Here is a 47,127-nt window from a genome sequence, read left to right as displayed (position 1 = left end):
ACGGCACGCCCGCGCACTTGTCCTCGTGAGACCCTTGATGCGCCCCCGGGCCGCAAACGTAGGATCGTCCTCCGCAAGAGTGCGCAGCGGCAACTTCCGGAGCGGGCACTGGGCTTGACCGATCGTCACCGAGGGGCGGCAGGACGTGAGCGTGGGGTACGAGGGCAACACCGGTACGGGCCGCGGAAGGTTGACCAAAAACGCAGGAACAGCCCCTGACCACGCGGGAATTCCGTTCCTGGGACACGTATTCCGGGTATCGGGATTTCGGCGGGACCCACTGCGCGTACGGCGCGCAGCCCCGGACGGACGGATTCGACACGCGTGACGGAGCACCCGACCTCCTTCGAACGCCCCCAGCCGGGCGTCGACCCCACGGACCCCCGCGGGGCGCTCCTGCGTACCCCGGCGCCACCGCCCGCCCAGGGTGTCGAGGCGCCGACGGCCCTGCCGGTCCAGGCCCGCTCCGGTGACCCCGCGCCGGAGGCGGCCCCCGTCGTCCAGGCGGGCAGCGGCACGACCGGCAGAACCGGCAACCCCAAGGACATGGGCATGAACCCGGCCGGTACCGGCCCCGAGCACTCCCAGCCGGCCGCCGCGGAGCCGGACACGCACCGCCCGCGGCCCGTCCCCGAGGGGGTTCCGGTCCAGCCGGGCGGTGCGGACGAGCGGCCGCCCCAGAGCGGTGACGAGCGCCGTACCGGGCAGGGCCTGGCCCCGGGCCGGCCCACGCCCATGCGGCGCGACGGCGACCGGCTGCGCTTCGTGGGCGCGGCGACCCGCCGGATCGCGCGCGGCATCGACCTGGACGAGATCGTGATGGGTCTGTGCCGGGCGACCGTGCCGACCTTCTCGGACGCGATCCTCGTCTATCTGCGCGACCCGCTGCCCGTCGGTGACGAGCGGCCCACCGGCCCCCTCGTGCTGCGACTGCGGCGCAGCGACCGCATCCCGCAGCAGGAGCGGGACCTGGAGGACGGCATCCTGCCGGTGCCGGTGCCGGAGAACCCGACCGAGCTGGACGCGCTCGGCACCGAACTGTGCGAGGTGCAGCCCGGCAGCGCGCTCGCGGAGGTGCTGCGCGGGGTGCGTCCGGTCTTCACGGACACCCCCGCGGCCCACGCCGCGCTGCCGGAACTGCTCGGGGAGGGCGGCGAGTTCGCCGTACCGAGCGGCCGGCGGGCGATTCTCGCCCCGCTGCGCGGCCGGCGCCGGGTCATCGGCGCCGCCCTGTTCCTGCGCCGACCCGACCGGATCCCCTTCGACCCGGACGACCTGCTCGTCGCCGCCCAGCTCGCCACGCACAGCGCGCTGGGCATCGACAAGGCGGTTCTGTACGGCCGTGAGGCGTACATCGCCGACGAGCTGCAGCGCACCATGCTGCCCGAGACGCTCCCGCGGCCCACCGGCGTACGGCTGGCCTCGCGCTATCTGCCGGCCGCCGAGACGGCCCGGGTGGGCGGTGACTGGTACGACGCGATCCCGCTGCCCGGCAGCCGGGTCGCGCTGGTCGTGGGTGACGTGATGGGGCACTCCATGACGTCCGCGGCGATCATGGGCCAGCTGCGGACGACCGCGCAGACCCTCGCCGGGCTCGACCTGCCTCCGCAGGAGGTGCTGCACCACCTCGACGAGCAGGCCCAGCGGCTCGGCACGGACCGCATGGCGACCTGCCTCTACGCCGTCTACGACCCGGTGTCGCACCGGATCACCATCGCCAACGCCGGTCATCCGCCGCCGGTGCTGCTGCATCTGGGCGGCCGGGCCGAGGTGCTCCGGGTGCCGCCGGGCGCGCCGATCGGTGTCGGGGGCGTGGACTTCGAGGCCGTGGAACTGGACGCGCCGGCCGGGGCGACCCTGCTGCTGTACACCGACGGGCTCGTCGAGTCCCGGCTGCGGGACGTGTGGACCGGGATAGAGCAGCTGCGCGAGAAGCTCGCCGCGACCGCGCAGCTCACCGGGCCGGATCATCCGCCGCCGCTGGAGGCGTTGTGCGACGAGGTGCTCGACATGCTCGGTCCCGGCGACCGGGACGACGACATCGCGCTGCTCGCGGCCCGCTTCGACGGGATCGCGCCCAGCGATGTGGCGTACTGGTTCCTGGAGCCGGAGGACGCGGCACCGGGCCGGGCCCGGCGGCTCGCGCGGCGGGCGCTGTCCCGCTGGGGCATGGAGGATCTGACCGACTCCGTCGAGCTGCTGGTCAGTGAGGTCGTGACCAACGCGGTCCGGTACGCCACCCGGCCGGTGACGCTGCGGTTGCTGCGGACCGATGTGCTGCGGTGCGAGGTCGGGGACGACGTGCCGCAACTGCCGCGGCTGCGGCAGGCCCGGGCCACCGACGAGGGCGGGCGGGGCCTGTACCTCGTCAACCGGCTGGCCCGGCGGTGGGGAGCGACCCGGCTCAGCACCGGCAAGGTGGTGTGGTTCGAGCTCAACAGGAGCTGATCCAAAGGATGTGCAGAGAGCCCCGCAGGAAACCGTGCGCGACGAGAGGGATCCCGCCCGCGCACGGTTACTGTTGCCCCTCAGCCGGAGAGAATGTTCAGGTCAGGCGGAGCGCTGATGGCGCTGCAGCTCTACGGCCGCACGGCGGCGGGCGGGTTCGAACGCGTTGACGGAACCGGCGCCCTGGCCGGGCATCCCGCTCCAGTCAGCGATCTTCGTGGCGACTCTTTGCAGATGCGCGTCGCCGGGCTTCACATCGATCTGGAAGTGGCTCTCCTTCGGAGTCTGCTCGTCCCCTCCCCACCGCACGACGCCTTCACACTCGGCAAGGATGTCCCGCACGATCACCAGCTCGTGCGGGAAGAAGCCGTTTTCCGCACCGACCGGGTAACCCGTCGGCCTGATCGCGATCGCTGTGCCGGACAGGTAGTTGCTCTCGTAGGACTGTTGAACGGTGCGAGCCGTTCCATGGCCCGTGACGTCGCCCGACCTCAGGGTGTCGATCTCATAGTGGAAACGTCGGGCCACGTGGAGCAGCACGGTGGCAACCTCACCGTCGCTGACCGCCACGCTCAGACCGCTTCCCTCGATCTGCTGCGGCCTCGGGGCGTCGATGACCGGCCATCCGTTGGCCGATCTCGCACCGCGCCACTGCTGCTTTTGCTGCGCGGCTACAGCGGTGCCCGCAGCACCGCCCACTCCTAGCGCGATGCCACCGGCGGCACCAAGGCCCACGCTCAGGAAACGCCGACGATCCAACCACACCGAGGGCGGTATGACATCACTCACGGACGAGCTCCTTCTTTCGCTTCACGGCCGCGCGCACGGCCAGAACTGAACAGACGGCTACGCCGGTCAGACAGGCGTAGAGCAAGGGGTTGATCGCGGCAGGTACCAGGTCGACCGTTGTTCCATCGCTCCAACGGCAGACGCGGGACACCGGGAACGCACTGTCGGTAATCGACTGCGGCCGGTTCGACGGTCCTTTCCCGGCCTGGATCGCGCAGCTCTCCTCGCTCCGCGTGAATCCGGACAGCGCGCCGACGGCGTAAACGACGAGCGAGAGCAGCACTCCCAGCAGGGCAGCGCCCGTCCATGCCCATGTCCTTCTCTCCAGGCCGACGACCTGTGGAGTGGAGAGCCTGCGCGCGCACCGGGCAGCAAGGAGAACGAATAGTACGAGGGCGATCAGTACCGCCGAACCGGAAAGTGTCATCGGGAACGCAGATTCTTCTTCTGATTGGCGAGGAGGGTGGCCTTCATGCCGCCTTCCAGCTTGGCCCGGGAGGCGAGGGACTCACCAAACGCGTTGACGAAATCGGTGAGCTTGTCGTTGGGCAGCATGGCTGGCAGCAGAGTTGCATAACCCGCGATCCCCCAGATGAGCGAATTGCGCCCCAAGGTGATCACCGGATCCTTTTCCGTGATCAGCATCATTCGGGCGGTGTCGGAGGCCAGGCTCTGCGTGCCGCCGAACCGCTGGACGTAGTAGTCGCGGAAGCGGCTGAGCCCACCGGTTCCCCGGTAGTGGTCGGTGACCGCTTGCACGATGGTCTTCCCGTCGCGCACCCGCTCCGCGATGAGATAGCCGTCGGAGTCCTCGAGGAGGTCTTTGTAGGCGAAAGAGGAGTCCACGCCGATCTTCGCGAACTTGTCCATGACGTAGTTGCGCCCAGACGGGTAGCTGTCGGAGTCCCTGCGCCACTCACCGTAGAGCGTCATGATGTCGCCACCCCAGCCACCCACATCCCCGGCGCCCGCGTTGATGATGTCCGCGGGCTGTTTCTTCACGAAGTGCGCGTTGGCCGTGGCCATCAGGTGTTCTGCGCCGATGGCATAACCGGTGTAGGGATCCTTGAACTCGTCGTAGAGACCGACTCCGTTGTTCTCAACGTACTCGACGAACGTCTTGTCGGGGTCACCTATGAGCGCCCACAGCTCATGACATGGAAGCAGTCACCGGTGCGCACAGCAGATGCCGAAGGCCGGGCCCTGACGAGGGTGACGCGGCGCGTCCCCGCCTGGAGTCAGAAACGACGGATGCAGGGGAGCAGAACGCACGGAGCAGGTCGGTGCGCGAAGAGCCGAATGTGCGGCATCACGATGTTCCCCCGGGTTGCGGCTGAAATGCGCAGAGGTGGAGTGGTCAGCTCCGTCGTGCGCAATTGCCACCGCACATGGAGATCGACTTGTCAGGCACGGATCATTTCTGGCCGCCGACACCATGGCGCAAGAGTGCCTACCCGGCAGCTCGCACACCCGACCTGGGCAATTCATGTACACAACACGGGAAAGACCTGTGCGGACCATGTGAATCAGGTGGGTGTCCGACGCCGCTCCCGGGCCACGAGTTGACCGAAACCCACCGCACACAAGGGGGCTCCCGGCGCAGACCGCCGGGAGCCCCCTTGTGTGTTCAGGTCACGGTTGCTCCCTGTCCTGCGGATCCAGTGGGTTTTCCGGGCCCGAGGAGGTACTCACGGGCGGACTCGTCGTCGGGCTGGACGAAGTCGTCGGAGTCGACGAGGCCGGGGGACTCGTCGTCGGCGTGCTCGACGGGGTGCTCGACGGCTTCTCCGACGACTGCGACGGAGACGGCTTGTCGGACTCCGTGGGCGTGGCCGACGGCGACGGCGACCTGGACGGCTGCTGGACCGCGGCGCCCTGGTCCGTTTCCAGGTCGAACTTGGTGACCTCGGTCTGGACGCCGAAGGTGTAGGCCGCCCAGATCTGGGCCGGGTATCCGCCACCATTGATACGGCCGGGGCTCGGGATCAGGCCGGTGGCGCCGGTCAGGGTGACCTGGGCGTGCGGGGGCTTGGCGTCCTCACCGAAGAGCCCCACGGAGGTGACCAGGCTCGGGGTGAAGCCGGTGAACCAGGCGGACTTGTTGTTGTCGGACGTACCCGTCTTGCCTGCGACCTTCTGGCCGTTGCGCAACGGGTTGTCGCGCACCGAGGTCCGGGCCGTACCGTCGTCGATCACGCCCGTGAGCACAGAGGTGACCCCGTCGGCGGCGTCCCGGCTGATGACCTGCTCCCCGATCGCCTTCGGCAGGGTGACCGTGTGGGCGTTGTTCTCCACGGACTTGATGAGGGTCGGTGTGACCTTCTGGCCGTGGTGGTCGAGGGTGGCGTAGACGCCGGCCATGTCCAGGGGGCTCGCACCCATGGAGCCGAGGGTCTGCGCGGGGACCGCCTTCAGCCCATCGGTGTCCATACCCAGTTTCTTGGCGACCTTCATGACGTTGTCCATGCCGACGTCGACGCCCATCTGCGCGAAGACGGAGTTGATGGACTGGTTCATCGCCGTCTGGACGGGGACCTGCTTGCCGTAGTCGTGGTCGTCCTCGTTCTCGGGAGCGAATCCGACCTTGTCGCCGTTGCTGTCCACGACCTGACGCTTGCTGGTGCCGTCGTAGAACGTGTTCGCCGTGATCGGGTCGCCATTCCGGGTCTTGGCGTCCTCGTCGAAGGCGGCGGCGAGGATCACCGGCTTGAAGGTCGAGGCGGGCTGGTAGTCGCGACGGGTGGCGTTGTTGGTGTAGTGGTCGAAATAGTTCGTGCCGCCGTACATCGCCACGACCGCGCCCGTCTTCGGGTCGACCGAGACGGCACCGGCCTGGACGTTCCCGTCGACCTTGCGCTTCTCCGGGTCGAGCTTGCTGGTGAGCTGCCCCTTGACGGACTTCTCCAGTGCCGCCTGCTTCTTCTTGTCGATGTTGAGGGTGATGTCCCAGCCGCCGGCCTTGACCATCGTCACGGCGTCATTGAGGCTCTCCGCGGTGCCCTGGGCGACCAGTTGCTTGGCCAGCTGATTGTTGGCCGCATCCACCAGGTAGCCGATCTGCCCCTTCATGCCGGGCGAGGGCTTGGGTTCCTTCGGTATCGGAAACTCCATGGACTGACGTTTGCTCTGGTCGAGCCAGCCCTTCTCGACCATGTTGTCCAGGACGTAGTTCCAGCGCTGCTGGACCAGTTTTCTGCCGACCGGGCCCGCGGCCTGCCAGTCGTACTGGCTGGGCGCCTGGAGCAGCGCAGCGAGGTATGCGCCCTGCTCGACGGAGAGCTTGTCGGCGTCGACGTGGTAATAGGCCTGCGCAGCGGCCTGGATGCCGTAGGCGTTGCGGCCGTAGTAACTGGTGTTGATGTAGCCGGCGAGGATGTAGTCCTTGGACTTCTCCCGGTCCAGCTTCAGCGAGATGACCAGTTCCTTCAGCTTGCGCGTGGCGGTCTGTTCCTGGGTCAGGTAGTAGTTCTTGACGTACTGCTGGGTGATCGTCGAACCACCCTGGGCGCCTTTACCCGCGAGGGTGTTGAACAGACCGCGGGCGGTACCTTTGAGATCGACACCGGAGTCCTGGTAGAAGGTCTTGTTCTCGGCGGCGACGAAGGTGCGCTGGACGGGCTTGGGGATCTCGTCGAGGCCCACGACCTCACGGTTTACTTCGCCGTCGCGGGTGAGAATGGCGCCGTCGCTGTACCTGAAGATGTTGCTCTGGCGCTTGGCGTCAGCGTTCGCCGGGGGGATCGGCGTCACCAGGTACAGCACGATGAAGGCGCCGATACCGAGCAGGCAGAAGCCGAGGAACGTGCCGAGGATCTTCTTCCAGGTGAAGAGCCGGCGTATGCCGCTCTTACCTTTTTTCGCGCCCTTCTTGCCCTGCGCCGCTCTGCGCGCCGCGGCCCTGCCGCCGGTCACGATGCCGTCGCTCGGCGTCCCGGACGAGCGCGTGGGCGGCGCCGCGCGGCGGCCACCGCGCTGACGTGCTCTTCTCTCTTCCGCTCGTCCCATGGGTCGACTCGCTCCGCTTCCTCATCGGCGGCCACACCGGTTCGTGGCTCAGGTCAGCTCAGAAAGCTAACACCGGTCTATATGACACAGCGCATTCGATCGGGGCCGGGGCGGGCGTGAGAATCAGCACCCGCCTCCTCGGAACCAGACCTCCGAGAGGGTGTCAAGGTTGCCAGGACGGGGTAAAGTGCTATCACTTTGCTAGATTCGAGCTAGACGGGGGACCACTATGTCCGCGCAAGACTCCGCACCCATCGCCGACACACCCGACATGCCCGCCCCACGCGTACGCGAGGTGGCCGCGCACAGCATCGGCGGCGCGCTCGTGCTGCTGCTGGGCCTGGCCGGGCTGCTGATCGCCGTCTTCCTGTTCGCCGCGAGCGGGGAGAGCCCCGGCTTCGCCGTCGGCGGGGTCCTCGTGCTGATCGCGGCGCTCATCTCACTGCGCGGCCTGAACACGGTCGCACCGGGCGAGGCCCGGGTCGTCCAGCTCTTCGGGCGCTACAAGGGCACCATCCGCCAGGACGGCCTGCGCTGGGTGAACCCCTTCACCTCCCGGACCAAGGTCTCCACCCGCGTCCGCAACCACGAGACCGCCGTCCTCAAGGTCAACGACGCCTACGGCAACCCGATCGAGCTGGCCGCGGTCGTGGTGTGGAAGGTCGAGGACACCGCGCAGGCCACCTTCGAGGTCGACAACTTCGTGAAGTTCGTCGCCACCCAGACCGAGACGGCCGTACGGCACATCGCCATCGAGTACCCCTACGACGCCCACGAGGAGGACGGGCTCTCGCTGCGCGGCAACGCCGACGAGATCACCCAGAAGCTCGCCACCGAGCTGCACGCGCGCGTGGAGTCGGCCGGCGTGCAGATCATCGAGTCCCGCTTCACCCACCTCGCCTACGCGCCGGAGATCGCCTCGGCGATGCTCCAGCGGCAGCAGGCCGGAGCGGTCGTCGCGGCCCGGCGCCAGATCGTGGAGGGAGCGGTCGGCATGGTCGAGGAGGCGCTGGCCCGCATCACCGAGCGGGACATCGTGGAGCTGGACGAGGAGCGCAAGGCGGCGATGGTGTCCAACCTGATGGTGGTGCTGTGCGGCGACCGCGCCCCGCAGCCGGTCCTCAACACCGGGACGCTCTACCAGTGACGGCACCTTTCGAGGGGGACTCCCCCGAGCGGCGGCCTCAGCAGCGCAAGCAGGTGCTGCTGAGGCTGGACCCGCTGGTGTACGAGGCGCTGGCGCGCTGGGCCGGGGACGAACTGCGGTCCGCGAACGCGCAGATCGAGTTCCTGCTGCGCAGGGCCCTGAAGGAGGCCGGCCGGCTGCCCGGTGACGCCGGCCCGCTGCCGCGCCGGGGACGGCCCCCCAAGGACGCCCGGGACGCCCGGGATACCCAGGGCCCGGGCCCTTGAGCGCGTGTAGCAGAACCGTGACAATCGGCGCTCACCTGCGGCTCCACACGCCCCGGACGCGACTGCACACCGCGCGTATACACGAGGGGTATACACCGCATGTACAGTCCTCCTCATGTCCATCGGTCACACCCTCCTAGGGCTCCTGGAGTCCGGGCCCCGCCACGGTTACGACCTCAAGCGGGCCTTCGACGAGAAGTTCGGTCACGACCGGCCGCTGCACTACGGCCAGGTCTACTCGACGATGTCGCGGCTGCTGAAGAACGGGCTCGTCGAAGTCGACGGTGTCGAGCCCGGCGACGGCCCCGAGCGCAAGCGGTACGCCATCACGGACGCCGGGGTCACCGACGTTCAGCGGTGGCTCGCCACGCCCGAGAAGCCCGAGCCGTATCTCCAGTCCACGCTGTACACCAAGGTCGTCCTCGCGCTGCTCACGCACCGGGACGCCGGAGACATCCTCGACAACCAGCGCGCCGAGCACCTGCGCATGATGCGCATCCTCACCGACCGCAAGCGCAGGGGCGACCTCGCCGACCAGCTGATCTGCGACCACGCCCTGTTCCATCTCGAGGCCGACCTGCGCTGGCTGGAGCTGACCGCCGCGCGTCTCGACAAACTCGCGGAGGTGGTGGTCAAGTGACCCCGGCCGGTTCCCTGCTCGTCGCCGACGAGCTGCGCAAGACCTACGGTCCGACCGTCGCGCTCGACGGCGCCCAGTTCTCCATCCACCCCGGCGAGGTCGTCGCCGTCATGGGCCCCTCCGGGTCCGGCAAGTCGACCCTGCTGCACTGTCTCGCCGGGATCGTCCCGCCCGACTCGGGCTCGATCATGTACAACGGCCGCGAGATGGCGACGATGAACGACGCCGAGCGCAGCGCTCTGCGGCGCTCCGAGTTCGGGTTCGTCTTCCAGTTCGGTCAGCTCGTCCCCGAGCTGACCTGCGTGGAGAACGTGGCGCTGCCGCTGCGGCTGAACGGCACCTCCCGCAAGGAGGCCGAGAAGGCGGCTCTGGGCTGGATGGAGCGCCTGGAGGTCGACGACCTGAGGAAGAAGCGGCCCGGTGAGGTCTCCGGCGGTCAGGGGCAGCGCGTGGCCGTGGCCCGGTCCCTGGTGACCAACCCGCGGGTGCTGTTCGCGGACGAGCCGACCGGCGCCCTGGACTCCCTCAACGGCGAGCGGGTCATGGAACTGCTCACCGAGGCCGCCCGGTCCACCAACGCGGCCGTCGTCCTCGTCACGCACGAGGCACGGGTGGCCGCCTACTCCGACCGCGAGATCGTCGTACGGGACGGGAAGTCCCGGGACATGGAGCGGGTCGTATGAGCGTGCGGCAGTGGTGGAGAGACCTCTCCATGGGGGTTCGGTTCGCCTTCGCGGGCGGGCGCGAGGGGTGGGTCCGGGCGCTGCTGACCGCGGTCGGGGTCGGGCTCGGGGTGGCGTTGCTGCTGCTGACCACCGCGCTGCCGAGCGCGCTCGCCGTGCGGAACCAGCGGGGCGACGCCCGCGCGGACACCAACTACGGGCAACACCTGAAGAAGGCCGACAACACCCTGCTGTCGGGGAACGCGTCCACCACCTTCCGGGACACGGAGATCCGCGGCCGGGACCTGGAGCCCGAGGGGCCGAAGGCGCCCCTGCCGCCGGGGATCGCGAAGTTCCCCGCGGTCGGCGACATGGTCGTCTCCCCCGCGTTGAAGAAACTGATGGAGTCCCGTGACGGCAAGCTGCTTCGCGAGCGGCTGCCGAACCGGATCGTCGGGACGATCGGCGAGAGCGGGTTGATCGGCTCCCACGAACTCGCCTTCTACCGCGGGGCCGAGGGGCTCGCCGCCCAGGGCCTCAACAGCCCCGGAGTCACCCGGATCGACAAGTACGGCAACCCGTACCCGACCGCCTCGCGCTCCGACCCGGTGCTGGTGCTGCTGGTCCTCGTCGTCTTCGTGGTGCTGCTGATGCCGGTCGCCGTGTTCATCACCGCGGCCGTGCGCTTCGGCGGCGAGCGGCGCGACCGGCGGCTCGCGGCCCTGCGGCTGGTGGGCGCCGACGGCCGCTCGACCCGGCGGATCGCCGCCGGCGAGGCGCTGGCCGGCGCGGTGCTCGGACTCGTCCTCGGCACCGGGTTCTTCCTGATCGGCCGTGAAGTGGCGGGCTCCGTCGAGGTGTTCGGGCAGAGCGTGTTCCCGAGCTACCTCAACCCCTCGCCGCTGCTGGCTCTGTTGATCGCGGTCGCGGTGCCCGCGGCGGCCGTCCTCGTGACGCTGCTCGCCCTGCGCGGCGTGGTGATCGAGCCGCTCGGCGTGGTGCGTACGGCGAAGCCCGCGCGGCGCCGGCTGTGGTGGCGGCTGCTGGTGCCGCTGGCCGGACTCGCGATGCTCTACCCGATGGTAGGCAAGGGCCGCGACGGCGGCGACTTCAACCAGTACCTCGTCACCGGCGGCGTCGTCCTGCTCCTCGTCGGCGTGACCGCGCTGCTGCCGTGGATCGTCGAGGCGGTCGTGGCCCGGCTGGGCGCGGGCGGAGTGTCCTGGCAACTTGCCGTGCGCAGGCTCCAGTTGAGCAGCGGCACGGCCGCCCGGATGGTCAACGGGGTCGCGGTCGCGGTGGCCGGGGCGATCGCCCTGCAGATGCTGTTCGCCGGCACCGACAGCGAGTACACGAAGGACACCACCTACGACGTCTCGCGGGCGCAGATGCAGGTGCAGGTCCCGGAAGGGGGCAAGCTCGACGCGGTCGCGAAGGACCTCGCCGCGACCAAGGGCGTCCAGCAGGTCTACGCCTACGAGGAGGGCTACGTGGCCGACGGGCCGGGCGACCGGGCGCGCTGGACCCGGGCGACCGTCGCCGGCTGCGCGACCCTGCGGGAGGTGGCCGTGCTGCCCTCCTGCCACGAGGGTGACACCTTCGCCGTACGGGGCGGCGATCCCGAGGCCGAGGCCGGGGCCGCGCCGCTCAAGCCCGGAGGGAAGGTCTACTTCGAGACCACCGAAGACCCGGAGAAGAGCAAGCTGGTGGCCTGGACCGTGCCGAAGGGCATCAAGCAGGCCCGTTCCGTCGCGGACCCGACGGGCTACAAGCGCGGGGGCATCCTGATCACTCCGAGCGCGGTGGGCTCGACGGTCGCGCCGGGACTGAGCGGAGAGGTCTATGTGCGGCTCGACGAGTCGCTGCCGGACGCCCGCGAGTACGTACGCAACACCGCGGCCCGCATCAACCCGCACGAAGAGCCGATGACCTGGGTCTCCAGCGAGCGCAACGACCGCTACGACACCATCCGCACCGGCCTGTTCGTGGGCGCCGCCTGTGTCCTCGCGCTGATCGGGGCGAGCCTGCTGGTCTCCCAGCTGGAGCAGTTGCGGGAGCGCAAGAAGCTGCTGTCGGCGCTGGTCGCCTTCGGCACCCGGCGGCGCACCCTGAGCCTGTCGGTGCTGTGGCAGACGGCGATCCCGATCTCGCTGGGGCTGCTGCTGGCCTCGGTGGTGGGGCTGACGCTGGGCGCGGTCCTGCTGAAGATGACGGGCGCGGCGGTCCGCGTGGACTGGCCGAGTGTGCTGTCGATGACCGGTGTGGGTGCCGGGGTCGTCCTCGTGGTGACGCTGCTGAGCCTGCCGCCGCTGCTCAGGCTCATGCGGCCGGACGGGCTGCGGACGGAGTAGCCGCCCGCAGCCGGGTGCCCGCTCAGAGGCTGTACTCCTTCACCACCCGCCGGACCTGGGCGAACAGCATGCCGACGTTGACCGACTTACGGCACACCACCACGGCCACGACGTCCTGCTGTTCGCCCAGCCGCACGAACAGGTGCGTGAGGTTCTCGCTGTTGACGAGGATCTCCTGGAAGAAGTGGTGGTCACTGCTGACCCCACGGCGCTCCTTGAAGACGTCCTCGATCATCACGACCGTACGGCCCTGGAACAGGTCGAGCGTCGCACCCGCCAGGAGGTCCAGGACCTCCGGCGGGTGGTTCTCGACGGTCTCGTACGACAGCAGCATGCCGGTGGACATGTCGACCACACCGGACGCGACGCACTCGGGGGCGTCGGTGCGAAGGGACTTGACCAGGCCCATCACCTGGTCGGAGAAACCTGGGGTCATACGCTTCGTCGCCATCCCTTCAGACTCCTTCTGGTGCTTTCCCGGGCGCCTCGTCGGTGAGGATCGAGCCGATCCGGTTCAGGGTCGGCTGGGTCGCCCGGTGCAGGTGGTCCACGTCCAGGCCCTCGTCGCCGAGCACGACCATCAGGGCGCTCTCCCCGACGGCGTAGAAGGCGGCGCAGCCGTGGCTGCCGTAGGTCACCGTCCGGCGCAGGGTGCCGCGGGCGGTCGCCCCGGCGGTGCGCCGGGCGAGGCCGAGGCCGGCCGCCGCGAGTGCGGCGAGGCCCTCCGGGTCGATCGAGTCGGCGGTGTCGGCGGCGATGAGCAGTCCGTCCGCGGCGGCCAGCGCGGTGTCCGTGATGCCGGTGACCTGCTCGCGCAGACCGCGCATTTCGAGCGCCAGGGCTTGGTGGTCCATAAATGCAACTCCCCTATTTCTGTTCGCATCTGATCGGCTTTTTCATGTGGACGTTCCGTTTCTGAGCCGGAAGAATCCGCCGGGTTTTCGGCGGGGCAGATCGGTTCTCGCCGGGGCCGGGGACCGCTCCACGGGCGGCGGCCTGCGGGGCCTCAGTTCTTCGCCCTCGGGCAGGGCACGGACCGCGACGGGCGCGGGCGGTCCCGCGCATACCAGGAGCCCTTCGTCGAGCATGCGAGCGATCTCGACCGTCACGGTGTAGACACCGCGTCCGACCCGGAAGGCGAGGTCGCGGGCCGTACTGCGGCCGTCGGCGTGCGTGAGCAGCTCGTGCCGCAGGGCCCCGGTCGCGCTGCCCGTGCCGGAGCGCACGGGACGCTCCCGGTCGGGGTGCACGGGGTGCGGCAGGGCGGCGAGGGCGGTGAGGCGGCGGATCGCGTCCTGGAGCAGTCTGAGGGGCGGCTCACCCAGTGGGACCTGCGCGAACGGCTCCGCGGTGGGGAGGCGTTCGCACTCCTCGACCCGGCCCGCGGCCATCGCGAAGGCGGCGTCGTGCAGGGCCAGCGAGCACACCACCCGCAGCTGCGCGGCCCCCGCGTAGCCGTGCGCGACGAGCGCGGTGGCCGGCCAGCGCGAGCCGCCGGACTCCCGCACCAGCTGGGCCCACTGCTCGCCGCTGACCCGCCCCGAGCGCAGCAGCAGCGCCTCGGGGCCCGGGGCGCCGGGCGACTCCGCGGCGACCACCCGGCCGTCCCCGAAGTGGAAGGTGCCACCGGGGGTCCCGGTGATCCGCAGCTCTCCGGTGAAGCCGTCACGGCCGCACGCGGCCAGGGCCTGAGCCAGGTGTTCGTGACCCGACATCACATCCCCCGCCGTTTCGCACACACGCCTGACGTGTAGCGCTGAGGAGGGAAGGTGTATCAGTCCGGGCGCATATTCCGGGGGCGGCTTTCCTACCTGTCTCTAGTTGACGGAAGTTGAGTCCCCGGGATGTTCAAAACAGTGTGTTCGGCGCTCAATTGACCGAATCCGAGACGGGTTTTTCAGGGTCCGGAGGCGGTTCCGCCCGACCGTCTTCCGTTGTCACGACCTCGTCCTCGGCCTCGGGCGGCGCCGACTGTTCCTCGGCGTACGCCTTGAGGTAGCTCACCACCGTGTTCGTCACCGCCACCAGCGGTACGGCCACCACCGCACCGCCGATGCCGGCCACCATGCCGCCGGTCGCGACCGTGAGGACGACCGCGAGCGGGTGGACGCGCACCGCGCGGCCGAGGATGAACGGCTGGAGGATGTGGCCCTCGATCTGCTGGACGGCGAGGACCACCGCGAGGGTCATCACCGCCGTGAACACGCCCTGCGTGACCAGCGCCACGAGGACCGCCAGCGCACCGGAGGCGACCGCGCCCACGAGCGGGATGAAGGAGAACAGGAAGATGAAGACGGCGAGCGGGACGGCCATGGGGACGTCGAGGAAGTAGATGCCGATGCCGATGAAGACGGCGTCGATGAGGGCCACCAGCACCGTGCCGCGGACGTAGGCGGTCAGGGTGCGCCAGGCGCGCGGGCCCGCGCCGGCCACGGCGGGGCGGGCGGCCGTGGGGACCAGCTTCAGCGTCCACTCCCAGATGCGCCGGCCGTCGTAGAGCAGGAAGAGGGTGGAGAAGAAGGTCAGCAGGATGCCGGTGAGGGCCTCCACGACGACCTGGACGCCCTCCAGGCCCGCCGAGGTGATCTGGTCGGTGTTGGCGCCGACCGCCTCCCGCAGGTTCTTGGCGATCTGGTTGATCTGCTTGTCGGTGACGTGGAAGGGGCTCTTCAGGAGCCAGTTGCGCAGATCGTCGATGCCGCTCTGGATCTGGTTGGAGAGGTCGTCGATGTTCTCCATGACCTGCCAGGTCACGAACCAGCCCATCAGCCCTATCACGACGAAGCCGAGGATGGCGGTGAGCGCCGTGGCGGGGCCGCGCGGCACGCCGTGCCGCATGAGGCGGGCCACCGTCGGCTGGAGCAGCGCGGTGATGAGCAGGGCGACGACGAAGGCGAAGACGACGAGCTGTACTGAGCTGATGACCCGCATCAGCACCCAGACGGTGCCTGCCAGGATCAGGAGCCGCCAGCCGGCCTCGGCGGCGACCCGTACGCCCCACGGCACGGCCTGCGCCGGGTCGGGGCGGGGGACCAGCACGACGGGCGGGCGGGAGACGGTCCTCGCCGGCTTCTTCGGCTCGCGCTCGGGCTGCCGCCGGCCCGAGTCGGCCTCGGCCTCCTCACGGGCCACCTCGGCGCGGCGCTCGTCCAACCGCTCTCCGACATCGGTCAGTCGGGCACCGATCCGACCGATCCACCCTGGCACTCGCGACATGATCCGTCCTCTTCCCCCGTCTCTCCCCACCACTCCCCCCCTGGAGTCGTCCGGTCCGACCGTACAGGGCAAAAGCCCCTCCCCCTAGGACGGGGAGGGGCTTCGCGAGGTTGAGTGCCGGACGCGCTCAGTACCAGCTGTTGGCCTGCCAGAACGACCAGGCCTCACAGGGGCTGCCGTACCGGCTGTCCATGTAGTTGAGGCCCCACTTGATCTGGGTGGCCGGGTTGGTCTGCCAGTCATCGCCGACCGAGGACATCTTGGAGCCCGGCAGGGCCTGGAAGAGACCGTAGGCACCGGAGGAGGCGTTGACGGCCCGGTAGTTCCAGCTGGACTCGTGGTTCACGATGTTGCTGAAGCACTGGAACTGCCCGCTCGGCACCATCGAGGCAGCCATCGCCTGGATCTGGTCGACGGTGTACGAGCCCTGCACCGGGAAGCTGGAGGAGCTCCTGCTGGCCTTCTCCTTGGCCTCGGCGCGTTCCTTGGCTTCCTTGGCCGCCTTCTCGGCGGCCTCCTTCTTCTCGATCGCGGACTTGGCGGCGGCCTTGCGGGCCGACTCCTCCGCGACCTTCTTGGCGCTCGCGTCCGCGGCGATGGCCTGTGTGTCGGCCTGCTGCGTGAGGGACGCGGTCTGCACCTGAGCCTGCTCACCCGCGGGGATGTCCGCCAGGAGCGTCGTCGTGTCGGCTGCCGTCGCCTCGGCGTCATTCGGCTGCGCGACACTGCCGGAGGCAACTCCGACAACGCTTCCGACAGCGGTGACCGCGGTGGCGGAGGCCACTGCGAATCCCCGGACCGAAATCGGGCTCACACGGTTTTCCTTCCAGCATCGCCCGCTTCGGTGACCCTGGCGGACGCAATCGTGCCCCTAGACACTGGCCTCCCAACTGCGGGGTCACGGGAGGCACGGGCCCGGTGGGCAACTCCCTCGCGGGGAGCGCCGCATGGTGCGCGGGCGGCATACGACGACGCTGTGGAGTTTGTGGTGAAGCTGTGGTGCCGTACCGCTGGGGGTACAGATGTGTCGTATGCGGGGCCTGACAGGAGTGAGACTCTGCCGTAACCGGACGCCGGGTGGCAATTCTGAGTTGCGTGTGAAAGCTCACATCCCGTTTGACGCCAGGGATTTCGAGAAACGGCGACACACGAAGGCGCCGCCCGGCTAGGCTCTTGGCCTTTCCGGACGGCGCCAACTTGCTCCGGGTTTCCCCTGGTTGTGTCAGATCTGCTGGCGTCAGATCCGGTTTGTCAGATCTGGCTGTCTTCGAGCATTTCGGTCACAAGCGCCGCGATCTGGGACCTCTCGGACCTCGTCAGCGTGACGTGGGCGAAGAGCGGGTGTCCCTTCAGCTTCTCCACCACGGCGACCACACCGTCGTAGCGACCGACCCGCAGATTGTCCCGCTGGGCCACGTCATGGGTCAGAACGACCCGTGAATTCGCGCCGATTCGGGACAGAACGGTGAGAAGCACATTCCGTTCCAGGGACTGCGCCTCGTCCACGATCACGAACGCGTCGTGGAGCGAGCGGCCGCGGATGTGGGTGAGCGGCAGGACCTCGAGCATGCCGCGCGCGGTGACCTCCTCGATGACCTCGCGGCTGGTGACCGCGGACAGCGTGTCGAAGACCGCCTGCGCCCAGGGGCCCATCTTCTCGGCCTCGGAGCCCGGCAGATAGCCGAGTTCCTGCCCGCCCACCGCGTACAGCGGACGGAAGACCATGACCTTCTGGTGCTGGCGGCGCTCCAGGACCGCCTCCAGACCCGCGCACAGCGCGAGCGCCGACTTTCCGGTGCCGGCCCGGCCGCCCATGGACACGATCCCGATGTCCGGGTCGAGCAGGATGTCCAGCGCGATGCGCTGCTCCGCGCTGCGGCCCTTGATGCCGAACGCCTCCCGGTCGCCGCGCACCAGGCGGATGCTGCCCTCGGGCGAGACCCGGCCGAGCGCCTTGCCGCGCTCGGAGTGGATGGTCAGCCCCGTGTGCACGGGCAGCTCGGCGGCCTCGGGGGCGTAGACGTGCCCCTCCTCGAAGAGGATGTCGACCTGTTCGCCGGGCAGCGTCAGCTCGGACATCCCGGTCCAGCCGGAGGAGCCCGTGATGGCGAGTTCGGCGCGGTACTCCTCGGCCAGCAGACCGACCGAGGACGCCTTGATCCTGAGCGGGAGGTCCTTCGAGACGACGGTGACGTCGAACCCCTCGGCCTGCAGATTGCGGGCGACCGCGAGGATGCGGGAGTCGTTGTCCCCCAGCCGGTAGCCGCTGGGCAGCACGCTGGGGTCCGAGTGGTTGAGCTCGACACGGACGGTTCCGCCGAGGTCCCCGATCGGGATGGGGGCGTCCAGACGACCGTGCCGGACCCGGAAGTCGTCGAGCAGGCGCAGGGCCTGCCGGGCGAAGTATCCGAGTTCGGGATGGTGCCTCTTGGCCTCCAGTTCCGTCACCACGACGATGGGAAGCACGACCTCGTGCTCGTCGAAGCGGCTCAGGGCGTTGGGGTCCGACAGCAGAACACTGGTGTCGAGGACATAAGTGCGCCGGTCTGGCTTGTGGCGCTTTGTGCTGGTCACCACGGAAGGACGTACCCCCTCGGATGAGGTCGGGGAGCGACGGAGTGGAGCTGGACCGGTCGACGGCCCGTTTGCACGGGCCGGGAACCGGCCCTCCACTGCTTCTTCCGTGCTGAGACCGCACGGTCGAGCTGGTGCAAAGGGCCTCCCGGGCGGACGGCCCCGTGCCGCCCGCTGAGATCCGACACCCGTGGTTCGGGCATCGACCTGACTGGGTTATGCCCTCGAACATGCGATGCCATGCCAGTGCATATGACGGCGCACTGGTGAACTCCTTGTTACTTCCGCACCGAACGGGGTAGACGAGCGCTCTCTGTGGAGCGCCTGTCAGCCGCCGTAGCGGCGGTGGCGGGCCGCGTAGTCGCGCAGCGCGCGCAGGAAGTCGACCTTGCGGAAGGCCGGCCAGAAGACCTCGCAGAAGTAGTACTCCGAGTGGGCGGTCTGCCACAGCATGAATCCGGACAGCCGCTGCTCGCCGCTGGTGCGGATCACCAGGTCGGGGTCGGGCTGGTCGCCGGTGTAGAGATGGCGGCCGATCATGTCGATGTCGACGGCCTCGGCGAGCTCCTCCATCGAGGTGCCCTTGTCGCGCGCGTCCAGCAGCATCGACCGTACGGCGTCCGCGATCTCCTGGCGGCCGCCGTAGCCGATGGCGACGTTGACGAGTATTCCGTCGACGTGGGCCGTGGACTCCTCCGCCTCCTTCAGCGCCGTCTGCATCGGGGAGGGCAGCAGGTCGGGGGTGCCGACGTGGTGGACGCGCCAGCGGCCGTCGGCGGCGAGGGTGCGCACGACGTCCTCGATGATGCCGAGGAGGGGGCCGAGCTCCTCCGGCGGGCGGTTGAAGTTGTCCGTCGACAGCAGCCAGAGGGTGACGACCTCGACGTCCGTCTCGGAGCACCAGCCGAGGAACTCCTCGATCTTCTCCGCGCCGGCGCGGTGACCGTCGACGGGGCTGGAACCGGCGGCCTTCGCCCAGCGCCGGCTGCCGTCCACGATGACACCGATGTGCTTGGGCACCTGGGCGTGGTCCAGGTGGCCTTCCACCCGGCGTGCGTAGACCTTGACCAGCAGGCCGCGCAGCTTGTCGCGCAGGTTCACGTGAAAGTCAGCCCCTTTGAGATGGCGGTCCCCGCGGCTAGAGCCTACCGGTGGCTTCCGGTGCCAACTGCGTGGGGCCTTCTGGCGCCTGGGCGGCGGCGGGCCGTCGGGGACCGGTCGTGCCCATGCCGCGAAGCGCCTGTCGATGCGGGCCCCGCGCCCTGGCGGGTACCCCCGCCGCCCGACTCATGCGCGTCTCGCGCGCACCTCTCGCTCGACCCTCGCTCGGCTCCCGGACGTCTCCCGGACGTCTCCCGGGCACAAAAAACGGGCCGGTCCGTGGGGGGGAGACGGACCGGCCCGAGGGGGGGTTTCCACCATAACCCTTCGTGAGGGATGGTGTGTGCATCGGCGTGCCACAACTACTCTCCGGAGTCGGACGGCGACGGCGCGCTGGTGGGTCGAAGCCCTGTTCATGGGGGTTTCGTGGCCGAATCGCGGCGGAATCATGGGGGCGTGGGACATCGCCCGCGTGGGTGACTCCGGGTCGGAACGTTTCTTTGACGCCGGGTGTGTGGGCGCGGCACCGCGCAGCCCCCTCCTCTGCGCGGTGCCACCGCGCAGCTTTGCTGACGCGAATTACCTCGTCTTGAACTTACGTCAGCCATGGCCCGTACGCGAGCCGCCTGGGATAACGATGTGGAAACCCCGTGAAGACCATGGATACACGGGGTAAATCGGCCGAGGATGCACCTATTACCCGCTTTAGGGCCATCTGCGTGTCGTTCTCAGGATGTCAGCCGCGCGGTTTGCGGGCCTCGACGAGATGGCGGCTGCTGTGGGCGACGAAGGGACCCTCGGTCTCGATCCGCTCGTGCAGGGACCGCAGTCGGGGCTCGTACTGCGCCACGGTGAAACCGGGGACCATCCACACCACCTTGCGCAGGAAGTGGACGACGGCGGCGATGTCGTGGAACTCGATCCGCAGCCGCTCGGCGCGCAGGTCCACGATCTCCAGTCCGGCGGCCTCGGCGGCGGCGCCCTCGCGGTCGGGGTGGCGGTCCGAGCTCTGTGCCGCGGGCTGCGGGCCCAGGAAGTACTCGACGAGTTCGAAGACACTGCGCGGGCCGACGTGCTGGGCGAAGTACGTGCCTCCGGGCTCCAGTACGCGAGCGATCTCCGCCCACTGCGGGTTGACCGGGTGCCGGCTGCTGACCAGGTCGAAGGTGCCGTCGGCGAAGGGCAACGGCGCGTCCTCCGGTACGGCGACGACCACGACGCCGCGTGGGCGCAACAGGGCGGTGGCCTTGGCGGCGTTCGGCGGCCAGCCCTCGGTGGCCGCGGCGAGCACGGGCGTCCTGACCCCCTGTCCGAGGGCGAAGTCCATGACCTCGCCGCCGCCCGTCTGGATGTCGAGGGAGGCGGCGGCTCCGGCCAGCCGTCCGGCCAGGGAGCGCGCGTACCCCCACGAGGGCCGCGCCTCGGTGGCCCGCCCCTCGAACCACGAGAAGTCCCAGCCCTCCGTGGGCACGGCGGCGCCCTCGGCGACGAGGTCCTCGAATGTGCGGGTGCCGTGGGAGGTCATGGGAGTGATCGTCGCAGGGCGGTGGGGGCGGGCGCAGTACATTTTTCGGCGCTCGGTCGGCCGGTGCACAAGACGCTCGTTCAGCCGGCGCACTCAGAGGGGAATCAGGGCACCAGCGGCCGGACTTCGCGGGCGGCGAACCGTACGAAGCCCTCCGGGTCGGGTTCGTCGGCCGTCGGCTGGAGGACGACCGTGTCGGCGCCGGCGTCGGCGAGCCGCTGTACGGCCTTGGCGACGGCGTCCGCGTCCCCGGCGACACCGAGGTCGGGGACGTCGGCGATGCCCTCGTCGGTGAGTTCGGCGCGCAGCCGGGCAGCCGCGTCGGGTCCGGTGGCCGTGGTGTCGGCGGTGGCGTCGGTGGCGGTGAGGAGATAGACGACGACCCGGTGCGGATCCGTCCGCCCCGCCTTCTGTCGCCCCTCGTCGATGAGCCGCCGGGCCCGGCGGACCCCCTCGGGCGGGGTGCCGGCGGTGAGCACCGTGCCGTCGGCGGCCTCGCCCGCCAGGCGCAGGGTGCGCGGGCCGGTGGCCCCGGTGAGCACCTCGACGGGGCCGTCGGGCGGCCAGTCGAGGGCGACGTCGTCCAGGGAGACGTACCGCCCGCGGGTGGTGACGCTCTCTCCCGCCAACAGGGCCCGCAGCGCGAGGAGATGCTCGCGCAGCAGGGTGAGCGGCGACTCCGCCCGCGCTCCCACCTGCCCCATCCAGTCCTGCACACCGTGCCCGATGCCGAGGACCGCCCGCCCGGGGAACATCCGGTGCAGCGTGGCCGCCTCCATCGCGGTGATGGCGACGTTCCGCAGGGGGACGGGGAGCAGGCCGACGCCGATCCGCACCCGCTCGGTCCAGGCGAGGGCGGCAGCGGCGGTGGAGATCCCGCCCTCCCGGAAACAGTCCTCCCACAGCCAGAGCTCTTCGAGCCCCGTCTCGTCGGCGAGCCGGGCGAGGGCCCGCAGCCGCTCGGGAGGGAGTTGGGGACGGAACACAGCGCCGAGTCCGGTCATGCCGCCTTCCTACCCAGGACACAGGACCGGGACAACTCCTTTACGCGGCCGTGCCGTTCTCCTGTTCCGGCTCGTACCGCAGCAGTACGACGCCGTTGCCGAAGGTGTGCGACTCGACGAGCCGGAGGGAGGTCGGCGTGTCGCTGTCCGGGAAGAGCGGCTTGCCCCGGCCGATGAGGACGGGGTGGACGTAGATCCGCAGCTCGTCGACGAGGCCGTACCGCAGAAAGGTCTCCGCCACACCGGCCCCGCCCAGGGAGAGATCGCCGCCCGGCTGCTCCTTCAGCGCCCGGACCTCTTCCGGTACAACCTCACGGACGAGGGTGGAGTTCCAGTCGACGTGCGTGAGCGTCCGGGAGTAGACGACCTTTGGGAGGTCCCGCCAGATCGGGGCGAACTCCCTGACGGACGCGGGGGCTTCGGGGTCGGCGTCGGCGGTGGGCCAGTAGTCGGCCATGAGCTCGTAGACGACCCGGCCGTGGAGCAGCCCGCCCATCCTGGCGACCGTGGCGTTCATGTGTGCGTGCAGCTCGTCGTCCACCCGATGCCAGCTGATGTCGCGGTCGGGGCCCTCGATGTAGCCGTCGAGGGACATGGACATCATCAGGACGATTTTCCGCATCGGACACCTGACCTGGGAGCGCGGTGGAGGATGGGCTGCCACGGTACAGCTGGGAGGTGCTCCGGGATGGGACGCTGGCGGGACGGGCGAGGCAGGCTGGTGGTGCACGGGGAGCGGGACGGCTTCTCCGTACCGCTGGAGATCGCGACCTCCTACCGGGCCCGCACCCGGGGGCTGCTCGGGCGGGACTTTGTGGACGGCGCGCTCCTGCTGTCCCCCGCGGGCAGTGTGCACACCTTCCGGATGCGGATGCCCATCGATGTCGCCTACCTCGACCGCGGCCTGCGGGTCATCGCCGTACGGACCATGAAGCCGGGGCGCCTGGGGCTGCCGCGGCTGCGTGCACGGCATGTGCTGGAGACGGAGGCCGGGGCGATGGAGGGGTGGGGGGTCCGGGCGGGGGTGCGGGTGGAGATCTCGGTGGAGTAGTGACGCGCGGAATCCCCATGCGTAGGAGCTTCCCTCAGAGAGTCCATGGATTCCGGCCGATACGCGCACCGAGACCGTGGAGGACGTTGACCACGGGGGACGGGTCCGCCGGGCCGAGATGGCCCGCGGTCGGGAAGTCGTGGACCGTGAAGCGGTTGTGCGGGGTGAGGGCGTCGGCTTCCGCGATCATGCGGTCCTGGAGTTGCGTGGCCACGGTCCTGTCCTTGCCGAAGCGGAGATAGGTGCGCGGGAGGCGGCCCCAGGTGGTCGCTCGGCCCACCGCCCGGTCCGCGTACGCCGCCATCGACTCATCGGTCTGCATTCCCTCCAGCACGCGCAGGAACTGCGCGTCCGTGTGGTCCGCGCAGATCATCTTCTTGAAGGCGGCCAGTTCACGGCGGTCGGAGGTACGCCAGTTGAGGCGCAGCACCCCCAGTTTCTCCGGGTCGCCGACCTGGTGCAACGGGTTGAGGGCGTGCTGCCCCTCCGGGGAGGACGCGCAGTCCATCAGGGACGGCATGGTGCGGCTCGGGCAGAAGGCGGCCATGTAGCAGATGTGGTCGAGCAGTTCGGGTACGGCGTCGGCGACCCGGCTCACCGAGGCACCGCCCATGCTGTGGCCGACCAGGATCACGGGGCCCCCGAGTCGTGCGGCCCGGCGTACCGCGCCGGTGACGCGCCGCTCGAAGTCGTCGAGGGTGAGGGCAGCGACCGGCGAGGGCTCGGTCGCGAGGGCGCGCAGGTCCTGTGCCTGGTACGCCTTCGGGATGAACTTCTCGGTGCCGTGCAGGGGTTGGTCCACGGCGACGACCCGGTGCCCGCGCAGCGCGAGCTCCCTGCCGATCGCCGTCCAGAACGCGCCGGCGCTGTGGGTGCCGTGGACGAGGACGTACGTCCGTACGCGGGACGGGTGAGGTGTGGCGTGCGCGGATCCCGCACCTGTACCTGCGGCGAGTGCGGCGGCACCCGCCACACCGGCGAGGCCCCCTAAGGCCCGGCGCCGCGAAGTTCCTTCGGGATGAGGGTTCTTGTTGTCAGTCATACCGATGAGGCTAGGAATCACCGCGGTGTCACACGATGGCCCTGGACACCCGGTCGAGGGTGTACTTGCCGACACCGCGGACAACGTGGACGAGCCTACCCAGCGGGAAGACGAGCGCGGCGGCGAACTGTCGTACCGCCGCCGTCAGCCGAACGCGCTGACCGCGAGGTCCGACGACGGGATCCACAGACTCGGACGACTGCCGGTGTTGATCGCCACGTCGCACCCGTACAGACCCTTGGCCAGCTCCCCGCCGTTCATCGCCCGCACCTGCCGACCGTCGTCGGGGACGTACTGGGTACTGGTGTAGACGTCCAGGAAGCGCTCGCCGTCTTCGCCCCGGCGGAAGCGGAGTTGCCTGCCGTCCGCCTCGACCGACACCAGCAGGGTGCCTTCGCGGAGGGCGTCCAGGAGTGCCTCGGGCGTGCCGCGGCGCGATCTGAAGGCCTGCAGCGTGCGCTCCATCTCGTTCTGCGGGGGGAGGTACCGCAGCGCGGTGAGGGTGGGCTCGTAATCGGGGTTGCCGTAGTAATCGCCGATCTCACCGTGCTCGTCGATGAGCCTGCTGCCCAGTTTCCCGTGGTCCGGTACCTCACCGTGCGGGTTGTAGGCCGGATCGATGGCGTACAGCGTCCTTCCGGGCCAGCGCCGAGCGGAAAGCCGCATTTCGTCGGTGACCTCGGTGGCGAGGATCTTCGGACCGCGCAGAGGAACGCGCGCCGCCTTGAATCTTGCTTGTGTGCAAGGTGAGTTGAGTTCATCGTGGTCTCGTGACGGAACGTTGTGATGTTCGTTCTGTCTGTGGTCGCCGGTAGAGTTGGAACAGGTCAGGGCTGGTCGGAGCGGGTGCCGCCCGTCAGCGATCGTGACGCGAGCACGACAGGCACGACCCGACCGACCGCGAGTGACGCATCGAAGTAAACGGGGAGCTGGGCATGGCCGAAGAAGTGAGCGTCGATCTCGACGAACTCGAGAAGACCGTCACCGCGTTGAATCAAGTACTGAGCGATCTCGGCAAGGCGAACACGGACACGGCGACCAACACGTACCTCCCGGAAGGCGCCCTCGGAACCGGCTTCGACGAGGCGCACAAACTCGCCAACGCTCACAGCGAGATGAAGACGTACATCGAGGACGTCGTGAAGTACCTCAACACGGTCATGGACGAGTTCGGGCGCAAAACGAAGTACACGCACGGGGCGTACCAGGACACGGACTACGCGGCGCAGGCGAGCTTCCCGAACGCGGGTACGCAGTGATCGAGGGGGCACACATCCGTGGCTGACGGCGACAAGTACATCGACTACGACTACGTCGAGATGAACAAGTGCTTCAACGAGAAGCACACGACACCCTTTTCCGGCGGCAAGAACATGGACGAGATGAAGGCCATGGTCCGCCACGCCAGACCGGACCTCGTGGAGGACGTCGTCACGGGCTGGAAGGGCGTACAGGCACAACTGACCGCGATCCAGCGCGACTTCGAGAAGGAGGTCGCCCGCATCCAGGAACACTGGAAGGGTGCGGCCGCCGACGGGTTCGCCGCGAAGGCCACGCAGGTCAGCAAGAGCATCGGCGACACGGCCAAGTACGCCGGGCACACGGCTCTGGCGATGGCGAACGCCGCCGCCATTCTTGGCAAGGTCCAGCCCGAGGTCATGGCGATGGAGAAGCCGGGCAGGGTCTCCAGTTTGTTCAACAGCGCGGGGGACGGGTTCACCCGCAGCGGGGAGGGCACGGACAAGGACATCGCCGCCGGAATGGGCGCGCAGGAGGTCCTTGACCGCAACGAAGACGACCTGTCGGCGGGGCGGGAGGCGCAGCTGAGCATGGCCGCGAAGATGGAGACGTTGGGGGCTTCTTACAATTCGCAGGCGAAAGCTATGGGGTCTTGGAACAAGCGCCCAGTACAAGACGGTGGGCATGACGTTCCGGGGGATCCCGGTGGCATTACGCCCACCCCGGTGACCATTCCGTCGGCCACCTCGCCCCGAAATCGACAGAACGTTTCGGCCGGTACTACCCGGCACACCCAGACTGACCCCATCAGTCAGTCGAAGTCGGTGACCTCCCCTTCAGGCATCACCGGCGGAGCACATCAGTCGACAGCACCAGTACAGAACGTAGGCACGGCGATTGACGGAATCTCCGGTGGCCACGCCGGTACGCCGACGGCCAGTGGCGGAGGCTTCCTCAATGGTGGATCCTCTGGCGGCGTCGGTAGCGGTGCTGGCTTCGTCGGTGGTGGCGCTGGCGTCGTCGGCGGCGTAACTGGCGCTGCGCGCGGAGCGATGGGTGGCCGACCCGGTGTGGGCGGCATGGCCGGCCGCGCTGGAGCAGGCGCGAGTGCGGGCCGGAGCGCACGCCCAGAGGGCTCAGCTCGCCAGTCGGGTGGAATCAGCGGTGGGACACCCAAGGCGGCTGCGGGTACAGGCAGAGGGACTGCCGGCGGCTCGGGCCTGCACAGCAGCCGCGGTGCCGCGGGTCGGGGAGCCAGCGCCATCCGCAAGGGCGGAATCGCGGGTGCACCCAACGGCCGCAACGGTCGCTCCGAGGACGCGGAGCAGCGCGAGCGGGAACGTCCCGACTATCTGGTCGAGGACGAGGAGACCTGGACCCCGCAGCGTAATGTGGCGCCTCGGGTCATCGAGGGGTAGCAACACGGCGTGCTGCAGTTGGTAGGAAGGTGCGGGGACACCCTTCTCAGGGAAACCTCGCACCAGCCTTGGAGAGGACACACATGGGCTTCGCTCTAGTAATTCGAACAGCGGGCTGCGCCGCATTGGCAGGTGCGACGCTGTTTTCCTCTGCTCCCCTCGCGACTGCGGATCAGATCAGGGATATGCAGTGGGCGCTCAATGCACTCAACGCTGAATCCGTCTGGAAAATCTCAGAGGGAGAAGGCGTCACTGTTGCCGTCATTGACAGTGGAGTAAATGCCGATCACGTCGACCTCCAGGGAAACGTGCTCAAGGGAAAGGATTTCCTCGACGGAGGCAGCGCAACCCCGGAACCAGGGACAGAAGTAGATCATGGAACAGCCATGGCATCGATCATCGCCGGCCACGGGCACGGAACAAACGATGGAGTGATAGGCCTGGCCCCGAAGGCGAAGATCTTGCCTATTCGCGACTATGGAACAGACGGTCCGGGGCTGCCCACTTCCATCCGATACGCAGTCGATAATGGCGCAGACGTGATCAACGTCTCTGAATGTTTCGACTCCACCGATCAAGACGAGCTCGATAAGGCCTCTGCGGCAGTCGCATACGCTTTGAAGCATGACGTACTAGTTGTGAGCTCCTCAGGAAACGACTCAGAGAAAGGCCAAAAGTGCTACCCGGCAGCATCCCCGGGCGCACTGGGGGTAGGCGCAGTAAAGAATGACGGGTTCACCTGGGAAGGTTCAAACTCGGGTGATTTTGTCTATTTGACCGCACCTGGCACTGACATCGTCAGCGCGAAGGGGCAAGGTAACGGGTATCGCAGCGGCACTGGTACTTCAGATGCTGCCGCTTACGTCTCCGCAGCAGCCGCCCTCCTCCGATCCAAGTTCCCCGACCTGACGGCAGGCCAGATCGCCAACCGCCTGGTCAAGACGGCGGCGCTCCCTGACTCAGAGAAGGGCCTCTCGCTCCCGGACAAGAGCTACGGCTATGGCATCATCCAGCCCCTCGCCGCACTGAAGGACAACATCCCGGCCGGCTCGAAGTACGGCCCCTTGACCGTCCCGGAGTCCTTGAAGGAGAAATCCGCCGCTCCCGCACTCGGCGCATCCGACGACGAGCAGGAGAAGACGAACCAGAAGGCCGTGATCATCTGGGCTGTCATCGGTGTCGTGGGACTGGCCGTGGTCGGCCTGGTCACCCTCCTGATCGTGAAGCGATCCAGGCGCGGCAGAAACAGCAACGGCGGGCCCGTGGGGTATGACACTTCCGTCGGCTACCCGCAGTACGGCCAGCAGCCCTACCCGCAGCAGAACCCGTACCACCAGCCGGTCTCACCGCAGCAGCCCAATCCGTACCAGCAACAGCCCACCCCGCCCCAGAGCCAGTGGCCGCCCCAGCAGTAGCCGCACGTGCGGTCACGTCGGCAACCCGGGGACCACGTCGACCAGCCTCAGAACCTCCGGCCGAGGCAGTGAGCGCTGCTCCGGCCGAGGCTCGTAAGTTGGATTGGATATTCGGGTTGGGTGGGCTGCGGTCTCCACGCAGCAGTCGCCCTCACGTCCGCCGAGTACACGGCCTTCGCGCGGACGGCACTTTCTCGATGGAGCCGGGGCGGGCGCCCGTTGAAACCAATAACCAATGAGATACCCGGTGAAATCGACTACACTTCTCGCTATCTTTTCCCTTGATCGAACGATAGGAACTCGTTACATCAATGAATAGATTTCCTGCTGGAACTTCTCTCTTGGCAGCCGCAGCGGTCAGCATGTTGCTCGCCGGCTGCTCAGCCGCGGTCGATGCTGAAAAGTCTGAGCCGAAGATGTCTGCGAAAAAGGTAGCCACCCTGGTGTCTGAGAAACTGGCCTCCACAACGGGACGGCCAAAACCCGACGTCAGCTGCCCCGAGGATCTCGTCGGCAAGGTCGGCACCACTATGCGGTGCAAGCTGACAGCCAATGACGGAAGCACCTTGGGCGTGACGATCAAGGTGACGTCTGTCAATGGAGACCAAATCAACTTTGACTTCGAAGCCGACAAGACGGCTTCCCCCGCGAGTTAGTCACTCAAGGAAGTCCGAAGGGAACAAGGAGTCCCGGTCGGCAGAGAGTCTCAGGTTCTCGATCCGCAAGAACGCCGACGCGACTGTTTCACAGTCGGCCGGAGACGACTCCGCGCCAGGTCCAACCAGACTTCAAGACAACGCTTTGGAGCGGATCCTTGAGGTCGTCGCTGTCGAAGCTGAAGGTCTCTTCCCGACTGCCGTCCTCGCCCCGGCTCAGCGACCACTGCTTCGTGACGGTCTTCACCTGTCCACGCTGAGCCTCGCGCGCCAAAGAGAGCCTCGGCGTGTCCCCGAGCCACTCGACCTCGAATTGCTGGTCAAGCGCACGGACTTCGTTCTTCTCCGGGACCAGGCGCATATGAACCTTGAACACTCGGCTCAGTTGGCTGCGAAGGAAGAATGTCCGCCAAGCCGGCTCCAAAAGACGCCACTCGGCCACCAGGTCTGCACCCTCATCACGGCCGTCCCGGATGGCGTATGGAACGTCAGCGGTGTTGAGGCCGAGCAAGGCAGCACGCACCTCTTCGGCGGACAGCGGAGCAATGCCATCGGCCGGACGCTTGGTCCCGGTCAGCTTGTCGAAGAGTCCCATGGCGTCAACATAGGAGGCCACAGGTTGCGGGTGCAAGGCCGATGTGGCCTACTGCGTTATTCAGTGCGTGGCCGGACTGTGCGCACGAAGTCCTCGAAGTCACCCAGAACAACCGGGTGCTGGGCTGCCGTAGATGTCAGCACCAGGCGGATCACCGCCCGATTGTGCGGATCTGCGATGTCCAACAGGGACAGATACACCTGAGTCTGGACAACGTCGCGGGGCGTGCCGCCCAGACTGGTAGATACGGCCAGCTTCTGGAGAAGGCCGGGAGCTTCCGCAGAGCCCATTTCACGTCGATCAGTCAGGACGACCGACGCACCGGTCTCGCGCAACCGCTCTACCGACCCGTCAGCGATGTCGGGAAGCACCGCCGAGTCCGGGCGGTACTCACCATCGATCGTGATATTGGCGGTAAAGTCAGCATCCGGTTGAAGATACAAGGCAACGAACGCCGCCCCTGGCGCACCGACCTTGTCCGGTGGTGCCGCGCGCCAGCCGTCAGGCAGCTCGAACTTGATCGGTACGGGCAGGGTCGTCGCCATATCGGTCTCTCCTTGCTCTTGTTGCTCGCTTACCGCGGTTTTGGTAACCCGGAGGCAGCGATGCGGAATCCTGCATCAGATCAGGCTGCCGATCCCGTCGGCGATATCGCCGGCGGTGTCTACGACCTTTCCCGGATCGACGGTGAACTCAAAGCCGACGGCACCGCCGAGTCCGAAAGCGACACCGGTGTGTGTGGTGATCTTCCACTTGCCGTCTTCGGCCTTGCCGACGGTCGCTTCCCCCTCGGCCCCGATACCGGCCCAGCCTTCAGCCGTCGCACCAGCAGCGATACCGCCGACGTCGGCACCTCCTGAGGCGCTGCCCTTCGCGCCGGCGAAAGCATCTCCCCCAAGGACCAAGCCCTCACGGTTGGCAGTGGCAGTGCTGCTTGCCTCCACTCCACCCATACCGTCGGCCCGTCCGTAGAGGCCGACAGGACCGAGGTAGGCGCTGCCCTTCGCCGCGGCCTCGCCACCGGCGAAGGCGCTGCTCTGACTCTGAAGGCCCTCATTTGTGGCGGCACCGCTCACCGATGCCTTGGCCCCTGCGTACGCCTCAGCTTCTCCGGCAAGCTGGAACGAGCCGTTGGTGAGGGTCCCTTCAGCCGATGCACGGCCGAGATCAGCGTGCGCCGCTGCCTCCCCCAGCGAGCCATCCCCGGTACTGGGCCCGGACGCCGATACGCCGGCCGCAAGGCCAGAGACCTCTGCCTCACCTTCGGTGACCCACCCATCTGTCCCCGTTTTGGCGCTCTTCTTCTTCAACTCGGCCGCACGGGTGGCGCTCGCATTGTCGAGAGACGTTACGACCTTGGAGTTGAAGGTGTCCGTGTAGCCGCCCAGGTCGCGGCGCAGGGCCCAGCACGCCGTTTCGTCGGCGTCGGCGGCCTGTTGGAGGACGGCCTCGATGCGGCGGGCGAAGGCGTCACAGGCCTGTTGCTGTTCGCGGATGAGGGCCTGGCCGTCGGGGTCGTGGTGGGCCCAGGTCTGCTGGTTGGCGTCGTTGCGCGGGGTGACGACACCCGTGGCGCTGACGTGCAGCTTCTGCTTCGGGGCCGCTACCTCGGCGAGGTGCTTGAGGTCGTCTTTGGCCTTCTGCAAAGCGCTGTGGAGGGAGGTGAGGACACCGGCGATGCCCTGCGCCTCCTTCTGGGCGTCCTCGAACTCCTGCTGGGCGGCGCGGACATCGCTGTCCGCCTTGGCCGCCGTCAGAACGGGCTGGTGCCAGCCGGCCTGCTTGAAGGGCGCCGCGACCTCGTCGCCGTACGCGGTGTGCAGGCCCTTGAACTTGGAGGCCGTCTCACGCCAGCGGTCGGCTGCCGCTTTGAGGTTGCTGAGGTTGAGGTGGTACAGCTGCTCGTACGTCGGCATGGCTGTGGTGGGTCCCCGTGGTGTGGTGATCGCAGATGACGGTGGTGGGATCGCGTCAGCGTCAGCGTCAGCGTCAGCCGAATGGTGACGGCTTGGCGGACAGAGAGCGCATGGTCTGCGTGTTCGCCGTCTCCGTGCTCTGGTAGAGCAGGCCCGAGCCGCCGCACTGGCGGGAGAGGCCGTCGCACTTGGACGCGAGCGCCGAGACCTGGCTCGACCAAGTATCCGCCAGGCCGCTGAGCGCTGCGCCGAGGCCGCCGTCCCAGTTGCCGCTGCCGAAGTCCTTGGATGCCGAGCGGGTCTCGTCCACCGGGTGGGCGCCTGTGGTTCGCGTCCGTCCCGCCATCTCCTGCGCGCCGGTGCCCGCGCGGTTCAGTGCCGCCGGATCCTCGATGTCCGTGCCGCCCGACATGCCGTATCCCCCAGTTCGCTGCCGCCCCTCATCATCCGGGGCTTTCGATTTGTTACGCGCATCGATTAGCGGTGAGCGAGTAAAAATATCACCGTGGCGGGACTGCCTTTCCGGGGCTTTGGCCGGATTCCGACCTTGACGACACAGACAGGGAGGGGACCGCAGCCGTTGCTCTCGCACACACGCGGCGCCCACCAGGCGGTGCGCGTCGCCCCACCACCGCCGGGAACGCGGGCCGGGCAGGGTGACGCGTCGACAACGGAGACCTACCCGTCACCCAGGGTAGGTTGCCACATCTTTTGCTACTCTAGTTTCATGGATTCTGCTGAGCAGTACGGCAAGGACGAGGGCCCGGCGCAGAAAGTCAGCGTGTCCATGCCCGCGGGCCGCATCGCTGCGGTCAAAGCTCGCGTCGGAGCACGCGGCTTCTCCGCTTATGTGAGCGCCGCTGTCGAGCGACAGATACAGCGTGATCTTTTGGAGGAGCTGCTTCAGCAGAAGGAAGCCGAAATCGGGCCTCCCTCCCCCCAAGTCGAGGAGTGGGCCGCGGAAATCTTCCGGGAGGCCGAGACCCTGGCAACGAGTGAACGTCTCACCGACGATCGTAAGGAGAACAGCGGTCCCGAATGGCTCGCACCCAAAGCCAGTTGAACCATGGCGTGCTGCTCCTCGACAGTCAGGGGCTGAGCAGGTTCATGGACAACGACCCCCACGTCACCGGGCTGATCCGCATGGCGCAGGCCAAGGACACCCTCGTCGCCGTGAGCAATCTGACCCTGATCGAGGCGTGGCATTCCAAGGTCCGCATGGATCGCCTGCGGTGGCACGTCTCCCGCCTGGAGGTCCTGCCCGTCACCGACACCATCACTTGGTGCGCCATCGACCTGCTGCGGAACGCAAATCTGCATGGACACAAGTACGCCATCGACGCGGTCGTGGCCGCGACGGCTCTGGGCTACGCCGGCCCGCGCATCGTGGTGACCTCCGACGTGGATGACCTGACCAAGCTCTGTGGAGATCGAGTCCTTTCGGTCGGTATCTGAACTCCCGCCTCAAGCGGCCTCGATCGCAACAGGGAAGCGGTGGCTCCCCTGTTCAGGGTCTGCATTGCACGACCGCCGGCGATGCCGACTGGCGGCGAAGTGTCGGCGCCGGAAGGCAAACAGCGGCCATGCCCGGCTTCCCGTCATCGCAATACGGAGTCGCTGGCTGGCCAGGTCTGTCGTGAGGGTTCATCAGCGGGAGATTCGTTTTCGCATCGAGTGCCGGGCTCCGTCCGTCGACGGCCGACCTGTCGAGAGGGCATCTCGCTGTCTGTCGGTGCTCAGCCTGGTGTATCGAGGAGGTACAGGGCGGCCAGTCTCGGGAGCCGGCGTCGCATTTCATCGGGGTCATCGAAGTCAAAGTCTTCGCCCATGTCTACGGAGTCCTGGCCGGAACAGTCCCGTGCGGCTGCGTACTCGTCCCAGGCGACGTAGAAGTCCTCTTCACCTCCGGTGACGCGCTTGAACGCGTCGCCGGCCGCGTAGTTGACGTCCTCGTCGAACACGGCTTCATCGTCGTTCGCCCCTGCGGCGGCGATCACCGCAGGATGCTCAGCGAGACTGTCCGGGCAGGCCGCAGCCCTCTCGTACCAGCCGCGGCCGAGCGCGATCAGGCCGGCGCGGAAGTCCATGAAGCTGTCGTCCGAGCAGCCGCCGCCGATCAGGTAGGCGGCGGCCCACACGTCCCATCGGTACACGGCGTCATGCATCTCGTCGAAGCGTTCCTGGTAGCAGAGGATGTCGGCCTTGGTACGGGCGGACAGCTCATCGACCAGGGCTTCGACAAAAGGCATGTCTGGCGTGCCGGCCGAGCGAGCGGCCTCGATGATGCTCCAGAACTCGGCAGTGTCCATGGCTGGGCACTCTGCCAGTCAGGTCTGACAACGGCTCCTGTTGAAGCGGACGGCCTCCAACGTAATCACAGTGCCGCCCAAGCCGACTCGCCCGCCGATTCCACCGGAGTCACGGGGCGGACAGCCAACCCCATACTCCGCGCTGGTCAGCCTTCCCCTCGCGGGAACGACACCTCCACCCGCCGGTTCTTCTTGCGGCCCGACTCCGTCGAGTTGGAGGCGATCGGGTAGTCCTCGGAGTAGCCGCGGACCTCGTAGGTGATGCCCGAGTCCTTCAACTCCTGGTCCAGGACGTCCTGTACGGCGTTGGCGCGCTGGCGGGAGAGGGTCCGGCCGTGGGCGTAGCTGCCGAGGTTGTCGGTGAAGCCGAAGACACGGATCTGCGTGGCGTTCTGGTTCTTGATCTCCGCCGCGATCGCGGAGATACGGGCCTTCGCCTCACCGTTCAGCTTCGCGCTGTCCTTGCCGAACAGGACCTCTGCCTGCAGGGCGAACTTCACGTCCGCGTTGGTGTCCTCGCGCCGTTCGTCACCGCTCTGGTCCTCCACGACCTGCTTGATGTCCAGGACCTTCGGCTCGGCGAGGGTGGCGCCCTCGGGCAGCTTCAGGTCCGGGTCGTTGGGGTCCACCTCGACGGGCGCGGTGGCGGAGGGCTCGGTGCCCGGCGGCACGCTGGGGCCGCCGTCGGCTTGCGCGGCGGGGAGGAACACGGCCGTGAGGAGCGTGGCCGCGGTCAGGGTGAGGGCGAGGCGGGGAGCGGTGGTCATGGGGTGCCTCACCCGGAGATCTGGATGGTGGCGGAGGCGAAGGTGGGGAGTTGGAAGGTGACGTCGGTGGTGGTCGTCGGGGGGGCCGGGAACTGGGCGAACACGGCCAGGGATTCGCCGGGTTGCAGGGATGAGAAGCCTGTCGTCGTCAGTGGTCGACCGTCCGTGTCGCGCAGCACGTAATAGCGCTTCTTCGAGGCGGCGTCCACGAGGGTCGCGCCCCCGAGCGACATGCCGTGCCGGAGGATCTCCGTCTCGTCTCCGCGCACTGCGGGGGGAACGGTGATGCGCTTGGAACCGTCGTTCTTCAGGTTGCCGTTCACCGTGACGAAGCCACCCGCGTCCCGAGTGGCCGAAGTGATCTGGAGCAGCAGTCCGCTCGAGCCCTTCAGCTCCGCCATCGGCTCGTCGGACTCGCCTTCCTGAGTACTCGGGTCGGATCCGCCCGTGCGGGAGACCGAGGCCGATGCCTCCGGCTTCTTGTCGTCGCCTCCACCGCTGCAACCGGCCACACCGACGGCCAGTCCGGCCGCGATCGTCAACGCGACCATCCCCCTGCGGGCCTTCGCCGTGAACCGAATGCTCATCGCTGCGCTTCCTTCACCACTCGTGGTTCGCTTGTCAGTCAGCCAGATGAACGTCGAAGAGGTCCTCGGGCTTTGGCAGATTCTCCGGATCCGTCGGGTCCGGAGTCCACTCACCGCCGTCGCACTTGAGCGTCGGCAGCACGTGCGTGTCGGCGTCCGCTCCCGGTGGGTCGAAATCGCAGACCGATTCGATGACGGCGGTGGCCTGCTGTACGGACTTCTTGTCCTCGATGCCGGGGACGATGGAATCACCGACGGTCTTGTTGGTCGTTGCCTCGACCTTGTAGCCCGGGGGCGTCCCCGGCAGCACCGGCAACTCCGCGCATACGACCGTGGCGTCGTTCTGTGCCGCCAGTTGGTCCGCCCGTGGGCAGCCGTCGAACGGCACCCCGACGCCGTCGAAGATGTCCCGCCACTTGGTGGGGTCGAGGATGTTCTCCACCCACTTGTCGGTGAGCTTGTCCCGCGTGTCCAGGGCCGCCGCCAGCGCCGCCGCGTCGGCCGCCGTCTGGGCGCCGTTCCGGTTGGCCCCGGCCTGGCCGACCGCCAGGAAGGCGAACGCCAGAAAGAGCAGGCCCGCCACCACCGTGATGTAGATGGGGAAAGCCTGCCCTGCGTCGTCGTATCTACGAAGCCCGGTCAGCCGCTGATGACTTCGTTGACCTTGTCCACGATCGCCGTATAGATCGTGTTGCCGATGTCCGTCCCCGTGATCGCCAGCACGATCGCCACCACCACCGCGATGATGCCCAGGTACTCGACCGCGGTCTGACCCTTGTCGTCGTTGAACCGGTTGCTCATCGTGAGACCCTTCGGTGTCGCCGCCATCGACAACCGGAACGTAGACCCGCGGATCCCGGTCGGCGCAGGGCCCCTGGGCCCAAATCCGGGCCCAAGCTCGCATGGTCACGGCTCACCCCACCCCTCGGCCCGAACTCGGGGCGGTGCCCAGCCACTTCGCGGCGGCCTCGGAGCGGCTCGTGCTGTGGAGCTTGGCGAAGATGCGGTTGATGTGGTTCTTGACCGTCTTCTCGCTGATGAAGCAGGCGGCGGCGATCTGCTGGTTGGTCATGCCGGATGCGATGAGGTCCATGATCTCCGCCTCCCTCGCGCTGAGTTGGAAACGCGCCCTGTCCGATGACGACTGTCCCACAGATGGTTGCAGTTGCGAAAGTCCTTTTAGGGCCACTGTCTTTGCTGGGTAAGGCAGATGCTGATTTACGTGTGCATTCGCATCGCGTAGTTGCGTCAGCAGGGCGCTCGCCGCCGTGGGCGTGAGGTGGGTGCGGCCCCGCGCGGTGTCCCGTACGGCCAGGACGAGTTGGTCCGCCGTGAACTCGCCGTGGACGAGGTAGCCGTCGGCTCCCCTGCGCAGCGCCTCCTGGACGGTCTCCGGTTCTCCGCTGTACGTCAGCATCAGCACCGGGGCGATCGGCACGAGGTACGGGAGCGCCGAGATCCCGTCCACGCCCGGCATCCGGACGTCCAGCAGGACCACGTCCGGGCGGTGCCGGCTCGCGGCCTCGTACGCCGCCCGGCCGTCCGCCGCTTCCGCCACGACCGTGATGTCCTCGCGATCCGTGAGGAGGGCGGTGAGGCCCGCTCGGACCACCGGGTTGTCGTCGGCGACGACGATCCGGACGGGGGTGGGCGGGGCCGTCGGGAACAGCGCGATCGGTGGGGTGGGGGGCTGGGGGTCGTCCGGCATGTCAGGGCCTCCTCTCGAGATCGGGTGGGGGGCAACGGTCACCCTGCGGGGGTGACAGGGGCAGCTCCAGGAGTACTTCCGTGCCCTTCGCGTCCGCGCCCCCGCCGATGTGGATACGGGCGCCCACCGACTCGGCGCGTTCCACCATGCCGACCAGGCCGAAGTGGCCGGAGCGGCGGAGTGCGTCGAGGGTGGTGTCCGGGGGGAGGCCGCGGCCGTCGTCCTGGACGCTGATGCTGAGCAGTTCGTGGTCGGCGTCGACGTCCGCCGTGACGTCGACGCGGGTGGCCTCGGCGTGCCGGTGGGCGTTCTCCATAGCCTCCTCGGTGATGGTGAGGAGCTGGCGGGCCACGGGGTGCGGGACGGCGAGCGCGGAGTGGGGGTGGGTGGGGGCCTGGTACGTCGCCTCGAGTGCCGTTCGGGCGCTGAAGTTTCTTGTGCGGGTGGCGAGTTCCTCCAGTACGTCCGTGGTGGGGGCCGGGTCCCGGCGCAGGTCGGTGAGGAGTTCGCGGGACTCCGTCGCCGCTCTGCGGGCCGCTCGGGCCACCAGTTCCGCTTGCCGCTTCAGCAGGGCCGGGTCGGGGGCGGGGGCCGCCGCCGAGGCCGCCAGGCCCTCCGCCGCCAGGGCCACGCCGTGCAGGGTCTTCGCCACCGAGTCGTGCATCTCCCGCGCCAGCCGGGCCCGTTCCTCGCTGATCGCCTCCGTCACCGCCAGGCGGGCCTTCATCGCGGTGAGGGCCTGGGTCGCGGTACCGAAGCGGAGCAGGAGGTTGCGCAGGGTGGAGCCGACCGCGCCCGTGATCACACAGAAGCCCGGGAGGAGAAGGACGTCGGCCGGAGTCGTGTTCGCGTGCGGAAGAGCCGTCTGGGCCAGGAGCAGGATCAGGGACTGCAGGGACGCGAAGACCGCGGCGCCCCGCCAGCTGTAGGCGATGCCGGCGAGGAGGGGGGTGCAGACACTGACGTACGCGAGGGTGGTGTCCGGGCCCGCGGAGATCAGGAGGAGGCTGCCGAAGAGGGTGTCCGCGGCCAGGAGGGTGGGGTGGCGCAGGAGGAGGGGGCCGAAGCGTTCCCAGTCCCTGAAGAGGGCGTACGACACCATGAAGGTGACGACGACCGCGGCGCCGACCAGGCGGGTGCCGAGGCCGGGGCCCGCGTTGAGGAGGGCGGCGGGGGCGGCCAGGGCGATCATCGCCAGGCGGAAGCCGAAGACCTGGCGGCACATCGCCTGCAGGGCGTTGACCTGGATGTCCAGCGCGGGTACGCCGGAGGGGTCCAGTGCGGGTACGCCGGAGGGGTCCAGTGCGGGTACGCCGGAGGAGTCCAGTGCGGGCACGCCGGAGGGCCCCACCCGGCCTTCGGCGGGATGGGTGTTCCCGCGCGCACCCGTCGTCGACATCGCCCCGCCCCCTACTTCCCCGTGATCGTGCCGAAGTCGGTGCCCGAGCCGAGCAGCAGCCCCGCGGCCAGCAGGAGCATCGTGGCCGGGACCATGAACGTGGTGATCATCATGGTGGCCTTGGGGACCGCGCGGGCGGCCTTGCGGCGGGCGTTCTGGGCGTCCGTGCGGCGCATGTCCTTGGCCAGGGAGACCAGGGTGTCCACGATGGGAGCGCCCAGTTCCTCGCCCTGCTGGAGCGCCGTCACGAACATCGCCACCTGTTCGGAGTCGTTGCGGCGGCGCAGTTCCGCGAAGGCCTGGCGGCGGCTCATGCCGAGGTCCATCTGGCGCAGCGTGATGTGCAGTTCGTCGGCCCAGGGGCCCTCGTACTTGGAGGCCACCCGGTCCAGCGCCTGGCGGAAGCCCAGGCCCGCGCTGACCACCACCGCCAGCACGTCCAGGAAGTCGGGGAGCGTGCGCTCGATGACGTCCTTCCTGACCCGGATCGCCGACCAGATGCCGACCTCCGTCCAGAACGCCCCGAAGGCCAGCAGGAGCAGGGCCACCAGGATCTGGCCGCGGAGGAGGAAGACCAGGAAACCCAGGGCGCCGAGGAAGCCGTAGACCGCCCTGCGGGCCGCGTAGCGGTGGATGGTCAGGCCGCCCGGGTTGCCCGCCAGGTCGATCTTGCGGCGGTATTTCGCCACCTGTTTGGGGCCCATCAGCCGCAGGACGGCGGGCGCGTAGCGCATGCCCATGCGGTCGACCAGGGAGTCGACCGCGCCGGTGCGGGTCGATCCGACCTCCAGGGCCAGCATCAGGTCGCTCGGCAGTTTCGCCTCCGCCCGGTACATGCGCAGGCCGGCGAAGACGCCCCACACGCTCACGGCCATCAACAGGGCCAGTCCGAGACCGATCACAGCCACCCCCTCCTCAGATGTCGATCCGTGACAGGCGGCGGATCAGGATGAATCCGACCGCGTAGAGGGAGAACGCGATGATCACCGCCCCCTGGCCCAGCGGTGAGCCCGTCATCCGCGCCAGCGCGCCGTCCTTGACGCCGTTCATCAGGAACAGCGAGCCGATGCCGAGGACCGGGACCGCGTACGACGTCATGTTCACCTGGGAGAGCTGGGTGCGGACCTCGCGCCGGGTCTCCTTGCGTTCCTCCAGCGTCTCGGTCAGGTTCCTGAGGGCGCTGACCACCTGGCCGCCCGCCCGGCTCGACAGCACCAGGGTCGTCACCAGGACCACCAGCTCCCGGGACGGCAGCCGCTTGGCCATCTCGTCCAGCGCGTCCTCCATCGACACGCCGACCGCCAACTGGTTGGCCACGTTGGCCAGTTCCTCCCCGGCCGGCGCCTCCAGCTCCTCCGCCGCCATGCCTATCGCGGTACGCAGGGCGAGGCCCGCGTGGGTGGCGTTGGCCAGGATGCGGGCCAGTTCGGGGAGTTGGTTGATGAACTTCTCGATGCGCTTCTGACGCTGCCAGTTGAGGAACTGCACCGCCGCCCAGACGCCCGCCAGGCCGGCCAGCGGGCCGAAGAAGGGCGCCAGGGCCGCCTGCCCGACCAGCCACAGGCCTCCGACGAGCCCGATCATCGCGGCGAAGAACTCACCCGGCGTCACGTCGAGACCGGTCGCCGCCAGCCGCAGTTCCAGCTGCCGGCCGAGCCGGGTGCGGCGCAGCCTGCGGTCCAGGTCCCTGAAGTGCCGACGGCGGCCGGTGTACGGCACCTGGCCCGCGGCCGACAGCCGGTCGACCAGTGCCGCCCGCTGCGCCCGCCCCCTGGCGTAGAAGTGGACGCCCACGACGGCGAGCGCGCAGGTCACCAGGGTGGCGCCGATGGTGAGTGTGACGAGGGTGTGCAGGTCCATGGGGGGTGCGTCCTACCTGGCTTCTCGGAGGGCCAACTGGGCCGCGGACTGGGCCACCCCGAAGGCCTGGGGGGTGGGCTGACTCGCCATGTACAGGCGGTCGACGGTACGGCGGGGAAGCGGGAAGTACTCGAACCGGCCGTAGATCTTGCCGTCCGCCGCCATGGGCTGGGCGTTGAAGCGGGCCACCGTGGCCAGCCGGTACGGCTCGCTGCCGTGGCTGTCGAGCAGGGCGATCTCGGTGATCCGGCGGACGCCGTCGGCGAACCGGGTGAGCTGGATGATCACGTCGACCGCGCTGTTGATCTGGTCGTGCAGTGCCTCGAAGGGGATCTCCACCTCCGACATCGAGGCCAGGGTCTTCAGCCGCATCAGCGCGTCCTCCGCGTTGTTGGCGTGGACCGTGGCCAGGGAGCCGTCGTGGCCCGTCGACATCGCCTGGAGCATGTCCAGGGACTCGCCGCCGCGGACCTCACCGACCACGATCCGGTCGGGGCGCATGCGCAGCGAGTTGCGGACCAGGTCGCGGATGGTGACCCGGCCCTGGCCCTCCACGTTCGGCGGGCGCGACTCGAGGCGGACCACGTGCCGTTGCTGGAGCTGGAGTTCGGCGGAGTCCTCGATGGTGATGATCCGGTCGCCCTCCGGGATGAGCCCGGACAGCGCGTTGAGCAGGGTCGTCTTCCCCGTGCCCGTCGCGCCCGACACGATGATGTTGAAGCGCGCCTGCACCAGGCCCGCCAGCAGGTACAGCATGTTCTCGTCGAGGGAGCCGAAGCCGGCCAGTTCCTGCAGCGTGTAGGAGCGGGGGAAGCGGCGGATCGTGAGGATCGCGCCGGTCAGGGAGAGCGGCGGGATGATGACGTTGACGCGCTCTCCGGACGGCAGGCGCGCGTCGACCATCGGGTTCGTCTCGTCGACCCGCCGGTTGACCGTGGAGACTATTCGCTCGATGGTCTGCATCAGCTGGTCGTGGGAGGGGAAGCGCAGCGGCAACTGCTCGACGCGGCCGCCGCGTTCGACGAAGATCGAGTCCGGGCCGTTGACCATGATCTCGGTGATGGAGGCGTCTTCGAGCAGCGGCTCCAGGATGCCGAGGCCGAGCGCCTCGTCGACCACCCGCCGGATCAGCTGCGAGCGTTCCACGGTCGACAGGACCGGGCCCTCACGGCTGATGATGTGCCCGAGCACCCGCTCCAGGCGGGCCCGGCGCTCGGCCGCCGCCAGCGAGCTCATCTCCGCGAGGTCGATCTCCTCCAGGAGCTTGGCCCGGTAGGAGGAGACCAGGTGGCCGTCCTCGCCCCGGCTGCCGTTCTCCTCGGGGGTGTTGATGCGGGACCGCAGACTCATGGGGGTACCTCGTTCAGTGGTCGAGCGGCATGGTGGCGGTCTTGACTGCGGGGTCGAAGCTCCAGCCGGGGACGATCGACGGGATCCGGACGGTGGCGGTGACGGTGACCGAGTCGCCGCCCCCGCCCTCGGCGCAGTCGACGGACAGCCAGTCGCTGATCGCGTTCACACAGCCCTCCTGTGCGCTCAGATCCAGCGAGGCGGCCCGCGCCCCGGCCCTGGCCGCCGTACCGGCCTGCTGGGCGGTGTAGGCGATCAGCCCGATCTGGACGCCCGCCATGGCGACGAGGATCAGGATCGGGATGAAGCCGAGGTATTCGATGGCCACCTGACCGCGGTCACGCGTGCTCTTCGAGGCGTACGACATCTCAGTCCTTGTCCTCCTCCACCGCGCCCGCGTGGCCGTCGACCTTGAAGGGGAAGGCGATCGCACCCGGGAACAGGACCGGGACGTCGAGGTGGACGTCGGCCGTGACATAGCCGCCGCCGGTGCTGCACGAGACCTGGCCGCTCCAGGCGCCGGGCAGCTTGTCCAGTCCCGCCTGCTCGCACGCGGCCTCCCGCTCCCCCGGCGCCGCCGCCGTCGCGGCCCGTACCGCCTCGTCCGCAGCATTCCCCGCGAGCGAGAACGTGTACCCCAGCAGGACGAACTGCCACAGCAGCACCAGCGTGATCAGGATCAGCGGGGTCATCCCGAGGAACTCGATCGTCACCTGTCCCTCGTCCCGCCGCCCGCTCACCTCCCGAGCTCCTTGCGGCGCCGAAAGGTCAGGGCGCCGCGCTCCCGGCCGCCGTTGCGATGGGAGTTCGTCTCCGTGCCCTTGACCAGGCCCAGTTCACCGGCGAGCGTCCACAGGGCCTGCTTGACGGTGCCCTTGGCGTCGAGTTCGTGGACCCGGCCCGCGTCCACCGCGCCCTGGAGCTCCTTGAAGTTCGCCGGGATCACGGTCGCCGCGACCCCCGTGCCGGTGATCTTCTGGATGAGCGCGGGCTGGATCTCCGTACCGCGGCTGTGCCGGTTGACGACGACCGTGGTCTCCTCGGCCTTGCGGACCTGGAGGCGGTCCCACATGCGCACGGCACGCTTGGCGCCGCGTACGGCGACCACGTCCGGGGTGGTGACCAGCAGGGCCGTGTCGGCCATCTCCACGACCGCCGCGCCGGCCCCGCTGAGCTGCGCCCCGCAGTCGACGACCACGACCTCGTAGCGGGAGCGCAGGGCGCTCACGATCTGGCGGGCGGCGCGCTCGGTGACCTCCTCGCCGCGTTCGCCCTCACCCGGGGCGAGCAGCAGCGCGACGCCGGTGTCGTGGGGGAAGACGGCGTCGGCGAGGACGCGCGGGGAGATGTCGGTGATGGTGGCCAGGTCGACGACCGAGCGGCGGAACTGGACGTCCAGGTAGGAGGCGATGTCGCCGGTCTGCAGGTCCAGGTCGAGCAGGGCGGTGGTGCGGCCGGAGGCCTGGGCGGCGAGGGCGAGCTGGATGGCGGTGGTGGTGGCGCCGACGCCGCCCTTCGCGCCGCTGACCGTGACGACGGTGCCGCCGACGCCGGTGAACACGTCGGTGACGGCGCCCAGGTGCCGTCGTACGCCCGTCGACCACTGGGCGACCGCCTGCACCCGGGTGGCGAGCTCCTCGTAGCCGAGCGGGAGGGCGATGAGGCCGCGGGCGCCGTAGTCCATGGCGGCCTGGAAGAGGCCGGGGCTGACGTCGGAGGTGACGAGGATGACGCCGACGGCCGGGAAGCGCAGGGCGACCTCACGGATCAGCTCCAGGGCCGGGACGGGACCGATGCGCTCGTGGACGACCACGACCTCGGGCAGCTCGTCGATCGACTCGGAGGCCAGGCGCGCGAGGGTGTCGATGAGCTGCGTGGAGTCGGTGACCGGGGCGACGGGCTCGGCGTCCGGGAGCTGGCTGAGCAGCGTGGTGAGGGAGCGGACCGCGTCCGCGTCGCCGACGGCCGGAAGGATCCTCGTGGGCATGGCGGCCTCTCACTTGTCCTTCGCGAGTTCGTACGTGCGCTCCCGCTCGGGCACGGTCCCGGTCTCGCCCGGCGCCACCAGGGCGAGCCGGACCCGCTTGGCGAACGACTCGGCGTACGTGATGCGCTGGGCGTCGAGGGCGGAGAGGGCGAAGGTGATGGGGCGGGCCTCGGTCGCCGCGCGGGTGCGGTCGTCGGCGTCCGGCTGGAGCGGGGTGAGGTCGCCGACGTCGAGGACCCGCGCGTTCGTCACGATGATCTTGGACAGGTCGGGATCACCCTCCCGCTGTCCCTCGAAGGTGGCGTAGACGTTCACCGCGGAGCCCGGCGTGATCTTGCCGGCGACGCCGGTCGCCGCGTCGATCATGATGGCGACCTCCTGCTGCCCGGGCTGCAGGGCCGGCTGGTCGACGATCATGTCGCTCTGCAGCAGCGAGCCCGCTTTGAGGGTCGTCACGGCGATCTTGTCGCGGATGTCCGCGAGATCGGTGACCGCGTTCGCCGACAGCCAGCGCTCGGGCATCTCCGTCTTCTTGAACTGGTCCGCGGTGAGCCGGGTGTACGGCGGGATGCTCTTGCGGACCTCGTACGCCGTGACCTCGGGGCCGACCTTGGACTTCACGTCGTCGATGACGGACAGCACGCCGGCGAAGGCCGCGAGGGCGCCCAGGACCGACAGGAGCAGGAGTATCACGCCGCGGCGCTGACGGGAGTTCATTGAACCGTACAACCTCGTTGGGGGGCTAGGTCGAGCGGAATCGGGGACGGGTGTGATCCGGTGCGGCTCACCCGGCGGGCAGTTGGTACTGGGCGTGCTGTTGCTGCTGATGCTGCTGGGGAACGGGCGTCACGGGTGCGGTGGCCGAGCAGAAGACGCAGCGGTCGCCGATGACGTCGATGCCGCACCAGTGACAGATGTTCTGCCGTACCGAGGTGACCAGTTGGTAGAGGACGGACAGGTCGGGCAGGAAGGTGCAGAACTCGATCAGCTTGCCGGTGCCCCACCACTCGGCGGACTCGGCGGGCAGCGGGGTCTCGCGCAGCCCCTGGATCCGCCAGGACTTGGCCAGCGTCCCGGAGACCCAGTCGGACTGGAGCTGGCCGCGGGCGACGAGCATCGAGGTGGCGAACTCCGGGCCGGCGAGGGTGGCGTCCGGGGCGATCCTGACCAGCTGCGGCTGCGGGTGGGCGAGCACGGCGAACTGACTGCCCGGCACCCAGGACTTGGCGTGCGACCGGAGCCCGACGGGGACCCGGTCGAGCTTGGCCACCGAGCCGAGGAGCGCGCCCGCGTGGAGGTAGTGGGTGAGCAGCCGGCCCGCCGAGGCGAGCACGCCGGGGCTGAGGTCGCAGGAGGCGAGCTGTCTCAACTGGCGGGCCAGGACGGCGACCCCGAGGGGTGGCAGTTCGGGCTGGAACAGGGCGATCCGGTCGCTCTCCAGGAGGGACCGCACGGTACGCAGCCGCTGGTCCACCGCCGGGGGCACGGCACGGGAGTACACGACGACGACATGGCCGTGCTGGTCGATCAGCGTCTGGAGGGCGGCGAGCGAGTGGTCGAGCGGCTGCCGGTCCAGGCCGTCGAGCACGACGGCGGGCAGGGTCCGCTCGTCCTGCGCCGCCAGCGCCATGTCGGCGCCGGTCACTGCGATGGCAGTTGGCACGCGCGCCTCCCGTTTCAACCCACCCCTGTCGGCTCACCGGCGCTTACCCCGGCGCACCGAGTCGACTTCACAGCGTGACTACCTGAGCACTTTGACATCCTCCCCCCCTTTAAGAGAAGGGGATTCCAACTCAGATGAGTTGAGGTTCACGGACGCTCGACAGGCAGTCCGGCCGTGTCGTCCCTCCGGCACGGGCTGAGCGCCCGGGTCTTTCGACCTGTCCTGCCGCGACATTGACTGCTGCGTTGGTGTCTGCGTTGCAGGTGAACCCACAGGCCACACAGACGAACTCGGCTTGGCTCTTGCGCGAGCTCTTCTCGATCCAGCCGCAGGCACTGCACCGCAGAGACGTGTACGGGGCCGGTACGTCCTCCACCCGGCCAGGTGCCTTGTCTTCTGTACGCCACCGGAGAAGGCCCCACCCCTGGGCGAGGATCGCCCGATACATTTCGGCCTTCTGTCTCACATTCTTGCCAGGCTGATCGACCGTTCCCCTGCCATCGTCAACTGTCGGCACTGTTCGGCGAAACCAGGAGCGGTTCTCTTGCCCCTGCGCCAGTGAGAGTGCTGCTCGACTGCGAGGTTCCACACGTACCGGGCATGCGCACAGTGGTCGAGCATCACGTGCTCCTGCTGTGGCGTCGGGTACATGCGGAAGCGTGACATGGCCTCAATGTAGCCTCACACTGAGGTCATCATGGTCAATTTCACATTTCGCATCCCTGATGATCTCTACGCCGATCTCAAAGAGTTGGCCGCGGCAGATGATCGCTCCGTCAACTCCGAGCTGCTTCACCTCGTGCGTCGCGCGGTTGGAGAGCGCGAACTCCGTGCTGCGGAGGAGTCGTAACAGCGCCTCGTCTTCCGTCGTGAACAACGCCCCGGGCTACTGACAGAGTTCAGCAATCGGGCCTCAGCTCATCCCGTGGGCCGGTAATACCCCAGTACCGGGGCCAGCTGGGCGAACCACCTGCTCAGCGGGTCCCGGCCCTTCGCGTCCACGACGCACTCGTAGAAGCGGCCGTCGAGGTGGACGACGGCCATCATCAGGGTCTTGCCGTTGGGGCCGGCCTTGTAGTGGACGCTGCGGATCTCGTGCCAGGGGAACTCGGCCGAGTGGCCGTGGTCCTCGAAGGCGACGCCCGCGGAGTCGACGACGATGGAGTTGTGGCGGTCGACGGCCATGAACTCCGGGCCCTCGGGCACCTCTTGGGGCGGCTGAGGGGCGAAGGCCGACGGGGGCGGCGGCGGGCCGAAACCCGGCGGGGCGCCGTACGGGTGGGGCGGGTTGCCGTAGGGCGGTGGCGGGGTGGTCATCGGCAGCCGTTCCCTTGCGTCGCGGAGTGCTGGCAGGTCATGTGAAACATTCTCCCCGCCCCACCGCGTCGGTGAAGTGAGGACCTCTCAAGACGGCCGGGCGCACAGCACCAGGGGGAACACATGAGACAGGCCCGCGCGGACGAGTACGCGGAGTTCGCCGCTGCCCGGGCCGGACACCTGTACCGGTCGGCGTGTCTGCTGACCGCGGGTGACACGCATCTCGCCGAGGACCTGGTGCAGGAGGCGCTCGGGCGGATCTACGTCCGCTGGAGCCGGATCTCCCACGTCGGCAACCCGGCGGCGTACGCGCAGACCGTCCTGGTCCGGGTGTTCCTGACCCATCGGCGCCGCCGCAGCAGCGGTGAGCGCGCGACCGACGTCCTGCCGGAGGTGGCCGCCGTCGGGGTCGACACGCCCCTGCGGCTGACGCTGCTGGACGCCCTCGCACGGCTGCCCGCCAAGGACCGGGCCGTGGTCGTCCTTCGTTACTGGGAGGACCGCTCCATCGAGGAGACCGCCGGTGTCCTGAACGCCAGCGCGGCAGCGGTCCGCACGCGCTGCACCCGAGCCCTCAAGCAGTTGCGCGAGCTCCTCGGCGAGGACATCGGCGCCTACGCCCGGCCCTGACCGGCCCCCTGACTTCCCTTTCGTCCGACCCGACCGGAACGGTGGCTCCCCCATGCTCGCAGACCAGCACACAGACCCCTTCGAGGAGCGGCTCACCGCCGCCCTGCACGAGACCGGCGGCGGGTTCGACACCGACCGCGCGTCCCTTGCCGCGCGCGGCGCGGTGCGGGGCCGGCGCAAGCGGTTCGTGCGGCGGGCCGCCGTCGCCTCGGGCGCCGCGAGCGTCGTGGTCGCCTGCGTGGGCGGGGCGCTGGTCCTGCGGCCCGGCGGTACGGCGACCGAGGCCGTGCCGTCGTCCCTGACGGCCTCCGCCGAGCCGAAGCCGAGCGTCACGGCCACGCCCGCGACCGGCGAGCAGATGATCAGGACCCTCAAGAGCCTGTTGCCGAAAGGGGACTTCAGCGAGGAGCGCGGACGGGGCACCGAGCCGACCGACGGCCTGAAGGTGCCGGCGCCGTACGCCGGGCTCGTGTTCGACGACGGCAAGGGC

At 68.8% G+C, this 47,127-nt stretch carries 53 protein-coding genes and 1 pseudogene; 16 read left to right on the top strand and 38 right to left on the bottom strand.

The window, feature by feature from the left end:
• Positions 1-324: 324 nt before the first annotated feature.
• On the top strand, positions 325-2,448 hold the full coding sequence (locus ACFVYN_RS14810; RefSeq protein ID WP_389997619.1) for a SpoIIE family protein phosphatase: 2,124 nt from the start codon (positions 325-327) through the stop codon (positions 2,446-2,448).
• A gap of 102 nt (positions 2,449-2,550) precedes the next feature.
• Here ACFVYN_RS14810 and ACFVYN_RS14805 read toward each other — a convergent pair whose 3' ends face one another.
• The 4 genes from ACFVYN_RS14805 to ACFVYN_RS14790 form a co-directional block, all read right to left on the bottom strand.
• Positions 2,551-3,237 (bottom strand): hypothetical protein, encoded by a 687-nt coding sequence (locus tag ACFVYN_RS14805; protein ID WP_389997615.1) that lies wholly within the window; start codon positions 3,235-3,237, stop codon positions 2,551-2,553.
• Positions 3,230-3,664 carry a hypothetical protein gene (locus ACFVYN_RS14800; protein ID WP_389997612.1) on the bottom strand — a complete coding sequence of 145 codons (435 nt, stop codon included), beginning with the start codon at positions 3,662-3,664 and terminating at the stop codon, positions 3,230-3,232. Before ACFVYN_RS14800 ends, ACFVYN_RS14805 begins: the two co-directional genes overlap by 8 nt.
• Positions 3,661-4,263 (bottom strand): hypothetical protein, encoded by a 603-nt coding sequence (locus tag ACFVYN_RS14795; protein WP_389997610.1) that lies wholly within the window; start codon positions 4,261-4,263, stop codon positions 3,661-3,663. Before ACFVYN_RS14795 ends, ACFVYN_RS14800 begins: the two co-directional genes overlap by 4 nt.
• 606 nt (positions 4,264-4,869) lie before the next feature.
• The gene (locus ACFVYN_RS14790; protein ID WP_389997607.1) at positions 4,870-7,242 is read right to left on the bottom strand and encodes a transglycosylase domain-containing protein; all 2,373 of its coding nucleotides are present in this window, start codon (positions 7,240-7,242) and stop codon (positions 4,870-4,872) included.
• Positions 7,243-7,471: 229 nt separating this feature from the next.
• On the opposite strand from ACFVYN_RS14790, the gene ACFVYN_RS14785 reads away from it, so the two are divergent.
• From ACFVYN_RS14785 to ACFVYN_RS14765, 5 genes are all read left to right on the top strand, one after another.
• Entirely contained in the window at positions 7,472-8,389 is a 918-nt protein-coding gene (locus tag ACFVYN_RS14785) for an SPFH domain-containing protein (protein WP_389997604.1), read from the top strand.
• Positions 8,335-8,655, top strand: coding sequence for a hypothetical protein (locus tag ACFVYN_RS14780; RefSeq protein ID WP_389997601.1), 321 nt, complete (start codon positions 8,335-8,337; stop codon positions 8,653-8,655). Before ACFVYN_RS14785 ends, ACFVYN_RS14780 begins: the two co-directional genes overlap by 55 nt.
• Positions 8,656-8,770: 115 nt before the next feature.
• Positions 8,771-9,295: a PadR family transcriptional regulator gene (locus tag ACFVYN_RS14775; RefSeq protein ID WP_389997599.1), complete on the top strand. Its 525-nt coding sequence runs from the start codon at positions 8,771-8,773 to the stop codon at positions 9,293-9,295.
• On the top strand, positions 9,292-9,978 hold the full coding sequence (locus ACFVYN_RS14770; protein ID WP_389997597.1) for an ABC transporter ATP-binding protein: 687 nt from the start codon (positions 9,292-9,294) through the stop codon (positions 9,976-9,978). Before ACFVYN_RS14775 ends, ACFVYN_RS14770 begins: the two co-directional genes overlap by 4 nt.
• Positions 9,975-12,308 carry an ABC transporter permease gene (locus ACFVYN_RS14765; protein WP_389997594.1) on the top strand — a complete coding sequence of 778 codons (2,334 nt, stop codon included), beginning with the start codon at positions 9,975-9,977 and terminating at the stop codon, positions 12,306-12,308. The genes ACFVYN_RS14770 and ACFVYN_RS14765 overlap by 4 nt, the downstream gene beginning before the upstream one ends.
• Positions 12,309-12,330: 22 nt before the next feature.
• Here ACFVYN_RS14765 and ACFVYN_RS14760 read toward each other — a convergent pair whose 3' ends face one another.
• The 10 genes from ACFVYN_RS14760 to ACFVYN_RS14715 all read right to left on the bottom strand — a co-directional run bounded on the left by ACFVYN_RS14760 (position 12,331) and on the right by ACFVYN_RS14715 (position 22,350).
• Positions 12,331-12,759: a hypothetical protein gene (locus ACFVYN_RS14760; RefSeq protein WP_389997592.1), complete on the bottom strand. Its 429-nt coding sequence runs from the start codon at positions 12,757-12,759 to the stop codon at positions 12,331-12,333.
• Positions 12,760-12,763: 4 nt separating this feature from the next.
• Positions 12,764-13,162 carry a roadblock/LC7 domain-containing protein gene (locus ACFVYN_RS14755; RefSeq protein ID WP_389997589.1) on the bottom strand — a complete coding sequence of 133 codons (399 nt, stop codon included), beginning with the start codon at positions 13,160-13,162 and terminating at the stop codon, positions 12,764-12,766.
• A gap of 42 nt (positions 13,163-13,204) precedes the next feature.
• Positions 13,205-14,023 carry a MarR family transcriptional regulator gene (locus ACFVYN_RS14750; protein ID WP_389997586.1) on the bottom strand — a complete coding sequence of 273 codons (819 nt, stop codon included), beginning with the start codon at positions 14,021-14,023 and terminating at the stop codon, positions 13,205-13,207.
• 154 nt (positions 14,024-14,177) lie between these two features.
• Positions 14,178-15,524 (bottom strand): AI-2E family transporter, encoded by a 1,347-nt coding sequence (locus ACFVYN_RS14745; protein WP_389997583.1) that lies wholly within the window; start codon positions 15,522-15,524, stop codon positions 14,178-14,180.
• Between the two features lie 127 nt (positions 15,525-15,651).
• Positions 15,652-16,338: a transglycosylase SLT domain-containing protein gene (locus ACFVYN_RS14740; protein WP_389997580.1), complete on the bottom strand. Its 687-nt coding sequence runs from the start codon at positions 16,336-16,338 to the stop codon at positions 15,652-15,654.
• Between the two features lie 437 nt (positions 16,339-16,775).
• Complete coding sequence (locus ACFVYN_RS14735) at positions 16,776-18,101, bottom strand: PhoH family protein (RefSeq protein ID WP_389997578.1); 1,326 nt, start codon at positions 18,099-18,101, stop codon at positions 16,776-16,778.
• Between the two features lie 324 nt (positions 18,102-18,425).
• Positions 18,426-19,199, bottom strand: coding sequence for an isoprenyl transferase (locus tag ACFVYN_RS14730; RefSeq protein ID WP_389997575.1), 774 nt, complete (start codon positions 19,197-19,199; stop codon positions 18,426-18,428).
• Positions 19,200-19,935: 736 nt separating this feature from the next.
• Entirely contained in the window at positions 19,936-20,724 is a 789-nt protein-coding gene (locus tag ACFVYN_RS14725) for a methyltransferase domain-containing protein (protein WP_389997573.1), read from the bottom strand.
• 104 nt (positions 20,725-20,828) lie between these two features.
• Positions 20,829-21,728 (bottom strand): LLM class flavin-dependent oxidoreductase, encoded by a 900-nt coding sequence (locus ACFVYN_RS14720; RefSeq protein ID WP_389997570.1) that lies wholly within the window; start codon positions 21,726-21,728, stop codon positions 20,829-20,831.
• Between the two features lie 40 nt (positions 21,729-21,768).
• Positions 21,769-22,350, bottom strand: coding sequence for a dihydrofolate reductase family protein (locus ACFVYN_RS14715; protein WP_389997567.1), 582 nt, complete (start codon positions 22,348-22,350; stop codon positions 21,769-21,771).
• A 66-nt stretch (positions 22,351-22,416) separates the two neighbouring features.
• Here ACFVYN_RS14715 and ACFVYN_RS14710 point away from each other — a divergent pair, with 66 nt between their 5' ends.
• Positions 22,417-22,779 (top strand): DUF192 domain-containing protein, encoded by a 363-nt coding sequence (locus tag ACFVYN_RS14710; protein ID WP_389997565.1) that lies wholly within the window; start codon positions 22,417-22,419, stop codon positions 22,777-22,779.
• 34 nt (positions 22,780-22,813) lie between these two features.
• Here the strand turns inward: ACFVYN_RS14710 and ACFVYN_RS14705 are convergent, their stop codons facing one another.
• Both ACFVYN_RS14705 and ACFVYN_RS14700 read right to left on the bottom strand, forming a co-directional pair.
• Positions 22,814-23,821 (bottom strand): alpha/beta hydrolase, encoded by a 1,008-nt coding sequence (locus ACFVYN_RS14705; protein WP_389997562.1) that lies wholly within the window; start codon positions 23,819-23,821, stop codon positions 22,814-22,816.
• 144 nt (positions 23,822-23,965) lie between these two features.
• Positions 23,966-24,487, bottom strand: coding sequence for a type VII secretion system-associated protein (locus ACFVYN_RS14700; protein ID WP_389997559.1), 522 nt, complete (start codon positions 24,485-24,487; stop codon positions 23,966-23,968).
• A gap of 269 nt (positions 24,488-24,756) precedes the next feature.
• Here ACFVYN_RS14700 and ACFVYN_RS14695 point away from each other — a divergent pair, with 269 nt between their 5' ends.
• The 4 genes from ACFVYN_RS14695 to ACFVYN_RS14680 all read left to right on the top strand — a co-directional run bounded on the left by ACFVYN_RS14695 (position 24,757) and on the right by ACFVYN_RS14680 (position 28,549).
• Entirely contained in the window at positions 24,757-25,080 is a 324-nt protein-coding gene (locus tag ACFVYN_RS14695) for a hypothetical protein (protein ID WP_389997556.1), read from the top strand.
• Between the two features lie 18 nt (positions 25,081-25,098).
• The gene (locus ACFVYN_RS14690; protein WP_389997554.1) at positions 25,099-26,478 is read left to right on the top strand and encodes a hypothetical protein; all 1,380 of its coding nucleotides are present in this window, start codon (positions 25,099-25,101) and stop codon (positions 26,476-26,478) included.
• Positions 26,479-26,561: 83 nt separating this feature from the next.
• Entirely contained in the window at positions 26,562-27,893 is a 1,332-nt protein-coding gene (gene mycP, locus ACFVYN_RS14685; RefSeq protein WP_389997551.1) for a type VII secretion-associated serine protease mycosin, read from the top strand.
• 311 nt (positions 27,894-28,204) lie between these two features.
• Positions 28,205-28,549: a DUF4333 domain-containing protein gene (locus ACFVYN_RS14680; protein ID WP_389997548.1), complete on the top strand. Its 345-nt coding sequence runs from the start codon at positions 28,205-28,207 to the stop codon at positions 28,547-28,549.
• An 88-nt stretch (positions 28,550-28,637) separates the two neighbouring features.
• On the opposite strand, the gene ACFVYN_RS14675 is transcribed toward ACFVYN_RS14680, so the two are convergent.
• The 4 genes from ACFVYN_RS14675 to ACFVYN_RS14660 all read right to left on the bottom strand — a co-directional run bounded on the left by ACFVYN_RS14675 (position 28,638) and on the right by ACFVYN_RS14660 (position 31,472).
• Complete coding sequence (locus tag ACFVYN_RS14675) at positions 28,638-29,144, bottom strand: hypothetical protein (RefSeq protein WP_389997545.1); 507 nt, start codon at positions 29,142-29,144, stop codon at positions 28,638-28,640.
• Between the two features lie 56 nt (positions 29,145-29,200).
• A complete protein-coding gene (locus ACFVYN_RS14670; RefSeq protein ID WP_389997542.1) occupies positions 29,201-29,689 on the bottom strand; it encodes a hypothetical protein in 489 nt (162 codons plus the stop codon).
• 75 nt (positions 29,690-29,764) lie between these two features.
• Positions 29,765-31,060, bottom strand: a complete 1,296-nt coding sequence (locus ACFVYN_RS14665; RefSeq protein ID WP_389997539.1) for a hypothetical protein — start codon at positions 31,058-31,060, stop codon at positions 29,765-29,767.
• Between the two features lie 73 nt (positions 31,061-31,133).
• Positions 31,134-31,472 (bottom strand): hypothetical protein, encoded by a 339-nt coding sequence (locus ACFVYN_RS14660; RefSeq protein WP_389997536.1) that lies wholly within the window; start codon positions 31,470-31,472, stop codon positions 31,134-31,136.
• Between the two features lie 315 nt (positions 31,473-31,787).
• Between ACFVYN_RS14660 and ACFVYN_RS14655 the strand changes: the two genes are divergently transcribed.
• Together ACFVYN_RS14655 and ACFVYN_RS14650 are read left to right on the top strand one after the other, a co-directional pair.
• Positions 31,788-32,123, top strand: a complete 336-nt coding sequence (locus ACFVYN_RS14655; RefSeq protein ID WP_389997533.1) for a hypothetical protein — start codon at positions 31,788-31,790, stop codon at positions 32,121-32,123.
• Positions 32,099-32,515 (top strand): type II toxin-antitoxin system VapC family toxin, encoded by a 417-nt coding sequence (locus tag ACFVYN_RS14650; RefSeq protein ID WP_389997530.1) that lies wholly within the window; start codon positions 32,099-32,101, stop codon positions 32,513-32,515. The genes ACFVYN_RS14655 and ACFVYN_RS14650 overlap by 25 nt, the downstream gene beginning before the upstream one ends.
• A 281-nt stretch (positions 32,516-32,796) precedes the next feature.
• Here the strand turns inward: ACFVYN_RS14650 and ACFVYN_RS14645 are convergent, their stop codons facing one another.
• From ACFVYN_RS14645 to ACFVYN_RS14565, 17 genes are all read right to left on the bottom strand, one after another.
• Positions 32,797-33,369 carry a DUF4240 domain-containing protein gene (locus ACFVYN_RS14645; protein WP_389997527.1) on the bottom strand — a complete coding sequence of 191 codons (573 nt, stop codon included), beginning with the start codon at positions 33,367-33,369 and terminating at the stop codon, positions 32,797-32,799.
• Between the two features lie 146 nt (positions 33,370-33,515).
• Positions 33,516-34,136, bottom strand: coding sequence for an OmpA family protein (locus tag ACFVYN_RS14640; protein ID WP_389997524.1), 621 nt, complete (start codon positions 34,134-34,136; stop codon positions 33,516-33,518).
• Between the two features lie 8 nt (positions 34,137-34,144).
• Entirely contained in the window at positions 34,145-34,723 is a 579-nt protein-coding gene (locus ACFVYN_RS14635; RefSeq protein WP_389997521.1) for a hypothetical protein, read from the bottom strand.
• A 34-nt stretch (positions 34,724-34,757) separates the two neighbouring features.
• Entirely contained in the window at positions 34,758-35,366 is a 609-nt protein-coding gene (locus ACFVYN_RS14630) for a pilus assembly protein TadG-related protein (RefSeq protein WP_389997719.1), read from the bottom strand.
• Entirely contained in the window at positions 35,363-35,524 is a 162-nt protein-coding gene (locus tag ACFVYN_RS14625) for a Flp family type IVb pilin (RefSeq protein ID WP_167368204.1), read from the bottom strand. Before ACFVYN_RS14625 ends, ACFVYN_RS14630 begins: the two co-directional genes overlap by 4 nt.
• A 112-nt stretch (positions 35,525-35,636) precedes the next feature.
• A complete protein-coding gene (locus ACFVYN_RS14620) occupies positions 35,637-36,431 on the bottom strand; it encodes a response regulator (protein ID WP_389997519.1) in 795 nt (264 codons plus the stop codon).
• A 1-nt stretch (position 36,432) separates the two neighbouring features.
• Positions 36,433-37,830 carry a sensor histidine kinase gene (locus ACFVYN_RS14615; protein WP_389997516.1) on the bottom strand — a complete coding sequence of 466 codons (1,398 nt, stop codon included), beginning with the start codon at positions 37,828-37,830 and terminating at the stop codon, positions 36,433-36,435.
• Positions 37,831-37,841: 11 nt separating this feature from the next.
• Positions 37,842-38,729, bottom strand: a complete 888-nt coding sequence (locus ACFVYN_RS14610) for a DUF5936 domain-containing protein (RefSeq protein ID WP_389997716.1) — start codon at positions 38,727-38,729, stop codon at positions 37,842-37,844.
• Positions 38,730-38,745: 16 nt separating this feature from the next.
• Positions 38,746-39,690 carry a type II secretion system F family protein gene (locus tag ACFVYN_RS14605; protein ID WP_389997513.1) on the bottom strand — a complete coding sequence of 315 codons (945 nt, stop codon included), beginning with the start codon at positions 39,688-39,690 and terminating at the stop codon, positions 38,746-38,748.
• A 12-nt stretch (positions 39,691-39,702) separates the two neighbouring features.
• Positions 39,703-41,040 carry a CpaF family protein gene (locus ACFVYN_RS14600; protein ID WP_389997510.1) on the bottom strand — a complete coding sequence of 446 codons (1,338 nt, stop codon included), beginning with the start codon at positions 41,038-41,040 and terminating at the stop codon, positions 39,703-39,705.
• A 13-nt stretch (positions 41,041-41,053) separates the two neighbouring features.
• A complete protein-coding gene (locus tag ACFVYN_RS14595) occupies positions 41,054-41,407 on the bottom strand; it encodes a TadE/TadG family type IV pilus assembly protein (protein WP_389997506.1) in 354 nt (117 codons plus the stop codon).
• Between the two features lies 1 nt (position 41,408).
• On the bottom strand, positions 41,409-41,732 hold the full coding sequence (locus ACFVYN_RS14590; RefSeq protein ID WP_389997713.1) for a pilus assembly protein: 324 nt from the start codon (positions 41,730-41,732) through the stop codon (positions 41,409-41,411).
• A gap of 44 nt (positions 41,733-41,776) precedes the next feature.
• Positions 41,777-43,027 carry a CpaE family protein gene (locus tag ACFVYN_RS14585; RefSeq protein WP_389997503.1) on the bottom strand — a complete coding sequence of 417 codons (1,251 nt, stop codon included), beginning with the start codon at positions 43,025-43,027 and terminating at the stop codon, positions 41,777-41,779.
• A 9-nt stretch (positions 43,028-43,036) separates the two neighbouring features.
• Positions 43,037-43,744 (bottom strand): Flp pilus assembly protein CpaB, encoded by a 708-nt coding sequence (cpaB, locus tag ACFVYN_RS14580; RefSeq protein ID WP_389997500.1) that lies wholly within the window; start codon positions 43,742-43,744, stop codon positions 43,037-43,039.
• A 67-nt stretch (positions 43,745-43,811) separates the two neighbouring features.
• Positions 43,812-44,657, bottom strand: a complete 846-nt coding sequence (locus tag ACFVYN_RS14575; RefSeq protein ID WP_389997710.1) for a hypothetical protein — start codon at positions 44,655-44,657, stop codon at positions 43,812-43,814.
• 163 nt (positions 44,658-44,820) lie between these two features.
• Positions 44,821-45,138, bottom strand: coding sequence for a zinc ribbon domain-containing protein (locus tag ACFVYN_RS14570; RefSeq protein ID WP_389997707.1), 318 nt, complete (start codon positions 45,136-45,138; stop codon positions 44,821-44,823).
• A gap of 14 nt (positions 45,139-45,152) precedes the next feature.
• Positions 45,153-45,341 (bottom strand): helix-turn-helix domain-containing protein, encoded by a 189-nt coding sequence (locus tag ACFVYN_RS14565; RefSeq protein WP_389997704.1) that lies wholly within the window; start codon positions 45,339-45,341, stop codon positions 45,153-45,155.
• A 46-nt stretch (positions 45,342-45,387) separates the two neighbouring features.
• Here ACFVYN_RS14565 and ACFVYN_RS14560 point away from each other — a divergent pair, with 46 nt between their 5' ends.
• Positions 45,388-45,540: an Arc family DNA-binding protein gene (locus ACFVYN_RS14560; protein WP_359388296.1), complete on the top strand. Its 153-nt coding sequence runs from the start codon at positions 45,388-45,390 to the stop codon at positions 45,538-45,540.
• Positions 45,541-45,608: 68 nt separating this feature from the next.
• Here the strand turns inward: ACFVYN_RS14560 and ACFVYN_RS14555 are convergent, their stop codons facing one another.
• Positions 45,609-46,007, bottom strand: a complete 399-nt coding sequence (locus ACFVYN_RS14555) for a hypothetical protein (protein WP_389997497.1) — start codon at positions 46,005-46,007, stop codon at positions 45,609-45,611.
• 123 nt (positions 46,008-46,130) lie between these two features.
• Here ACFVYN_RS14555 and ACFVYN_RS14550 point away from each other — a divergent pair, with 123 nt between their 5' ends.
• Entirely contained in the window at positions 46,131-46,637 is a 507-nt protein-coding gene (locus ACFVYN_RS14550) for a SigE family RNA polymerase sigma factor (RefSeq protein ID WP_389997494.1), read from the top strand.
• A gap of 52 nt (positions 46,638-46,689) precedes the next feature.
• Positions 46,690-47,127 (top strand): annotated as a pseudogene (locus tag ACFVYN_RS14545) (hypothetical protein); the annotation flags it as partial.

Origin of the sequence: Streptomyces sp. NPDC058307, from assembly GCF_042880295.1 — a bacterium.
GTDB lineage: Bacteria > Actinomycetota > Actinomycetes > Streptomycetales > Streptomycetaceae > Streptomyces.
Note: the sequence above shows the minus strand (reverse complement) of the source record. Positions and strands in the feature narration are given on the sequence as shown.

Coding starts and splice junctions, on each gene's coding strand:
- ACFVYN_RS14800 (WP_389997612.1), bottom strand. CDS start 3,664: ATGACACTTTCCGGTTCGGCGGTACTGATCGCCCTCGTACTATTCGTT.
- ACFVYN_RS14795 (WP_389997610.1), bottom strand. CDS start 4,263: ATGGCCACGGCCAACGCGCACTTCGTGAAGAAACAGCCCGCGGACATC.
- ACFVYN_RS14790 (WP_389997607.1), bottom strand. CDS start 7,242: ATGGGACGAGCGGAAGAGAGAAGAGCACGTCAGCGCGGTGGCCGCCGC.
- ACFVYN_RS14785 (WP_389997604.1), top strand. CDS start 7,472: ATGTCCGCGCAAGACTCCGCACCCATCGCCGACACACCCGACATGCCC.
- ACFVYN_RS14775 (WP_389997599.1), top strand. CDS start 8,771: ATGTCCATCGGTCACACCCTCCTAGGGCTCCTGGAGTCCGGGCCCCGC.
- ACFVYN_RS14765 (WP_389997594.1), top strand. CDS start 9,975: ATGAGCGTGCGGCAGTGGTGGAGAGACCTCTCCATGGGGGTTCGGTTC.
- ACFVYN_RS14760 (WP_389997592.1), bottom strand. CDS start 12,759: ATGGCGACGAAGCGTATGACCCCAGGTTTCTCCGACCAGGTGATGGGC.
- ACFVYN_RS14755 (WP_389997589.1), bottom strand. CDS start 13,162: ATGGACCACCAAGCCCTGGCGCTCGAAATGCGCGGTCTGCGCGAGCAG.
- ACFVYN_RS14750 (WP_389997586.1), bottom strand. CDS start 14,023: ATGTCGGGTCACGAACACCTGGCTCAGGCCCTGGCCGCGTGCGGCCGT.
- ACFVYN_RS14745 (WP_389997583.1), bottom strand. CDS start 15,524: ATGTCGCGAGTGCCAGGGTGGATCGGTCGGATCGGTGCCCGACTGACC.
- ACFVYN_RS14725 (WP_389997573.1), bottom strand. CDS start 20,724: ATGACCTCCCACGGCACCCGCACATTCGAGGACCTCGTCGCCGAGGGC.
- ACFVYN_RS14720 (WP_389997570.1), bottom strand. CDS start 21,728: ATGACCGGACTCGGCGCTGTGTTCCGTCCCCAACTCCCTCCCGAGCGG.
- ACFVYN_RS14715 (WP_389997567.1), bottom strand. CDS start 22,350: ATGCGGAAAATCGTCCTGATGATGTCCATGTCCCTCGACGGCTACATC.
- ACFVYN_RS14710 (WP_389997565.1), top strand. CDS start 22,417: ATGGGACGCTGGCGGGACGGGCGAGGCAGGCTGGTGGTGCACGGGGAG.
- ACFVYN_RS14705 (WP_389997562.1), bottom strand. CDS start 23,821: ATGACTGACAACAAGAACCCTCATCCCGAAGGAACTTCGCGGCGCCGG.
- ACFVYN_RS14700 (WP_389997559.1), bottom strand. CDS start 24,487: ATGCGGCTTTCCGCTCGGCGCTGGCCCGGAAGGACGCTGTACGCCATC.
- ACFVYN_RS14695 (WP_389997556.1), top strand. CDS start 24,757: ATGGCCGAAGAAGTGAGCGTCGATCTCGACGAACTCGAGAAGACCGTC.
- mycP (WP_389997551.1), top strand. CDS start 26,562: ATGGGCTTCGCTCTAGTAATTCGAACAGCGGGCTGCGCCGCATTGGCA.
- ACFVYN_RS14680 (WP_389997548.1), top strand. CDS start 28,205: ATGAATAGATTTCCTGCTGGAACTTCTCTCTTGGCAGCCGCAGCGGTC.
- ACFVYN_RS14675 (WP_389997545.1), bottom strand. CDS start 29,144: ATGGGACTCTTCGACAAGCTGACCGGGACCAAGCGTCCGGCCGATGGC.
- ACFVYN_RS14670 (WP_389997542.1), bottom strand. CDS start 29,689: ATGGCGACGACCCTGCCCGTACCGATCAAGTTCGAGCTGCCTGACGGC.
- ACFVYN_RS14665 (WP_389997539.1), bottom strand. CDS start 31,060: ATGCCGACGTACGAGCAGCTGTACCACCTCAACCTCAGCAACCTCAAA.
- ACFVYN_RS14660 (WP_389997536.1), bottom strand. CDS start 31,472: ATGTCGGGCGGCACGGACATCGAGGATCCGGCGGCACTGAACCGCGCG.
- ACFVYN_RS14655 (WP_389997533.1), top strand. CDS start 31,788: ATGGATTCTGCTGAGCAGTACGGCAAGGACGAGGGCCCGGCGCAGAAA.
- ACFVYN_RS14650 (WP_389997530.1), top strand. CDS start 32,099: ATGGCTCGCACCCAAAGCCAGTTGAACCATGGCGTGCTGCTCCTCGAC.
- ACFVYN_RS14645 (WP_389997527.1), bottom strand. CDS start 33,369: ATGGACACTGCCGAGTTCTGGAGCATCATCGAGGCCGCTCGCTCGGCC.
- ACFVYN_RS14640 (WP_389997524.1), bottom strand. CDS start 34,136: ATGACCACCGCTCCCCGCCTCGCCCTCACCCTGACCGCGGCCACGCTC.
- ACFVYN_RS14635 (WP_389997521.1), bottom strand. CDS start 34,723: ATGAGCATTCGGTTCACGGCGAAGGCCCGCAGGGGGATGGTCGCGTTG.
- ACFVYN_RS14625 (WP_167368204.1), bottom strand. CDS start 35,524: ATGAGCAACCGGTTCAACGACGACAAGGGTCAGACCGCGGTCGAGTAC.
- ACFVYN_RS14620 (WP_389997519.1), bottom strand. CDS start 36,431: ATGCCGGACGACCCCCAGCCCCCCACCCCACCGATCGCGCTGTTCCCG.
- ACFVYN_RS14615 (WP_389997516.1), bottom strand. CDS start 37,830: ATGTCGACGACGGGTGCGCGCGGGAACACCCATCCCGCCGAAGGCCGG.
- ACFVYN_RS14605 (WP_389997513.1), bottom strand. CDS start 39,690: ATGGACCTGCACACCCTCGTCACACTCACCATCGGCGCCACCCTGGTG.
- ACFVYN_RS14600 (WP_389997510.1), bottom strand. CDS start 41,040: ATGAGTCTGCGGTCCCGCATCAACACCCCCGAGGAGAACGGCAGCCGG.
- ACFVYN_RS14595 (WP_389997506.1), bottom strand. CDS start 41,407: ATGTCGTACGCCTCGAAGAGCACGCGTGACCGCGGTCAGGTGGCCATC.
- ACFVYN_RS14590 (WP_389997713.1), bottom strand. CDS start 41,732: ATGACCCCGCTGATCCTGATCACGCTGGTGCTGCTGTGGCAGTTCGTC.
- ACFVYN_RS14585 (WP_389997503.1), bottom strand. CDS start 43,027: ATGCCCACGAGGATCCTTCCGGCCGTCGGCGACGCGGACGCGGTCCGC.
- cpaB (WP_389997500.1), bottom strand. CDS start 43,744: ATGAACTCCCGTCAGCGCCGCGGCGTGATACTCCTGCTCCTGTCGGTC.
- ACFVYN_RS14575 (WP_389997710.1), bottom strand. CDS start 44,657: ATGGCGCTGGCGGCGCAGGACGAGCGGACCCTGCCCGCCGTCGTGCTC.
- ACFVYN_RS14570 (WP_389997707.1), bottom strand. CDS start 45,138: ATGTATCGGGCGATCCTCGCCCAGGGGTGGGGCCTTCTCCGGTGGCGT.
- ACFVYN_RS14565 (WP_389997704.1), bottom strand. CDS start 45,341: ATGTACCCGACGCCACAGCAGGAGCACGTGATGCTCGACCACTGTGCG.
- ACFVYN_RS14560 (WP_359388296.1), top strand. CDS start 45,388: ATGGTCAATTTCACATTTCGCATCCCTGATGATCTCTACGCCGATCTC.
- ACFVYN_RS14555 (WP_389997497.1), bottom strand. CDS start 46,007: ATGACCACCCCGCCACCGCCCTACGGCAACCCGCCCCACCCGTACGGC.
- ACFVYN_RS14550 (WP_389997494.1), top strand. CDS start 46,131: ATGAGACAGGCCCGCGCGGACGAGTACGCGGAGTTCGCCGCTGCCCGG.